This is a genomic window from Tellurirhabdus bombi, from assembly GCF_021484805.1.
Lineage (GTDB): Bacteria > Bacteroidota > Bacteroidia > Cytophagales > Spirosomataceae > Tellurirhabdus > Tellurirhabdus bombi.
The window spans coordinates 3171004-3228674 of sequence record NZ_CP090557.1 but is presented as its reverse complement, the minus strand read 5'-3'; the positions used below and the strand labels follow the sequence as shown (position 1 = coordinate 3228674).

Genomic DNA, 57671 nt, shown 5'->3' with positions numbered 1-57671 from the left:
AACTGCTGAAACTCAAATTCACCTTCGTAGTCATTATCCCGGCCCAGGGCGTGGGGAATCTGCTTTAAAACAATCACCAATCCAATGGCTACCAGCATGCCTTTGATAACACTGTCCGGGAAATAACCACTGAACTTGCCCGCCCGTACAATACCCAGCACAAACTGAATAAAACCGGCGATGACCACAGCGGCTAAAAAGCTCTCAAATGACCCCAGTTCTTTGATATTGTCGGCCACAATGACCGCCAGACCCGCCGCCGGACCACTGACGCTCACGTCCGATCCAGACAACAATCCGATAATGATTCCCCCAATCATGCCTGCTACCAAACCTGAAAAAAGAGGCGCTCCAGAAGCCAACGCAATGCCCAGGCAAAGCGGAAGCGCTACCAGAAAAACCGATAGCCCAGCTGGTAGATCGCTTCGGAAGTCAGCTGCCTTATAGTGGGCAAGTGACTTAAGCGGTTTTAAGATATTCATACATCTATCAATTGAGTTGCTTATACGTTATTAATTTTGTTAGGTTTCTGGACGCGTTTTATTTGACCAGCTACCCCTACAAAGGTAATCCTAATCATTTTTTAATCTTTATCAGTATTTAATTTTATCATGATTTTTTTGACTCCTGAGGAGCAAGAGTTTATTATACATCATATGAATGATGATCCGGCAACCTTACTCTTGCGCCAGAAGACAAATTCTGGTCTCCGCATGCGGGAAATTGCGGCTCAGCTTACGGCGCGTCAGAAAGCACGCCAGAAGCTACCGGCCTGGTACGCGAACCCGGCATTGGTCTTTCCGCCTCCTCTCTCCGTCGAACAAGCTTCATCAGAACGGACTGCTCTTTACAAAGCTTCCCTTGTGGGCAAATCTGATCCGCTACCGGACAACCCAACCCTACTCATTGACCTTACGGGCGGTATGGGAGTCGATACGGCTGCCTTTTCGGAACGAGTTGATCAGGTAATTTACGTTGAAAATCAGGCCAATCTAGCTGAGCTAGCAACCTATAACCTTCCCCGTTTAGGTGCCTCTGGCATAGAATTCCGCTCGGATAATGGCTTGCATTTTCTACAAAATTTTGCTGGCTATGCCGACTGGATTTACCTTGATCCGGCTCGTCGCGACAGCCGTGGTGGCAAAGTGGTTCGACTTGAAGACTGCGAGCCCCCCGTTGCGGATTGGTATGATACGCTGCTGGCCAAAGCCCAACGCCTGTTGATTAAAACCTCGCCCCTGATTGACATTGAGTCCAGCCTGCGAACCCTCAAGGGCGTCTCCGACGTTCACGTGGTTGCCGTTGATAATGAGTGCAAGGAAGTGCTTTTTGTGGTGTCGAAGGAGGCGGCAGATGATGTTCTCATGACGGCTGTAAACCTACGCAGCAAAGCAGTTGATGAGCATTTTAGCTTTGTTCGTTCAGCGGAGAAGCAAGTTGATATACTCTTTGGTCCACCCGACCGTTACCTGTATGAACCCAATTCGTCTATTTTGAAAGCAGGCGCTTTCAGGGTTATTGCAGACCGATTTAAATTAACCAAAATAGCGCCGAACAGCCACTTATACACCTCGGACAAAGTTGTAGATGGCTTTCCAGGACGCATTTTTGAAGTAATAGGCACTTGCAAACCAGACCGTAAAGCGGTACGTATGCTGGTGCCCGACCGCAAAGCGAATTTAACCATTCGCAACTTTCCCGATTCGGTAGACGCCTTACGAAAAACGCTGGAACTAACTGACGGTGGCGAAACGTATATTTTTGCTACGACCTTGTTAGATGGAACAAAACGTTTATTGATCACAAACAAACTTGTTAACTAAATACATGAAAAGAAACCAAACAGTCCACAAGTCCTTTTCCCGTTTCGCGGCAGTTCACTTATTCGCTATTTTTTGCCTTACACAAACTGCATACAGCCAGACCGTTTATTCGTCTACGGAAAAAGTTGAGCAGCAGTCTTTGAAAGGAATCACTATCGATATTCCAGCCGAAGGAAAGTTTGTCGAGCGCGAATGGGAAACGCTGCTAAAATCGTATGGGCGTGTCGTTACGAGCCGCGGTGGTGTTTACAAAGTCCCCGCTGCCGACATAAAACCCCTATCGGTAAACCCTGTTAACCTAACTAGCCGGATAAGCGCGTCAAAAGACAAGGCAAAACTGTTTGTGGCCGCTGATTTGGGAAGTGGAAACTACGTGACGGTAGGAAGCCGAGAATATGATCAACTCGAAACATTGGTCAAAGATTTCGCAGGTCGCACTTTACTGAATAACGAATTACGCGCTGCGGAGCAAAGCTTTAACGACGCCCAGAAACAACACGAAAAAAGCACGCGTGCGGGCGAAAAGCTTGTCCGTGACATAGAACGAAATAAAAAGGAGAAAGAAAACCTACTTCGTCGTCTAGACGAGAATGCAAAAGAATTAGAACAGTTGGAAAAAAATGTAGAATCAAATAAAACGGAGCAAACCAATACTCAGACAGAACTTGATAATAAAAAGAGTGCGGTAGAAGCTGTTCGTACAAAAATACCGAGATAGTACATTCATTAATTAAATAGTGATTTTCACTACAAATAGAACTGATTTCATACCTTTTTCGAGTCAATTTTATCTTGTTACCGAAACAAGACTTAAATTAACTAAATTGTACTTTTTTAATAATTAACTCAATTTTAATACTCTTTTTTGTCTGATATTTAAGCATAATAGAATATATTTACAACGTATTAAGCTCATTAAGCAGACACTAAATGTCTAATTATTTTTGCCTTCATTAGTAAATGTACACCATTCTATCGATTACACATTTATTACCTTACGTATTGTTAATCTGCGCTTTATCTGGATTAATAGCAGTGATTATATTGTTTTTTAAACGCAAGTTGATTGATGTAAATATTTACCTACTTTTCTCTATTTTTAATTTTAGTATTTTTCTCTGCGGAGTTGCCTCTTTGCATACTGGTTTATTCATCAAATCACCCTATTTATACAGTATTTTCGAGCCTTTCTTCTACCTAGCTATTCCTAGTTCATTTTTGTACATTCGCTCGATTTTACAGGACCGAATAGCATTTAAAAATTATGACTTTATTCATTTAATCCCTTTTCTTTTTCGGTTAATTGAACTACTCTTTTTTTACAGTTTTCAGCCGGTGGCCGGTCCAATAATGGCCCATCTTTCACCGCTTGGCTCTGGGTCTATTTTCCCATTTGAAGACGTTCAGCTTCCTTCTTTCGCTCATTTTCATTTAATGTTATTTGTATCAATTATTTATTACTTTTTTCAAGTCAGGCTTCTTATTCACTCTTATCGTTCTTTTAGATTTAAGTATTTGGTTCGCCAAGCATCTAAAATGGAATGGCTATTTATCTATCTTCTTTTTAATACATTTTTGCTCGCGATTTTTTTTGCTAATGTCTTTATCGCACCTGCTCACAAGGGAGCTACGCTGGAAATAGCAATTGGCATCTACTTGATCTCGATTCTTGCCTATGTCCTTTATCGATGGTCAACCCAGCATGTCGCTACCCATCCATCTACGACATTAGAACCTTACTCAGAAGTTATTCCGACTAACGATCAGGAAGAAAACTTGCTTGGTTCAGAGGTTGAGAAAATAGAAAGTTTACAGGCCGATAAACGGCTGGACTATCGTCAGCGAATCGAATCTTTTTTAAATAATCAACAAGCTTACCTGAAAAAAGGATATTCGTTGAAGGCATTATCCGAGGACGTGAACCTGCCCCACCATCATGTTTCAGCAGTTATCAATCGGGAGTTTAACATGAACTTCAATGATTACATCAATCAATATCGGATAAAATACATCCAGACTATTATGCTACAACCCGAGAGCAGTCAGCTTACGTTAGAAGGTTTAGCCTGGCAGGCAGGTTTTAGCTCCCGATCTACTTTTTTCCGGGCTTTTACCAAGTTTACAAATTCAACACCCACCGAGTATATAAATAATCAACCGCTAAATGCCAATCAGAATACGCCTTCAAACCCTTAGGGAGCCAAAAAGGCTTATTCTTTTGTGCCAAATTATAAGTTCATACATATAACAGCTATGTGCTAGTAGTTTTTATCAGACGCTTTACAAAATTAGCATCTAAATAACGGCTAGCGAATACACGAAATATGTACGTTCGATCCTGTTTACATTGAATACCCAAATTCTCTACCAGCTATAAACTCTATTAATTTATTTAATTCTTGTGCTTATGACTACCACGTATCTTAAAAGCTGTTACCATTTATCTGACAGCGAATTGATTGTCCGCATCACCGAAATGAAAGACGATTCCTGCTTTTCTATTTTGTACCAACGACATTATAAACGCGTCTACCGCCATTGCATGACCTACGTCAAAGATGCGGATTGGGTGGAGGATTATACACAGAGTGTCTTCCTTCAGGTATATCAGAAATTGAGTCAATTTAAAAATCAAAGTTCATTTTCTCATTGGCTATCGGTCTTAACCAAAAACTATTGTTTAAACCAATTTAGGGTTCAAAAGCGTACGCAAACAGCCATCTCTGAATGGTGTAATGCCAGCTACGTATATGATTCCACGGATGATGAGCAGGATAATTTTGAAACACTTACGCATGTGCTTAAGCTTATCAATGTCCAGGATCGTACGCTTTTGCACCTAAAATATGAACAGGGCTACAGCCTTAAAGAGATTGCAACGCAATACAATGTGCGTACAAGCACCATTAAGATGCGACTATTACGTGCCCGGAGAGCCGTTTATCTCTACGCAAAATCATCTCAAAGCTTATAATATACTTGCTTGAACAAACATATACATCACCCTAATTCTTGACCTTGGGATTTTACCGGGAGCCTGTTAAAAGAACTACTCCCGGTAAAAAATGCGTTTCACGCGCTCGCTGACGCCAGTTATAATTTCGTATGGAATCGTACCGATGCAGGCAGCTAGACGGGTTATTGGCATTTCTTTTCCGAAAACGATAACTTCGTCAGCTTCTTGCGCGTCAGCTTCGGTTACATCAATCATCGTCATGTCCATGCAAATACTGCCTACAGTTGGACAGAGCGTTCCGTTGACGGATACATGCCCTACCCCGTTCCCTAAACGCCGGTCGTAGCCATCTGCATAGCCAATGGCAATAGTCGCAATTCGGGCGTCTTTCTGCAGTAATCCCCGACGGCTGTAGCCAACCGTTTCGCCCGCTTTCAGGTTTTTAATTTGACTGATAACTGTCTTCAATGTACCAACCGGCAGTACCTGGCCGGTTTCCAACTGGCTCGCTTCTACGCCGTATAGACCAATTCCTAGACGTACCATATCCAGTTTATACTCTGGAAAACGAATAATTCCGGCTGAATTAAGAATATGGCGAATCGGTTGATAGCCTAATGCCTCTTCCAGTTGCATAGCTCCACGGGCTAATTGTTCGTATTGCTGCTGAGAAAACCCATTATGCGCTGCTTCGTCGGCTCCTGCCAAATGGCTAAACACCGAAGCAACGCGCAAGGTAGGCGTTGTTTGTAGCAAGGTGCATAAAGCAGCTAATTCGTCCGGTAAAAAGCCAAGACGATGCATCCCCGTGTCTAGTTTCAGGTGGAGTGAGGGGAAATCGGCGAACGAACTTTTGCCTTTTTTCGCTTCTTTCATCAAAAACTCCTTCCATTCTTCCAGCCGCCAAAAACTGTATATTTCCGGTTCCAGCCTGTACTCCAGCAGTTGAGCGAACGTTTCGGGGGACGGATTCATGACCATGATCGGCAGATGAATACCGTGCTGGCGAAGCGCAACGCCCTCGTCGGCATACGCAACAGCCAAGTAATCCACCCGGTGGTATTGCAGCAGCCTGGCTACTTCCGCACTCCCGCTCCCGTAGGCAAACGCCTTCACCATCGCCATAATTTTGGTCTTTGCCCCGACTTTGCTGCGGTAGTAATTCAGGTTATGCGTCAGAGCATCCAGATTAACCTCCAAAACCGTTTGGTGCGATTTCTGAATTAATCGATTAATAATGCGCTCAAAGCCAAAACGCCGTGCTCCTTTCACCAGAATTACGGCATCGTATAGCGTGTTCAGGTAGTTCGATTGCACCAGTTCTTCCGCCGTCGGGTAAAAGCGCGTCCCCTCCGGAAATAAACGCTGGTTGGCCCCAAGTTCCGGCCCAACGGCAATCAGGTGATGCACGCCTTTTCCGGCTACCAGCTGACTGATTATCGGATAGAGGTCTTCGGCACCCAGACCCGTTTCGAGCAGATCAGATAAGATTAAAACCTTCTGCCGGGAGCTATCCTGCTGACTCAGAAAGTTCAACGCCATGGAAAGCCCCGCCAGATCGTTGTTGTAGGTATCGTCGATGAGCAGATTTCGGTGAATTCCCTCTTTCACCTCAAGACGCATCGAAACGGGCCGCAACCGCGCAAAACGACTCTGAAGTGTGGCCTCATCTGTAATGCCTAACACCAACGTCGCCAGAGCAGTATGCGTTGCATTTTCGAGACTAGCTTCATCCGCAAAAGGCACAAAAAGGGAATAGTCTCTTTCCGCCCATTTCAGGGTAATTAATGTACCGCTAGCCTGCGCTTCGTACGTCACGTTAACGGCTCCTTTTCCTTCCGAAGACCAGCTTATAAGTTGAATATCAGGATTTACCGCCTTCAACAATAAATTAATTTCTTCGTCTATTTCGGGGTAGTCCTTCCGGTAGATGAGCGTTTTTACCTGGGTAAACAGCCGAAGCTTTTCGGCTACCTTCTGCTTCCGGCTCCGAAATCCTTCGTCGTGCGCCGAACCGATGTTGGTGAAAATGCCAATCGTGGGTCGGATGATGCCTTGCAGGGCCTGCATCTCAAAGGGTTTCGAAATACCTGCCTCAAAAATACCCAAAGTATGCTCTTCCTTCAGGGGCCAGACCGAAAGCGGTACGCCAACCTGCGAATTATAACTTTTCGGACTTTTCTGAATGCGAAAATCAGGTTCCAGTATTTGCGTCAGCCATTCCTTTACGATGGTTTTTCCATTGCTTCCCGTCACACCGATGACCGGAATAACAAACTGCCGCCGATGGTCAGCGGCCATCTTCTGAAGCATTTCTAGACTATTGCCTACTTCCAGAATCTGGGCGTCTGCGTATTGCGCCAGTTCGTCCCGAAAAGCGGGCGTTAAGGCTGCCGATTCTACCACAAAATGGCGTACTCCTTTTTGGTATAATTCTGTGATATAGCGATGCCCGTCGTGGCGCTCCCCCCGAATGGCAAAAAAAATGCTCTGTGCCGGGAATAAAACCTGACGACTGTCGGTCACTGGATAAAGAGCCGCCGAGTTGATTTCTGGAAATAGTATATTCATTGTGTAACCCGTTGAATACAGGTCGTTACTGGAACTGCACCTACATCCAACCTCGTTTTCTAAAATAAATGATTGAGCCAATGGCAATCAGCAACATAACGCCTAGCGTTGCAAAATAACCATATGGCGAGCGTAGTTCAGGCATGTATTCAAAATTCATTCCGTAGATTCCCGCGATGAATGTCAGGGGGATAAAAATCGCCGAAATGATGGTCAATGTTTTCATCACGGAATTCATCCGATTGCTCAAGGTGGACAAATAAACGTCGAGAAGCCCCGTCGCTAGTTCCCGGTAGGAGTCAATGTTATCCAGAACCTGCACAACGTGGTCGTATAAATCACGCAAATAGGGCGTAGTTGAAGGTTGCAGCAAAGGCGATTCTTCTAGCAGCAGCCCGTTAATAATCTCCCGAACAGGCCAAACTACTTTCCGCATCAGCGTCAATACCCTTTTCAGCGAATAAAGACGCGCCAATGTTTGCTGAGATGCCACCTGCTGAATAATACTATCTTCCAGAACTTCAAGGCGTTCACCAACCGTTTCCAGCACAACGAAATAATTATCAACCACCAAATCCAATAAAGCATACAGCAGGTAATCAGCACCGTTACGGCGAGTTTTTCCGGCAGAAGCAGCAATTCGGTCGAGAACAGGCTTGAATAAATCAGACTGTCGCTCTTCCTGAAAGGAAATAAGGTATTGCGGGCCTAACACAAAACTCAGGTGTTCGCTTTCCAGCTCGCCCGAATTATTGTTGAATGACAAAGCCTTTAGGGTAGTAAATAAATAGTGGTCGTCGTACTGCTCCAGCTTGGGCTTTTGCAGCGTATTAACCACATCTTCCAGCAGCAGCGAGTGCAGCTTGTACTGCTGGCCGATTCGTTCGATTACGGCTGGTTCATGAATCCCGTCAACGCTCAGCCAGTTTACTTGCGGCGAAGAAACCGGCGGAATTGTACAGTTACTCAGTCGCTTAACCTCTTCAATGGTGTATTTTTCGGGACTATATTCAATGCGCTGTACGCGCGTTTCGTGCTCGACCTCCTGCCCAACGTAAATCAGCGATCCTGGCGATGTACCTACTTTTTTGGATTGGTGACGGTAACGGTTTTTGGACATACGGGCAGTGATCGGAACAGACGACAAAGGTAAAGCGTGGGCGACTAACAAAGTACTGCCATCGCTAACTTTGTTAATCACCCACGCTATTGCTTTATTGGTTTTTTATAGAAAATCGGCGCCTTTTGTATCACCCGCATGGTAGACCAGCACGGGAACACTCGAGCTTAGCACCATGCGTTTCGTTAGGCTCGGATTGAGTAAACGACTCATAAAATCACGTTCGCGAGTGACCATCACCAGCAAATCAACCTGATGCGTCTTGATGTATCCTGTCAGGCCCTCCGATACATTATCAGCGTGCACAACATCCTCACTAAAGCGCTCTTGGCCGAATTCCTGTTTAATCTGAGCCATAAACTCCTGGCTGTTATTTACATCAGGCTGGTTATCGGCATTTATTTTCAGCAAAGTCAGCCGGGCATTATTGCGACGAACCAAATCCACTACCGGCCTCAGGATGTGGTTTTCGTCAAACTCCAACTGGGTTGCGTATACGATGTGTTTGAACTGAATGGCCGCTCCCTGCGCTTCTTCAGGCGATGGAACCACCAGTACCGGACAATGCGCCTGCATCGCCACATCCGAAGCCGCACTCCCCGTCAGACGATCAAAAAAAGAGTCGAAATTATGGCGGCCAATCACAATCATGTCGGGGCGCTGCTCATCAGCCAGGGCAATTATCTCGTCCTCGACTGACCCCATCCGGCTCTCTGTCTGACACGTAAAGCCTTCCTGCTGGAGGCGGGCAGCTAGCTGCTGTAATTGTGATTCGCTGATTTCTTCCATTTCCTGCGCAGCCAGCGCCCCCACCCCAATTCCTATATCACCGGTTGGCAATGTTGTATCTGGAATAAAGGGTTGGGTAACATGCGTCAGCGTCAGCGTTGCGCCGTCTAAGCGGGCCAGCATCTGGGCATATTTCAGGGCATGTTCAGCAGATTCCGAAAAGTCAGTGGGGATGAGGATGTTTTTCATATTGTTATTAAGTTGGCGTACAACTATAACAAAAAAACAGCACTGGTGGCACTGAAATCAGGATAATTGTTTGTAAGCGGGCTGATTTCCATCACGCTATTTCTTCAGGCAAAATGAATGCTAAATACCGTCCAGCCCTCCGCATTGGTCTGGAGCGAAAAAGAGAAGCCATGATTCATTAAAATTTCCCTTGTCAAGGTCAAGCCAATGCCTTGCCCGGTCGGCTTTGTGCTGTAGAAAGGATTAAAAAGGTTATTTTTCAGCGTTTCTGGAATTGGTTTTCCATTATCGCGCACAGCTAACTGACGGTTTGAAACGGTAACTTCCACCAGCCCGCCCGGCGAACAGGCTTCAATGGCATTTTTTAAGACATTGACCAGTACCTGCTCCATTTGCGCGGCATCCGCCAGCACTTTAATCGGGCTACTTTCAGCGTCAAACGTAAGGCTTATTCCGGCGAGTTCCGCCTGGATCTGCATCAAACGTACCACATCCTGACTAAGCTGATTGACGTCGGTCGGGATGCGGTTTGGCAGGGGCAAACGCACCACATCGGCGAAGCGGCGCATGAAATGGTTTAGGCGATCATTGCGCTCTCTGGCAACCTGAAGCGCATGTTTCAGGTCGCTCTGCTTCGGCTCTTCCATCACCGATTGCGTAACATCCAGAATCGAATTGACCGCCCCGATTGAATTGTTCACTTCGTGGGCCATCATCCGAATCACTTTGCTATAGGCCGCTTTTTCCGTCTCCAGAATCTCACTGGTCAGTTCAGCAATCAGCAAAAAAGATCGCTGAAAGCCCCGATCCAGAAAATGCGATTTTTGAACCCGATAAATTTCAACACCGCTGATTTTCAACGTTTTTGTTTCACCATCTTTTAGCTCTGCTACCTGATTCAGGAGCGGATGGTCGATTTCTGCCAACGTTTTGTTCTTCATTTGCTCGACCCTCCGTTGCACTATTTGACAAGCCACTGGATTAACGGTCACAATGCGGTCGTCAAAGTCAAAAATCAGAATGGCAATCGGTGAGGCGTCAATAAGCTTTTCCAGAAAAAACTGTTGTTCCATTTGCTGCGTCCGTTCCTGGCGGAGTTGATCAATCATTAAATTGTAGACATTGATCAGCTGATCAACTTCATTTCTTCCGGTAGGTACAAATTTGACCGTAAAATCTTTATCCCGAATCTGACTAATCCCGGTGGCGACAAACTCGATGGGTTGCCGAAAATCCGAATAAATGCGAATGGCGATGTAAGCCGAAATCAGTACAAAAACTTCCGAAGCAATAAAAAGCAGTTTGTCTTCTTTTAACCATCGAAAGATCAGATAAATCAGGACCGCGTGGACCGTCGCGATGTATAGCAGGTATTTGGTTCGGAGCGTTAACTTCATGCGATGCCTCTCATTACTCGTCTGCACTATAAGGAATCCCGTATTTTTCCAACCGCCGATACAACGCAAACCGGGTGATTCCCAACGCCCGGGCTACTCGCGCCACCCGATTCTGGTGAAAATCCATCGCCCGACGAATCATCTGGTATTCCATTTCATCCAGCGTCATCACCCCCACGGCAGGCATGTTTTGCGCGAGCACCGACGCCGGATTCTGGCTTACGTGCTTTTGAAAGTCTTCCGTTTCCAGGATATTTTTGGTAGCCAGCAATACGGTTCGTTCAACAATATTTTTCAGTTGGCGAATATTGCCCGGCAAAGATAGCGTTTTCAACCACTTCATGGCCACCGGACTCACTTGCAGCGAAGGACGCTCGTAGATGATTTTCAGGTTGTTAACAAAATAATTAACCAGTAACGGAATATCGTCCGGGCGCTCACGCAAAGCGGGTAACTTAACGGTAATCAGGTTGATTCGGTAAAATAAGTCCTCCCGAAAAGTGCCCTCCGCTACCATCGTTTCCAGGTTTCGGTTGGTGGCGCAAATCACGCGGACATCCACCGTCCGGCTTTTGCTACTGCCCAGCGGCTCAAAGGTCCGGTCCTGAAGCACGCGCAACAATTTTACCTGGCTGGACGGGTCGAGATCGCCGATTTCGTCCAGAAAGATGGTGCCTTTGTTGGCCAGTTCAAAGCGCCCAACCCGGTCGGAACGGGCATCCGTAAACGCCCCCCGAACGTGCCCGAACAACTCACTTTCGAACAACGTCGAGGAAATTCCGCCCAAATTCACCTTCACAAATGGTTTTGTCCGGCGTTTGCTATTTTGGTGCGTGGCTTCGGCGATAAGTTCTTTGCCGGTCCCGCTTTCGCCCGTTATGAGCACCGATGCGTCCGTTACAGCTACGCGCCCGATGGTTTCCAGCACTTCGATCAGCTTGCCGTCATTTCCCACAATTTGCTCAAACTGGTAACGCTGGTCGATGCGCCGCCGGGTCGATGCTTCGCTGGTTTCCGGTTTCGGCTCCGATTGCGCCAGGTTCAACGCTGTGTGTACCGATTGCAATAAGTACTCATTTTGCCAGGGTTTGGTAATAAAATCGCTAGCCCCTGCCCGCATGCCCTGCACGGCCAAGTCAATGCTTCCCCAGCCCGTAATCAGAATGACCGGAACTGAGGGATGCATGCGACGGACCACATTCAATAGCCGCAATCCTTCCTCGCCAGAGGTTTCGATGGAAAAATTCATATCCAGAACGACCAGTTCCGGGGTTTGAGCCGTTAACACATCCAGCGCCTGGTCGGGTGCGTTGGCAGTTACGACCTCAAAACCAGCTTTCCGAAACAAGAGCGAGAGCGAAGTTTGAACAGCAATGTCGTCGTCGATAATTAAAAGCATACTGGCAATTTAAGATGAATAATCAATCCCGGCGAGCGACTAAGGCAAAAGGCTTTATTTTCTTCTTTTCCTATTCCTCATGCAAAGCCAGCGCCGGCTGAATCGTGGCTGCCTGCCGACTTGGGTAAAACGCGCAAAGGGTTACGATTCCGTAGATCACCGCAATAGAAACCAGAATGGCCATGACGTAAATACTGGTGTCCAGATCAAATACATTCATGAGCGGAAACTGGACGGCAAACAGTAATCCAATCAAGAGCCCAAAGGTAGCTATGACCCAGATTTCGCCGACAAACTGCCAGCTAATTCCGCTTTCGGTGGCTCCCAACGCCCGGCGTAGGCCAATCTCCTCGCGCCGTTTGGCGATACTAAGGTTCAAAATTCCGAACAGTCCCAAAGCAACATTGATCAGCAAAAAACCACTGATAATGAGAAAAATAATAACGGGTACCAACACTAGATTATGCTGGTTTTTCCGCTGTTTTTCCATGTACGACAGATCCAGGTTCCAGCCTTTAGCCAGATTACCAAAGTCCTTCATCATCTTTCCCTCGAAGACGGCATCGGTCCCTGGTTTTACTTTCACGAGTAAATTGCTTGTCCATGCCTGCTGCTGTCCTTTCGCCAGCCGAAAGATGCAAAGGGCGTTTTCCTGATACTCACCACCCGGTTTAAAATTACCGATCACGCCAACAACCCGGCATTTTGTGCCCTCATTGATGATTTTCCCAACAGCCTGGCCTTCGCCAAACAAGGCTTTTTTTAGTGGTTCATTAATAACAACAACTTCCTGATCACCAGATTCGTCAGCCTTGTCGAACCAACGCCCTTCCCGCACGGCCACGCCCATTACTTTCGCAAAATCCTTGTCAACATTTAAGCTATTTGCGCTGATGCTGGTTTTATTGTATTCGACACTGTTTGTCATGGAGCTCATCGCCATTGGGCTATTATTGGACACCCAACTGGATGCCTCTACTTCCGGATAAGCAGCTGCCCGAACCTTGACCTGCTGTAATACCTCAATTTTCAGCGAATCGGATATGTTTGCTCCATTGGAGTTGAAATCAATAGCCCATACATTCTTGTATTCGTAGCCAATCGGCTCGTTGTAGTTCCGTAAACTTTTGATAATCAAACTACTCACCCCAAATAAAACCAGAAAGGCGGCTAGTATCTCGACAATCAGCAGGCCATGCGCCCGCTTCTTGTTCCACATGAGTTTAAAAAGGTGTTGTAACATCGCTATTTTGAATGAGTGATTTAATTAATGAGTGAAAGCGATAAAGAGCGAAAGAGCGATCTGGAGGAGCAACAGAACGGAAATGTGATCGGGCTTTATCGCTCTTTCACTCTTCGCCTCTTTCGCTCTTTGTACCTTTTAAGCTTTCAGCGCCTCGACAATGGTTAGTTTCGACATACGCAGAGCAGGTACTAAGCCCGATAACAGACCAAACACAAAAGAAACCAGCAGGCTTATCGCAAATACGGGCAGGTTGACGGTTAGATCGGCTTTGGCAATCCAGCCGCTTTGGTTGATAAAATAGATCACGAGTGCGGAAAGAGCCAGCGCAATCGCCCCGCCAATGGCCGTAATGAATAAGTTTTCGATGATAAACTGACCCATCAAGATCAACGTTGGCGCGCCAAATGCCTTCCGAACGCCAATTTCAGAGGCTCTTTCCATGATCCGACTTACGTTCAAATTCACCAGATTAATAGCCGGAAGACTCATAAAGAGCAGCATAAAAAGCCCAAGGACCAGATAGAAATACCCCTTATCGTTGCCTGATAAAAACGGAAACGTACTCAGCAGACTGCCCAGGTAGTTGTTGGCAGAAACTTCCAGATGATACACCTTGAAGCCATTATCCACTTGCGGGAGCGGAATCCGCCGGACGGCATCGTTAAACTCCGCTTGTATCTTGGGAATATCTTCTTCCTTATGAGCGAGCAGAAATGCAATATACTGTCCTCCAAAACCAGAATCTTTATAGTTGCTTTTGGGAATTGTGTAGGGGAAATAAATATCGGCAGACGTGTAAAGGCGGGTTACGGGCGCTCCCTTGAGAACACCGATAATTCGATAATTCACATTGTCTACTTCAATATTTTTACCAACTACGGGTTGGGTCGGATCATCGAAATATTGGCGTTTGATGTCGTCCGTGATGACGGCAACGTGGTCTCCATTGGCAATATTCTGCTCATTAAAGGGCTTTCCCTCCAGAAATTCAAAGTCGGTCACCTGCCAGAAATCAGCGTCGGTCACTTTCGTTTGCAGGCTAATCCGCCGATCTCTCACGTACGCATTGGCAAATCCGAAAGCAGACGCAATGCCCACACGTTCGGGCGTTTTCAGGGTTTTGACGTATTTGGTCAGGAACGAAAAGCTGACTGGCCCCATGTTGCGCCCTTGCTGGGCCGAATCCTGCCGAACAACCCGCTGGATGTAAAGCATCCGATCCCGCTTGTATTCGGGATAATGGCTCCCAATCAGGTGATCCACGAAGGACGTCATCACGATCAAGACCGTGAGCGTCAGGCTAATGCCAAACAACGTAATGAAGGTATAGAACGGGTGCCGAAGCAATACCTTCCAGGCTATTTTGATGTAGTTCAGTAGCATGAATCAATTATTTTACCTGGTTGGTTAACTGTCCCTGTAATGTCGTGTCCGCCACCTGCGTTCCGTCAAATAGTCGGATGAGGCGGTGTGTTTTCCGGGCCATTTCTTCGTCGTGCGTTACCATGATGATGGTGCTTCCGTCGCGGTTCAGCCCTTGTAGAATGGCTAAAATCTCGTTTCCCATCGCGCTGTCCAAGTTTCCGGTTGGCTCATCGGCCAGAATGATTTCCGGCTGTCCCACAATAGCCCGCGCGATAGCAACGCGTTGTTTTTGCCCACCCGATAGCTGCCGGGGAAAGTGCTTCATCCGATTGCCCAGGCCGACGCGTTCCAGCGCCTCTTTCGCCAGTTCCCGCCGCGACTTCCCCGATTCATTTCCCTTGCGGTAGAGCAACGGTATTTCCACATTGTCGAGCACCGACAAGTCATTAATCAGGTGAAAACTTTGAAAAATAAAGCCAATTTTCTCATTCCGCAGCCGGGCTAGCTCTTTGTCTTTATAGCTGGTAACTTGTTTTCCATCAACCGCAATGGTTCCGCTGCTTGGTATATCGAGCAACCCCATGATGTTCATCAAGGTACTTTTGCCGCAACCCGAAGGCCCCATGATTGAGGCAAATTCACCTTTGTTGATGGTCAGATTGATGTTATTCAGCGCCAGCGTTTCAACCGAACTGGTACGGTATACTTTTTCGATGTTGGAGAGGGTGATCATTAGGTATCTTGTTTAGTAGCTAATTTTTTCATTTCGTTCAAAATCATACAAGGTCAATTGCCGGAGCGTAAAGTACGATTGCCAATAGTCGCGCAGAGCAATGATGTAATCGCGTTTGGCGCGGTCTTTATCCTGCGTAGCAATCCCTAAATCCGTTACACTCAGGTCACTAAGTAAAAATCGATCCTGCGCGATCTGGTAGCGGTTGGCAGCAATTCCGTCGGCTTCGGCGGTCAAGCGAACCTGTTTTCGAAGCATTTCCAGCAGCGTCACCTGCGTATAAATCTCCTGCTCGAAGGTAAGCTTGTCCTGCTCCACGGACTGCTGCGCCAGTTGCTGGTTGGCTTTGGCCGTCTCGGTCCGGGCCTGGGCGCGACCGTAAGTGACGAGCGGCAGATTAAACTGAATTTCCACAAACTGCCGGTCCTGGGGATGCCGGTACACATCCACGGGGCGCTGCCCCCGGTTGGAGAGGCCAAAAGCCGCGTTCAGGCTGGCATTTAGTCCGTTGTCTTTTTTGGCTTTGTCCACGTCCCGACTGGCTTCCAGCAACCGCCGCCGAAACGCGATGGCGTCCGCGCGGTTAGAAAAAGCTTCTTTTAACGCCTTTTGCATGTCAATGGCAAACTCCTCAATCCGGGCGGGAACGGCCAGTTGCAACCGCCGTTCATCCCGGTAGCCGATGTACGCCTTCAGTTTCAGCGAAGCGACCTCTGCCGCTTGTTGCGCCGACGCCAGATCTTTCAGGGCGGTCAGGACACCAAGCTGAAGTTGCAAAATGTCATTCTGGGATATTTTCCCTAATTCCAGCTTTTTCTGGGCAATTTTATAAAGCGTGTCGTTATTGCTCCGGTTCTTCTCGGCAATCTGCAAATTCACCTGCGCCACCAGCAAATCAAAATATAGACTCGTTGCCGATACGCCCACCTGCTCAAATTCTTCAATGGCCTGCTGGTTTCCTTCCTCGTATTTCAGGGGCTCAATGCGCCGCTCCCACTTCATGGGGTTAAAGCGAAATAGGGGCTGCGTAAACCCTACGTCGAATGGAATCCCGTTGTATAGGGTATTTTTTCGCACAAAATCATCAAAACGCTGCATCTGTTTTTGCACGTAAATAGTCCCTCCCGTTCGGGCAATGCTTTGGGTAAGTGCCAAATTGAGCAGCGAATTATTATTCGAAATAGGCCGAAAATCAATGGTTCCGTCGGGCTGCTGCACCTCCACAAAAGAGCGTGTAAAACCAGGTAACGTGCCGCTCAGGGTCAACTGAGGCTTATAATCGGCTAGAAACGAGCGGTATCGCCAGTAATTCGTTTTCTTCTGGGTTTGCACCTGCCGCGCCGCCACCGACTGCCCTTTGGCCATCTGTACCACATCATCAAGCGTTAGAATCTGCGGCTGGGCCTGGGTTAGCTGTTTTAGGAGCAGCAGTAAAATAAGGAGTAAAAGCTTTTTCATTCCTGGTATGGCCCGAGGCTTAATCCGCTTTGTTGTTTATGGTAATCTTATCCAGGTGTTCAAACCGGCTCAAATCCGAAACAATGACTTTTTCGCCCACCTGCACGCCACTTTTCAGTTCGACGTGATCAAAGTTGGTTAAGCCAATTTCCACTTCGCGCCGCTCGGCCGTTCCGTTGGGTTTCACGACAAATACGGATTGGCGTTTTTTCCCTTTAAAGGCAGGGCCGTTGGCAATTCGCACCGCGTTTGCACTCCGATCAGTGACGATAAAAACTTCTACTTTCATGTTCGGTCGCAGCGACGCGTGGCGGTTGTTTTCCAACTGCACGGCAAACTGCACCACGTTATTCTGAACTGAAGGCTTTACCTGGGCAATTAGGCCCCGTAGGCTGGTTTCGTTGAGTTTCACAATAACCGGAATGCCCGATTTGATCCGGTCGGCATACATATCAGCGGCGGACGCTTCCACCCGGAAACTGCCTAAATCGGCCAGTTTCGCTAACATTTCACCTTCGTTGACCGCTGTACCGATGTTTTCATTCACCCAGGTCAGCACCCCTTCGCGGTCGGTCAGGATGTCGGCCTGTTTCAATTTGTGCTCGAGTTCTTTCAGGTTTTTCCCTTCGATTTGGGCCTGAAGTTGTGATTCGCGCAGGCTCGCCCCCATCGACTGCCGGTTATAGGAAAGGTCGTTTTCCAGTTGCTTTTTCTCTAGTTCGGCAATGCGTAGGGCATTTTCGGCCCGCGTAACGTCCTCGAGCGTCCGGCCGCCCACTTTCTGGAGGCGACGCGTGTCTTCCAGCTCGGCTTTCAGTTTATTGATATTGAGGGATTTAATCTGATCAGACACCTCCGAATCATAGAGGTTTTTATTGAGTTTCATCCGCAGCTGATCGATGCCGTTTTGCTTGAGGGCTAACTGATCTTTCAGCTTTTCCAACTCAAAAAGAGAAAGGGATTTGTCCAGTTCCAGGATGGCTTGCCCTGTTCGGACGCGGGTGCCGGGAGTTAGGAGTACGCGCCGGATGCTGGCGCGGATGGGGCTGGTGATGATTTGTTCGTAGGCCGGTATAATCTCACCCGTGGCATTGAGCGTGTTCTCAACACTGCCTCGTTCAGCCGTGGCCGTCCGTATTTCGGAAGCGTTGACTGAGGTTTCGAGAAACGACCGGAACCAGACCAACGCAATCACCAGGCAGCCAACAAGGAGTAGCCCAATCAGCCAACTTCGGCGACGGGTTTGTTTTACATATTCGATTGAAACTTCACGATCCATGCGTCTGTACTGTTTCCATAAACAGACCCAAAGGATGTGCCATTATATTACCTCCTAATAATCAAACAATTACCAAAACTAGAACTAGTAAAAAACGTGCGATTTCGCACAAATTGTGCGACAAAAGAAAAGCCCGAATACAAGTCCGGGCTTTTATAAAATCTAGTTGGGTCGCTTAGTGCGCTTGCAGCCAGTTATCACCCAGGCCAATGCCGGTTTCCATTTTGACGCCTAACGGTATTGCGTTCCGCATGATGTCAGCCACCGCCTCTTTCAGCTCATCTACCTCATTGCGGTGCGCATCGAAAACCAGTTCGTCATGCACCGTCAGAATCATGCGTGACTTCATCCGCTTTTCACGGAGAAAATCATGAATATTGATCATGGCAATCTTGATCATGTCAGCAGCCGTTCCCTGAATGGGAGCGTTAATGGCGTTTCGCTCCGCAAAGGTCCGGTCGGTCATGTTGCGGGAATTAATGTCGCGCAGGTACCGCCGACGCCCCAGAATCGTTTCGGCATATTGCCGTTCGCGGGCCAGGTTGATGCTGCGGTCCATGTACTCTTTGATGGCCGGAAACTCCCGGAAATATTCGCTGATGATCTCCGACGCTTCCTTGCGCGGCACTTTCAACCGACGGGCCAACCCAAAAGCCGAAATCCCGTAAATAATCCCAAAATTGACCATTTTCGCCTTCCGACGCATGTCTCCCGTCACTTCGTTCAAAGGGACGTGAAAGACCTTACTGGCCGTTTGCAAGTGAATATCAATGTCGTTTGTGAACGCATCCAGCATGGTTTGATCGCCACTAAACGACGCCATGATGCGCAGTTCAATCTGCGAATAATCGGCTGACATAATCAGAAAATCTTCGCTATGCGGCACAAATGCCTTCCGGATTTCCTGACCGCGCGGTGTCCGAATCGGAATGTTTTGCAGATTTGGGTTGGTCGAACTCAGCCGCCCGGTTGCCGCCACCGCCTGATTGAACGAGGTATGAATCCGTCCGTCACGCGGGCTAATCAGCAGCGGCAGTGCATCGACGTACGTATTTTTCAGTTTGACCAGCTCGCGATAATCCAGAATTTTCCGAACAATTTCGTGTTCTTCTTCCAGTTCCGACAAGATTTCTTCACCCGTAGCGTACTGGCCGGTTTTGGTCTTTTTTGCGTTTTTATCCAGCTTTAGCCTGTCGAACAAAACTTCCCCCAATTGCTTGGGCGACCCGATATTGAACGGCTCCCCGGCGATTTCATAAATCTCCTGCTGAACCAGTTTTACGTCGGTTTCCAGCGTGGCAGAAAGTTCGGCCAGCGCGTTGGTATCTACTTTCACGCCTTCCAGCTCCATGTCGGCCAGAACCCGCACCAAGGGCATTTCAACCTGTTCAAAAAGCTTAGTCAACTGATCATTACCCAGCTTTTGGCTGAAAATTTCTTTCAATTGCAGCGTTACATCCGCATCTTCACCGGCGTATTCCACTACTTTCTGCACATCTACATCGCGCATGTTTAGCTGTTTCGGTCCTTTTTTGCCGATCAGCGTTTCGATGGAAACGGGCTGGTAATTCAGGTACGTCATGGACATCATATCCATGTTATGCCGCTGCTCCGGTTCAATGAGGTAGTGCGCCAGCATCGTATCGAACAATTTTCCCTGCACCTCAACACCGTATTTCTTCAGCATCAGCAGGTCATATTTCAGGTTTTGTCCAATTTTGATAATTGCCGGGTTTTCCAGAACTACCTTAAATTCATCAACAATGGCTTGTGCTTCGGCGCGGTCGGCGGGGATAGGCACGTAAAAGGCCTCCCCTTTGCGATACGAAAAGGACAATCCAACCAGATCCGCCTCAACGGGGTTGATGGCCGTCGTTTCGGAGTCGAAGCAAACCGCCTCCTGCTGGCTCATGTAGTGAATCAGGCTCTGCCGTAATTCCGGGGTATCAATCAGGCGATAATCGTGAACGACCGAATAAATATCTTTTCGCCGCTCGGGGTGATTTTCGGCCTCTTCGGAGCTATAACTCAGGTAGGCCGGACCTTCTCCTGATTCAATGCTCTGCGAATCGGTAACCGCTTTTGGCGTAGCCGACGCCCCCGAAGCCGCTGGCGTTACAACTGCCGTCTTTTCATTGTCATCTAAAGAGAAAGGCAGATCGTCAGTGCCCGATGGATTTTCCGCCGCGGGTTGAGCTGCCGGGGCCAGCACCTGCTCGTCAAAAAGGCCCATTTGGGTACCTGCCCGGGCAGGCGTAGCGGGAAACGGGTTCGTTTCTGGGTAATCTTCGCCTAACAGCCGCTTTCGTAGCTGGCGAAACTCCAGTTCGTCCAGCAAAGCGGCCAAGTCGGCCTGGTTGGGCTGGCTGCAACACAGCGCCGTTTCGTCAAAATCCAGCGGAACGTCAATGTGAATGGTAGCCAGTTGTTTAGACAGTAAGCCCTGCTGCGCGAATTTCTCCACGTTCTCCCGCAGCTTGCCCTTCAGTTTATCCGCGTTGGCAATCAGATTTTCTACCGTTTCATATTCGGCAATCAACTTCTGCGCCGTTTTTTCGCCAATTCCCGGAATTCCCGGAATGTTATCAACCGAATCGCCAACCAGTCCCAGCATGTCTGTCACCTGACTGATTTCTTTGATTTGCCAGCGGTCCAGCACTTCGGCAACGCCCAGCTTTTCGGCGGCCTTGCCCATGAAGGCGGGTTTGTAGATGTGAATATTTTCTTCTACTAACTGGCCAAAATCTTTATCCGGCGTCATCATGTAGACTTCAAAATCTTCCCGAGCCGCTTTTTTCGCCATCGTTCCGATAATATCATCCGCTTCGAAGCCATCCAGAATCAAAATCGGAATGTCCAGCGCTTTGATTAATCGTTTTACATAGGGAATGGCAATCGAAATATCTTCGGGTTGGGCTTGGCGCGTGCCTTTGTATTCCGCAAACGTTTCGTGCCGGAATGTCTTCTTCGACGAATCAAACGCGACACCAATGTGCGTGGGCTTTTCTTTCTGTTGAATCTCAAGCAGGGCATTGGCAAAACCAAAAACTACACTGGTATTCAATCCTTTGGAATTAATCCGGGGCGCTTTGCTAAAGGCAAAATGAGCACGATAAATCAACGCCAGCGCGTCAAGCAGAAACAGTTTTTTTTGTGGTTTAGCCATAAGGGAATAACCGAGCCGGTTGGCTCGTCCTAAGTCGTTCCAAAAATCAGCAATATTGAATACTCTACAAAATCAGAACGAGTGAGAAGGGGTTTTTGATTCCGAAAAAGCGCCTTTATTCCTACGAATCTTGTATTAATGCCTTAAAAATAAATAGGCCCCGAAAACGATTCATCTCCGGGGCACACTGACTATAAAACTATCTTATCGATCAGAAGTCTTTAAACTGTTCGTACATATCCTTCAATTTCGGATCGCGCTCGCTCAGGCGAATATCTTTCCGCATGGCTTTGACGCCCTCAATATCCTGAAGGAGTCCCAGCACCTGATAGGCCCCAAACCGAACGAAATGCGCCGGATTGTTCCGGGCCGTTACTTCGAGCATCGGCACCGCCCGGCGCTGAAGATCAGGATTGGATTTGATCAGGTATTTCCCAAAAACCTGCAAGAAATTGTACATCTCCTGCGGCTTCATGCCCTCCATTTTTTTCAAAAACCACTCATAGCGGCTTTCCTCCGGCGAATTGGCGTAGAAGTTAGCGACCGCCGTGACAATTTCGCCGTTGGGCGCATCTTCGAAGCGGGTAGCCACTTCGGCGGCATCACCGGGCTTGGAGAGCAGGTAAGCGTCCAACGCCGCCGATACCACGATGTACGATGAATCGTTGAGCAGTTCCCGGAAAATAGGATCGTTTACGTTGTCGCCAAACGAATTCAACGTCACAATGGCCTCCTGTCGAACGGCCGACCGCTCATCGTTCCGCGCTTTGCTCTGGATTACACGCTCCACTTCGGCGAAATCCGGTCCGTCATACTCCGCAAAGTTGCTGATGGCGAGCTGGCGAATTTTCCAGAACTTGTCGTTCATGGCATCGGTCATCATGCGCCGAACCGTCGAGTCGATAAGGTTGGTTTTGTCTTCGAGCCGGGTGATGGTTTCGTATTTATCGCGGTAATGATCGGAGTGATAAAACTGATACATCAACTCCGCCTTGTTTTTCTCTTGCTCTACCGTTCCGACAATGCGGTGATCGGCATCAAATAATACCAGATCGGGCCGCTGTTCTATTTTGTACGTGAAGGTTTGTTTGGCCTTATCAACAACGACATCGTAGGATTTCTTAACTCCTTTTACCCACATATCAATTTTTACGGGTAGTCGGTAAATCGGTGTTGTGGTTGAATCCTGTTGTTGTACGACGTTTATTTTCAGTACATTCTGGGAATATTCCTTATCAACTTTAATGACCGCGTGTCCCGGTTTCAGGAACCATTGGTCGAAAAACCAGTTCAGGTCCTCACCCGTTACGTCCTCAAACGCCTTGCGCAAATCGCTCACTTCCGCCGTCCGGAATTTATTGCGGTCCAGATACAGTTTCAGCGCCTGAAAGAACGCTTCGTCTCCCACCTGCCGACGCAGCATGTGCAACACCTGCCCGCCTTTCTGGTAGGAATGGCTGTCGAACATTTGTTCCCGGTCGGTGTAGTGATAACGAATCAGCGGCTCTTGTTTGTTTTCTGCTTCGGCCAGATACTGGTTCAGATCGTCGTATCCGTGCAGGTCAGCGGATTGCTGGCCTTCGGCATGTTCACGCCAGAGGTACTCCGCGTAGGTGGCAAACGCTTCGTTCAAAGGCAGATTGGCCCACGATTCGCTGGTTACCAAATCGCCAAACCAGTGATGCGCCAGTTCGTGGGAAATAACATCGTCGGAATTACCATCGATCAGTTGCCGCTCATCCATCTGCACCGTTTCGGCATGCACCGTGGCCGACGTATTTTCCATAGCACCCGACACAAAGTCCCGTACGGCAATCTGGCTGTACTTGTCCCACACGTAAGGAACGCCAAATTTTTGCTCAAAAAACTGAATCATGGCCCCTGTACGGCCAAAAATGCCCCGCGCCGATTTTTCGTAGGCGGGTTCCACGTAATAGCTCACTTCCAGGGGTCCGCGACCGTTGGCAGCCGGAATCGAATCTTTCACGTAGGCAAAATTCCCGACGGCTACCATCGCCAGATACGGCGCGTGGGGCAGGGTTTGTTTCCAGTAATCGGTCCGTGTGCTGTCCTCGTTCTGCTTCGACCAGACTAATTTTCCGTTCGAAAGCGTGCGGTATTTCTGATCCACGGTCAGGAAAATCTCCTGCGTCATTTTTTCGTTGGGCGTATCAATGGTCGGGAACCAGCATGAGTTGGCTTCGGTTTCGCCCTGGGTCCAGATCTGGCGGGGCTTATTGGGTTCGCCACCGTCGTGGTTGATAAAATAAAGCCCTTTGTCCTGCGTGATGGCCGCCGAACCACCAGCCGGTAATTCATTCGGTTTTGCCGTATAAACTACCTGGATATTAAAGGTATCCTGGCGGGTAAACGTCCGCGGTAGCAGCACATGCAGGGTCCGGCGGTCGTTGTAGGTGTAGTTCAGGGAATCGTAAACGGCCTGTCCGCTTGCCAGCGTATCAAGCAGAAAAACGCCTTTGATATCGAATCCTTTGGCATCCAGATCCACGGTATTCTGCGGATAAAAATAAGGCTTCAACCGCAGGGTTGCTACGCCGTTCACCCACTGCCGGACCCAATCAAAACGGAGGTCGAGCGTGGTATGCAGCAGATCGTTCTTTAAGGTGCGCGATGGATTGTAAGGTCCTTTGGTCGTCTGTACCGTCAATTTTTTCTCGGCTCCTGCTGGCGTCTGGCCAAAGGTTACTTCATTCGTCAGAGCCAAAAATAATCCACAGGCTAAGAGCAGCACACTGCCCAATGATGTAGTTTTTATTTTCATATTTCTAATTCAAGCACCATACTATACGTTCAATAACGAATAGAATACAAAAATGAGTGAAGTCGGAGGCTGAATCCCCTCTTTTTGTTGCGCCAACAACTCTATTTTACGTCTAATTGCTGAGTCCTTTCGCCGCTCGTTGCGCCGGAATCCACGACACGAGAATGGTTACGACAATAACAACGAAGGCGGTCAGCAATAAATCATTTGTTTCCAATTTCACTGGATAAGCATCGATAAGTGCATTCTGCATCCCCATCGATACAAGTCCAAAACGTTCCTGAATCAGGCAAATCGTAATGCCCAAACCCAACCCCACCACCGCACCGGTGAGGGCGACAATGGCTCCTTCGGCCAGAAAAATCCGGCGAATCAGGGAGGGAGCGGCGCCCATCGCCAGTAAAATGGATATATCCTGCTTTTTCTCGATGGCCAGCATGGACAAGGAAAAGAAAATATTGATCCCGGCAACCAATACCAGAAATGCGAGTGTAATAGTCACAAACAACTTTTCAATGCGAATGGCCCGGTATAAATCCGTATTCAAATCGTCGCGATCCTGCACCAGCACTGCTTCGCCCAATTTACTTTGCAACGTCTCTTTCAATTCGTCTACATCCGTATCGGGTTTCAGCTGCACTTCCAGCGAAGTCAGTTGGTTAGGCTGGTAACTTACCAGCTCCCGAACGGCCTTTAAAGGAACAATTACATAATCGTCGAAACTTTGCTCGATGTTAAATACGGCCGAGACGGTAAACACCTGTTGGTTGAACGAATTCTCCGACAGCAAATTAATGGTTCGGTTCTTTTTGGGGTACCACAATTCCAGGGGCGTCAGCACATCCGTGGGTGAGATCAAAAGCAAATTGCGAACACCCTCCGCAACCGACGCAAACTGTACGCCTTCTTCCAGTAGCCGGAGCTTGCCTTCGGTCAAGGTTGTGTCCATTTCCCGCCGCCGCAGGTATGTTTCGTCCACGCCTTTGACCTTTACCACGGCCTGTCCGTTGCCGTAGCGGGCCAGGGCATTATCCTCAATAACCTGCGTGACAAATTCGACACCTTCGGCCTGGCGTACGGTTTGCAGCATTGCCGGCGTAACGGTCAGGCGTTTGCCTGTGCGGGGCAACACGGTCAAATCTGCCTCAAACGTCTGGAAGATCGTCCGGTTCAGTTCTTCCATCCCGTTGAACACCGACAGAACCACCACCAACGCCATGGTTCCTACGCCCACGCCCAGCATGGAAAAAAGGGAAATCAGGCTGATGAAGCTTCGTTTGTGTTTCGAGAAAAAATACCGACGGGCAATCCAAAGCGGCAGGTTCATAGGGGTAAAGAGTGAAAAGTGAAAGAGCGAAAGAGTGAAATCAAGCCATTTTCGCCCTTTCACTCTTTGTTCTCTTTCGCTCTCTCGGTGAATTAATCTTCCTCCTCAGCGGGGGCTGGCGGAATTTCCAGATCAGCGAACAACGCGTCCATTTTGGCGGCGTATTCGGCGGTATCGTCAAAGTAAAAATGCAGTTCCGGTACGATCCGAAGCTGGTGCCGCACGCGGTCACCCAATTGCTGCCGAATGGTACGGCTCCGTTCCCGGATTGCTTCCAGTAAGGCTTCCTTTTCTTTCACCACCAAAAAGCTCAGGTACACCCGCGCAATGGCCAGATCGGGCGATATGCGCACGTTCGTGACGGTGATGAATGCATTATTAAATAAGTGTCGGGCGTCGCGCTGAAAAATTTCGCTCAAATCTTTCTGCAACAACCGACTCACTTTCTGTTGTCGTTTCGAATCCATAATTGCACCTTGTTTCCTGAATAATGGACAATCTACCGTGAATGTTCAACGAAGGCCAGAATATTTCCGGCAATCCAGGCAGTTCCTTTCGTATTGATCATTACCGATTGTTACCACAAATATCCGTACTTTATTCGACTTCTTCGGGCAGAAGCTGTAATTTCGTTGCCAGTTCGCTGGATAACCGGCTTAATCGAATACTCCATTGCTAAGTTTCTTCCGTGTAAACGCCATTTCCCAGCTAATTAGTCTGTTGGCGTTGCTGGTCCTGATTCGGCTGCCGTTTTTGCTAGCCTCTCCACCCCTGCTCATGCCCGAACTAAACTGGATGCTCGTGGGGGAACAAATCAGCCAGGGTCAGTTGCTCTACCGTGATATCTGGGACAGTATCAGCCCTTTATCGGCCATTATTTATTGGTTGATGGACGTGATGTTTGGTCGCTCCCAGACGGCTTACTACATCGCGGGAACGGCTGTCGCCAGCTTCCAGATTTTTTACTTCAACTACATCATGAATGCCCGCGACGTGTACCCGGACAATACCTACATTCCGGGACTTCTGTACGCGCTCTTTCTAAATATGTCGTTCGATTGCAGCACCCTTTCGCCGATGCTGCTTTCGACAACGTTTCTTTTGCTGGCTTTCGGGACTCTGATTAAACAGATGGAGCGGCACGGAGCCACCGACGACGTGTTTGAAGTGGGCTTCTACATCAGCCTGGCAACGCTGTGTTATCTTCCGTCTGCCCTGTTCATTATCTGGGCGATTCTGTCGCTGCTGTTGTATTCGGGGGCTAGCTTCCGGCAGCATTCGCTGTCTATTTTTGGCTTTATCTTTCCGATTCTCCTAACCGTTCTATACTATTACCTCAACGACAGTCTGGAGGATTTTAACCGCAATCTGCTGGCTTCGGTTTTTCGCGTCCGTCAGTATAACCTCACTGATTTCCAAACTCTATTCGCCTCGCTTTTTCTACCGCTGGCAATGGGCGTTCTGGGTTTTTTAACCCTTTTCCGGCAAACAACCCGCTACGTTAACTTTCAGCAACGTTGTCAGCAAATCATGATGATCTGGGTATTGACGGGGTTTCTTTCCATTGTGCTCATGCCTTTTCTGGCGCCCATGATGTTTATTGGGTTTATCCCGGCGCTCAGCTTCTTCTCGGCCATTTATTTTCAGAGTTTCAGAAAGCACTGGATGGCCGAAATGATCTTTATCGGTGTTTTTGTACTGATGCTCATTATTCTTTATCAGGGAGCGCTCCGGCTGGTTCCCCGGCTTGGACTTGGCCGTTTGACGGCCTTGCAGGTAAAAGAATCCCCCGTTACCCGGCACATTCAAAACGAAAAAATTCTGGTCATCGGGCAAGATCTTAGTGCGTATCGGTATAACCAGGTTGCCACCCCTTATCTAAACTGGGACTTAGCCAAATACGACCTGCGCAATCTGGATAGTTACGAAAGTGTGATCAGCGTCTATGATCAGTTTCGCAAAGATCCACCCAACTACATCATCGACCGGGAAAACATCATCGATAAGCTCTTTCAACGCGCACCCGCTTTGGCAGCCAAGTACGAAAAAACGGCCACGGCTGGAGTTTATAAAAAGAAAGAGTGAAAGAAGTAAAGAGCGAAAGAGCGATGATAGCTTGCTCACACTCGTTCGCTCAATTACTCTTTCTCTCTCTCACTCTTTGTTAACAGCTCATTTTGCCAACTCGCCGTTGGTGCCGACCGCCTTCGAATTCTGTAGCTAGAAATACTTTTACGCATTCCAGCGCCACTTCCGGAGACACGAAGCGTTCGGGTAAACACAGTACGTTGGCATTGTTGTGCTGCCGAGCCAGCGCCGCCAACTCGGGTAGCCAGCAAAGCGCCGCCCGGATGCCCTGGTGTTTATTCGCCGTGATAGCCACGCCATTTCCACTTCCGCAAACCAGAATTCCCTGGTCAAACTGCCCGGATTCCACCGCCGTCGCTACCGGGTGCGCAAAGTCCGGATAGTCCGTTGATTCTTCCGTGTACGTTCCAAAATCCCGCACCTGATACCCTTCTTTTTCGAGATACGCAACGAGCTCCTGTTTATAAGCAAACCCAGCGTGGTCTGCCCCAATCGCAATAGAGGATTTCATAATTTTTTAGCTAAACAACTGAAACTTTCCCTACAAATATATGTTATTTCTATCCGGCCTCTTTTAAGAGCGGTTTGGGCGCCCCAAAAGGGCCTTATTTTTTTAATAAAACAAAGTAACGCATAAAGTTCCCACCATAGGAATAACAAATTAAATGGAAGCAGAAAATCCAATACAACGATCAGAGGCACAGGAAGTTTCTCAGATCCAAAAAGACCTCCCCAAGCGTGACGAATTGCTGCTCACGGCCGACGAACAACGCATCAAAGAAGCTTTCCAGGACCGCAACTGGAATGAAATTAAAAGTGCCGACTCGTGGGTTATCTTCAAAGTGATGGCTGAGTTTGTGGAAGGCTTTGATAAACTGGCTAAAATTGGCCCCTGCGTCTCGATTTTCGGATCGGCGCGGACCAAGCCAAACAACCCTTATTACCAGATAGCCGAAGACATTGCGGCGAAACTCGTGCGCCACGGCTATGGGGTCATCACGGGCGGTGGACCGGGGATTATGGAAGCCGGTAACAAAGGTGCTTTCGAGCAGGGCGGAAAATCGGTGGGTCTAAACATCAAACTCCCCTTTGAACAGGACAGCAACATCTACATTGATCCAGACAAAAATATCAATTTTGACTTTTTCTTTGTTCGGAAGGTTATGTTTGTCAAATACGCGCAGGGGTTTGTGGTTTTGCCCGGCGGTTTTGGAACGCTCGACGAATTATTTGAGTCATTAACCCTGATTCAAACGAAAAAAATCGCTCGTTTCCCGATTGTGCTCGTTGGCCGGACGTTCTGGCAAGGCTTAATTGACTGGATTGAAGGCACTATGCTCGGCGTAGAACACAACATTAGTCCAAACGACATGAAATTGATCTCAATCGTTGATACGCCAACCGAAGCCGTTGCCGCGATTGACGATTTCTATACCAAATACAACCTGAAGCCTAATTTCTAAGCGCAGGTTTTTCGAGAGCTTTAACTAGAAAGACTTTTCAGCACTTTTTAGTTAAAGCTTAAATAAGGCTTTAATCTTTCGATTATGGCCACATCCAGCACGCGAATTGAACGCAAATCATCCGCTGATTTAAAAGGCCCGTGCTGGTCCCGGTAACGGACAAGGATCTCCGCCTGGCGCTTCGACAAATACACGTGTTTATCCAGTTCCGCAACAGATGCCGTATTGATCGCTAGCTTTCTGGCAGGCGTCAGAATACGCCCATACGTCTGCAATTCAGCTACGACGAGGGAATCCAGGCCAAAAATCTCACGATATTGCTCCGTAGACACAAAGCCGCCCAAAGCATCTCGAAACTTGACAATGCGACCCGCTAGTTTAGACCCAATCCCTTTTAGCTGAATCAACTGCGTTGTATCGGCACTATTGACATCAAAGGGCTGAATGGCTGGCTTTGCCGGTCGGTCGTACGGTGCTGATTTAGCATAAGCTTGCTCGCGTTTGGCTGGAAGCGATTCCTGAGAAAACGCCCGGGAGTTATTGGACTGGGTTTGCCCGGGTTCCAGCACAATATAAGCCTCCAACTTTTTGTAAAGATCGGGCGGGAAGTCATAAATCCGCAGCAGATCTTCTTTCTTCCGAAACTGCCCTCCCTTGCTTCGGTAGCGAATTACCCGCTCCGCCAGCCACCGTGGTAAACCCAAGCGCTGCCAGCTTTCGAGATCGGTGTTATTTGGGTTAAACGCAAACAGCGTCATCTTGACGGGTTCTGACACTGCCATTTCCGAAGCCTGCGGTTTGGCGTAATAGGGTTTGGGCTTTGCTTTTTCGGCCTCCAGTACGGCGAGTAGGCTGTCGAGCGTGGGCTGGTCAAGGGTTGTGCTGGGCGGCGGAAGGGGCGTCAGCCAGCGGTAAAACCAGGGTATCAATAAAATACAGGAAAGCAAAACCAGCAAGGCAACAAAGCCCCGTGCTTCGCGGTGAGAGAATCCAAAATAATCGCGGATGGTGGGCAAAAAACTTTTAAACATAGCGCATCAGCCTTTAGGTATTACCTTTGACTAAGCGCCTTGATCGAGGTAACGCTCGCCGGTGGCGAATTAATTTACGCATAGGCAGAACGAAAGGCGCATATTGGTCTATCTTTCTTATTTTTGCGCCCACTATGGAAGGATCTACCAAACAAGCGTCGGCTGCCAGCGCACCCGCAACTTCACTACAAGATATTATTGCCCACGCTAAGGAATACGGCTTTGTGTTCCCTTCGAGCGAAATTTATGATGGCTTACAGGCTGTTTATGACTACGGTCAGAACGGGGTTGAGCTTAAAAATAACCTGAAAACGCTGTGGTGGAAGGCCATGACGCAGCTTCATGACAACGTGGTTGGCATTGACGCGGCGATCTTCATGCACCCGCTGACGTGGAAGGCTTCGGGCCACGTTGATTCGTTCAACGATCCGATGATTGACAACCGCGATTCCAAAAAACGGTACCGCGCCGACCAACTCATTGAAGGAAAAGCTGAACAGTATGAACTGGCTGGCGATACCGAACGCGGACAGGCATTGCGCGATGAATTAGGTCGCTTGCAGAGCGCCGACGATATGGAGGGTTTACGGAACCTCATTATCGCTGAAGGAATCAAAGATCCGGTTTCAGGTACCGATAACTGGACCGAAGTTCGCCAGTTCAACCTGATGTTCTCGACACAGGTGGGTTCGGTTGCCGAGGATGCCAGCCTTATTTACCTCCGTCCCGAAACGGCCCAGGGAATTTTTGTTAACTTCCTGAATGTCCAGAAAACGGGTCGGATGAAGATTCCGTTTGGAATTGCCCAGATTGGAAAGGCATTCCGAAACGAGATCGTAGCCCGGCAATTCACCTTCCGGATGCGTGAGTTCGAACAGATGGAAATGCAGTTTTTCGTCCGTCCTGGTACCGAAATTGAGTGGTACGAACGCTGGCGTGATACGCGGATGAAGTTCCACCAGGCGCTGGGTCTACCCGCCGAGAAGCTGAAATTCCACATTCACGAGAAGCTGGCCCACTACGCTAACGCCGCCGTGGATATTGAATATCAATTCCCGTTTGGCTTCCGGGAAATGGAAGGCATCCACTCACGGACGGATTTTGACCTGAAATCGCACCAGGAATTAAGCCGTAAAAAGCAGCAATATTTCGACAATGACGTTGATCCGGCAACGGGCAAACCGTTCGGTAACTACATTCCGTACGTGGTGGAAACCTCCGTTGGTGCCGACCGTCTGTTCCTGGCAACGTTCTGCAACGCATTCACGAAAGAAACCGTTGGCGAAGGCGAGGCTCAGAAAGAGCGTACCTATCTGAAACTGCATCCGGCCCTGGCTCCGGTGAAAGTCGCGGTCTTCCCACTGGTTCGGAAAGATGGCTTACCCGAAAAAGCAGAGCAGGTCGTTAAAGCGCTCCGCAGCGAATTCCGCGTGGTTTACGAAGAACGTGATGCCATCGGCAAACGCTACACCCGTCAGGATTTAATTGGGACGCCGTTCTGTATTGCCGTGGATTACCAAACGCTGGAAGACGATACGGTTACCATCCGCTACCGCGACACTACAGAGCAGCAACGGGTTTCCATCGCTGAGTTAAAGCAAAAAATCGGTTACGAAGTTTCTATGGAACGCATTCTGGAACAATTGTAAGCCCTAAACGCTTCATTTTCACTAAAGCCCTGACCACTTCAGGGCTTTTTTTGTTATCATTCTGTATTACCCTGTTAACTCCCTTGAAACTAGTTGTAAGAACACAAGTAGAACAGCCATTACCGCAAGTCTGGGCGGGCTTTGACCAGCGCTTGTTCGACCAGCTTAATCCGCCTTTTCCGCCCGTTCGAGTGGTTCGCTTCGACGGTAGTCAAAAGGGCAATGTGGTTCATATCGAGCTAAATTTTTTGTTCTTTCGGCAGGACTGGATTAGTCTGATTACGGACCAGCAGGAAACTGACAAAGAGATTTTTTTTATCGATACAGGAAATAAACTGCCTTTTTTTCTCTCTTTCTGGCAGCACAAACACCGGCTTTTGCGGCAGGGCCATCAAACCATTATTGCGGATGAAGTTACGTATAAGACCCCTGGTGGCTGGCTAATGGACTGGCTTTTTTACCCCATTCTTTGGGCGCAGTTTGTTTACCGAAAACCCATTTACAAACGATATTTTGCCGCAAAATAAAAGCCGTCAGCGTTATGCTGACGGCTTTTTTATGGGTAGTATAACCTTCTTATTGCTTCAATATTTTGACTACCTGTTTTTTATCCGCCGCCGAAAGGTGAAGCAGATACAGGCCAGCCCCTTGACTTTGAACGGGCAACAAGATTTGTTCTGTTTGTCCAACTCCTTTTGCCTGCAATCTATGTACCGGTCGGCCATACAGATCGGTCAACTGAATATCGACAGTTATTCCAACCAGCGCCGTAAGCTGAATTTGAATCGCGTCCTTAACCGGGTTCTCCAAAACGGTTGCTACCCACGCCGTAGAACTAGCGTCGCTACCCAAGCGTGCATTGGCCTGGCAAAGGGTTGTAAAATACTGGTTGATAACCTGACCGCTCTGGCGAACTTCGACGTTAAACGTTGTCCCGTTTTGTTGCCAGGCAGGAACCGAAAAAGTCGAATTTGACGACCAGTCTCGCAGCCCCACAATCCGGTACTCAATCAGACTTCCGTTGCCGCCGGTTGCCTTCACGTCCAACCGACCACTCGGGCACTGATAGTCAATGCCACTGATGGCCAACGCACCCGTCGGAGGCGGTGTTTGCTGACAAACCGTTGTGAACATCCGATTGAAAACCTGCCCATTCTGACGCACTTCTACATTGAAGGGCGTACCAGTGCGTTGCCAGGAAGGCACAAAGAACAAAGGATCTGCCGACCAGTCACGCAAGCCGATAATCCGATATTCTTTTGGCGCGTTGTTTCCGCCTGTTGTCTGCACCAATAAGCCGCCCGTTGCGCAGTCGTACGTAGGCTCCAGGATCGCAAGGCCCGTGCCAGGTTCCGGCGTTGTCCCGACTAAACTCAGGTCAAAACGCGCCACCACGGGAAGGTGGTCGGACGTGGTGTTTCCGTAGTCGGCGATGGTGGTGAACGGAATCCCAACTCCAGCTGAGCCAGCCACATAAGCTGGCGTTAACTCGTTGGAAACCAGAATCTGGTCGATTACGTTGTCGCTCGTTAGATACGTCCGGAAACCATTGTCGCTCAACGAACGCGTCACGAATGTATACCGCGCCTGATCATCCACGAATTGCTTGTAGGTTGATTCTGTTGATGGAATTGATGCTTCGGTAGCCACCGTGAAGTCGGTATCATCGTTGAAGTCACCGGCAACAATCAACCAATCATTCGGAAATTGCGCATTGAGCGAATCGTAAAGCACCTGTGCATCGTACTTGCGACGCAGGTAACTATCTGGCTGCGTTGTATTGGCTTTGGCGTGGAGACCAACGATATTCAGGCGTTTCTGCGTTCCGTTCACCGTTGTATTGAACGTCCACATATACGGATAACGGCCTGATGCCCAGAAATTTTCTGGTTCCGTTGGGTAATTGGCCAAAGGCTGCGCTTTTTCGAGTAAAGGCCGCTGCGATACGAGCGACAACACATCTGGCTTATACAAGATACAAACCCGCTGCGCATCGTCAGGGACGGTCGTAGGCGTGGCCGGATTAGGCGGCAATTCGTGTCCTGGATTGTTCGAGACAAAAGGTGAACAATTGCCTTGATAACCGGGTAAGCCAGCCAGCAGCCGAGTAATTGCGTCGGCTGACGAGATTTCTTGCAGCACAATGACATCCGATTGCAGCCCACTTAATACCGAAATAGCATTCTGAAACTGCAAGTTTTCGTTCGTCGGTCCATTGCCCGTATTCCCAAGCCATTCGATATTCCAGGCAGCTACGTCCAGCGTCCGACCCCGGTCGATGTTACCGCCACCCAGTACATAAGGAGCGGTGCTAGGTACATCCTGCGTAAAGCGAGGCTGCAATTGCAGATCGGTTCGGAAGCGGCCCACGATTCCTGTAATGCTGGCCGGCCCTGAGGGGTTGGTATTGCCGGGTAGGTTGGTAAACCGCACGGACCGAATTTGCGCCGAACCGCTGCCATCCGATAAATCATAATTAGCATCTGGCGTAAAGACAAAGACCGGATTAGGTGCCGAAACTGTTGTTAGCGGACGAACCTGCGCATTGTCGATGGCTACTAACTGGCCTTCATAATTGGCCAACTGCGCCACACTTACCTTTTTCGGAACCGGGGCCCCTTTGGGTCCAACGTTGGTAAAGGTCACCGTTCCGCCCACTTGCTTGAGCTGATTAAACGAACCAATGGTCCCGCCGGTAATCTGTACGGAATCGCCAATCTGAACGCCGTTGGCAAAACTTTGCGAAAATATAGCGATACCGCCCGTAGCGTCCTGAATAAAAGCGGTGGTTCCAAACTGGTTGCTGGCCGTCACGCGACCGGCAATTCGACCGCCTGTTACGGCGGAAAGTGGCGTATTGTCGGGTTTAGAACGTGCTTCGGCAATAGTGCCAATTCCGGTTCCTGTTCCCTGCGTAACGGTCCCACTAACCGGAAAGCCAATGGTGTTGCCCCGGAACCGATGCAGAATCGACCCACTGTAAGGTCCTACGGCGTCGCCCTTCAGACGAACATTGACGGTCACCGTTCCCGCCGCACCGAAGCGAGTTCCGGGCAGCGTCTCGCTAGCTTTATACCCATTACCCAGGTCAACTTCAAAGCCTGTTGGGGGCGTAACGGTCAAGTCATCCGATGGACCAAAATTAGTGCCGCTGATAACGTAACTCTGCGGAGCGGAAGGCGTACCCGAAGTGGTTGTAAAAGACCGAAAACCATTCGTCTGAATGGCAATGGCTGGCGCGCCCGTAACCGGCGCATTCACGGATACACTTAAGTCGTCAATGGACAGACCATGATCGCTGCCGCTGTGGTCAGGATCAAACCAGCGCAGCATGATTTCGCTGCCATTGGCCACAGAAAGACCAGTAATCGTAAACGTTTTTGCCTGCCGATTAGCGGCCAGGTTTCCATCCAGCGCGGCGGCGGTTCCACCCGTAACCGGACTGGTAAAAGCAAGATCGGGGACAGCCGTATAGCCTGTAGGTACTTCTCCCCCACCGGGTTCGGTTGAGGTGATTTCGGTGGTCGCAACACGATACGCGAAAGTAATCGTCTGAGCCGCAGCCCCGGCATTGCGCCATTGCTCGCCCACGTAAGCCACCGTCAGAGACGTAATGGCAGCTCCAGTCTGGTTTTTCACGCGTAAACCATAGGTAAAATCACCGGCTGCCGCATTTCCCGAGCCCACGCTGCCCAGGGCCCGATCTTCGGTAGCCCCGTAGCTATACAGGTTTCCGGCGTTGGATGACCCGTTGTTTGCCACGATCGTAGTGCCCGTTCCTGTTCGTTCGGCATACAGGCCGGCGACGGTACTGTTCTGGGCAAAAGGCGCGGATGCTGTGGCGGGAAGCGTGTTAAAATTCTGGCTGTAGGTCAGTGCACCAGACGTCAATGAAACCTGAGCAACCGCCCCGCGCAGGCCGATTACGAGCAGTCCCAAAAGCCAGTAACGAATTGAGTGTAGTGTTGTTATCATAAGTATGGATTGTAGCAGATCAAAACTATTAATTCTAAGTTGTCAACCTGTTAAGAAACGGTTATTTAAGCGATAAATCTATTAAAAGGAATTGGATTCGTTTGTTTTTAAACCTCCTTGTCCGCCTAAGCTATTAGAATCGGTAAATCGTCTATTATCTGAACTGCTGCACGGTTTCTAAAATTTCATCCTATTTTTGTAAGATACGACTGCTGAATTTTCCAACCGTATCTGCATGAAACTAAACATCACAACTAAAATCGTCATTGGCTTTGCGCTTGGTGTTATTTTAGGACAAATCCTGCACAGCACCACGGATGCTGCAAACGCCGCTGCTATTGGCGATAAATTTCAACTCGTTAGCAAAGTATTTTTGAAGCTGATCAAAATGATCATTGGCCCGCTGGTGTTTTCGACGCTGGTCGTTGGGATTGCCAAACTGGGTGATTTCGGCGTGGTGGGCCGCATCGGCATTAAAACACTGGCTTACTTTTACTTTGCTACAATTCTTTCCCTGATCGTTGGACTGGTGGTCGTTAATGTAACCCGCCCGGGTGAAATTCAAAGCTGGCCGCGCCCTGCCGCAGGCACCAGTATTGGTATTGAAGGTAAAAAACTAAACAGCATTGAAGACTTTGTGCTGCATATCTTTCCGGATAGCGCTTTCCGGGCTTTGGCCGAAAACGAAATCCTCCAGATTGTGGTCTTTTCCCTGTTTTTTGGGGTTGCGCTGGGAGCCATTGGAGACAAAGGCAAACCTTTACTGAAAGCCCTCGACGCTCTGAGTGAGCTTGTTTTCAAGATGGTGGGTTATGTTATGCAACTCGCTCCGTATGCGGTGCTAGGCGCAATGACCGCCGTTGTTGCCGCCAAAGGACTGGGCATTCTGGTTTCTTATGCTTATTTACTGCTGTGTTTCTACGGTGGTCTTTTGTTCTTTGTTTTCGTTATTCTGGCGACGATCTGTACGGTTATGCGGATTCCGTTCCTGAAGCTGATGGCCCAAATGAAAGACTCCCTGCTCTTATCGTTCAGTACGGCGAGTTCGGAGGCCTCGCTCCCGCAGCAGATCAAAGCCCTGGAAAGTTTTGGCATTTCGCCCCGCATCATTGGCTTTGTCTTGCCGCTGGGTTACTCGTTTAACCTGGATGGCTCCATGATGTACATGACCTTCGCCACGGGTTTTCTGGCCCAGGCTTACGGCGTTCCGCTGACGCTGGAGCAACAGATTCTGATGCTTTTAACCCTAATGGTTACGTCTAAAGGAATTGCTGGCGTACCACGTGCTTCACTGGTTGTTATCGCCGGAACCATGGCCTTGTTTGACCTTCCCGTAGAAGGACTGGCCCTAATTCTGGGCGTCGATCCCTTCCTGGATATGGGCCGGTCGGCGACTAGTGTGGCGGGAAATGCCGTTGCTACCTGCGTTATTTCAAAATGGGAAGGCGACCTGAAACCGAACCAGGCTATTCCAGTGGAATAATTTTACCAAATTAGATACGCTATTTTAGACCAGAAACCCGGCAGAAATAGCGTATCTACGCCTTATTATCAGAACAATTATTATTTATTTTTTCATGTTTCCATTGACTTTGATGCAGTAACCTTCTAGCTTAGCTAACTTGATAAGTACTCACCTAAGCTACGAAAATAACCACAATGGCTCACCAAGCGATTTTTGAACCAGAACTGGCTCCCCTCTTCATCGACAAAGCACCCATTCAGTTTTCGACTCCAGTCAAGCATTCGATTGTCAAATATGGGCCTTACGTACTGGCTATTTTGCTTCCGTTCTGCTTGCTGGCGCTGATCCTGAGTGGAAATATGGCGACACTGCGCCTATTTACGCTTCATCTGGAAACCAACATTAGTTTGCTTGTTTTGCTCCTTAGCCTCTGCCTTGGTATTACTGCCATTCCCGGCCTTTTCCGTCGGACACGCAGCAGCTGGACTAAACTCTACTGGGCCGAGCTGATTTACTGCCTGAGCGCAATCATCGAAATGGATTTTGGGGGCCTGCTGTTAACTTTTTCAGTAGGCTTTTATATTTTATTCCAGATACGCTCTTATTTTCATTCTTGAGTTATTTATTCCCCGCTGTGAACGAAGCTATCTTTTATTTGGTGGCTTGTCCTTTCTCTTCTTACTGCGGTAAGCCGGACGATTTTGCCTTTCATGGATTCGACCGTCTGTATCTACTTACTGGTAGCTCATCACAAAACCCGTCTTTTAACCACGCAAACGGATACATTTGGGTTAAATGACCTAAACAAACAAGCATGAACATTCTGGAAACTCATGGCATTGTTAAGCAATATGCCCAACACCGGGCTCTTGACGATGTCAGTATTAACATTCCGCGTGGCTGTATTTTTGGGCTACTTGGCCCGAACGGTGCCGGGAAAACGTCCCTCATCCGCATTATCAACCAAATCACGGCACCCGATGAAGGACACGTGCTGTTTGCCGGCGAGCGCTTAGCCCCCAAACACATTAGCTGCATTGGTTATCTCCCCGAAGAGCGCGGTCTTTACAAAAAAATGAAAGTGGGCGATCAGCTTCTTTACCTGGCCCAACTCAAAGGCCTGAGCGAGAAGCAAGCCATGGAAAAGCTCAAAACCTGGTTTGTCAAATTTGATATTAAAACCTGGTGGGCTAAAAATGTGGAAGATCTCTCGAAAGGGATGCAGCAAAAGATTCAGTTTGTGGCGACCGTCATGCACGAACCCGATCTGATTATTCTGGATGAGCCATTCTCGGGCTTCGACCCCATCAACGCAAACCTGATTAAAGACGAAATTCTGGAGCTTCGCGAAAAGGGCAGCACCATCATTTTCTCGACCCACCGCATGGAATCCGTGGAGGAACTTTGCGACAACATCGCGCTGATCAACCGCTCCCATAAAATTCTGGACGGACCTAAGAAAGCCATCAAGGAACAGTTCAAGACGAACACGTACCGCGTTGAATACCAGGGCACACTTGATGATCTGAATCCTGCGTTTGTGGTTCTGAACAAGAAAAAGCTGGAAGATAACTTTGTACAGGCCGACATCCGAATCCCGCCCGATGCTGCCGTGAACGATCTTGTAAGGGAATTAATCAACCGGGTACCCGTGCGCTCATTCGGCGAGAATATTCCGTCCATGAACGATATTTTTATCAAAGCCGTCGGCGAAGTTCCAACGACCTAATCCCATTCCGATATGAACACAATTTTACTGATTATTAAACGCGAGTACTTAGTACGGGTCAAAAAGAAGTCATTTATCATCATGACGCTGATCGGCCCAATGCTGATTTTTGGGTTCTATGCCTTGGTTGGCTACTTAGCGGTAAGCTCCATTGAGCAGAAAAAAGTAGAAGTCATCGACGAAAGTGGTCTCTTTAAAAACAAGTTAAAAGACAGCGAATCTCTGAAATACAGCTACCCAGCTGCGTCCTTTGCGGAGGCAAAGAAAAACATGATCAAGAGCGATTACGACGTACTAGCGTATATTCCGGCGGACATCATGGAGAACCCGAAAACCCTGCAACTATTGGGCGAAAAGGGCGTTAGCTTCGAGTTGAAAAGTAAAATCGAAGGGGCCATCGAGCGCGAAATTGAAAGCATCAAGCTAACAAAAGCCGGTATTACGCGGGAAGTTCTGGAAGACGCCAAGGTAAACGTCGATTCTGAAACCATCAGCTTGAGTGCGGAAGGCGAAAAACAAAGCAGCGCCGGGGCCGCAGCCGTCATTGGCGGCATTTGCGCCTTTCTAATTTACATCTCGGTTATGATTTACGGGACGCAGGTTATGCGCGGTATTTTGGAAGAAAAAACCAATCGGATTGTGGAAGTGATTATCTCTTCTGTGAAGCCGTTTCAGTTGATGCTGGGCAAGATCATTGGTGTTGCCTTGGTTGGTTTAACCCAATTTATGCTTTGGATTGTTCTTACCGTTGGCTTAACCTCTGCTGGTACGGCTTTTATTGGCAACAAACTATCGGCAAAAAACTCAGAAACGGCTCAAGTCCAGACCAATGGGGCCTTATCGACTGATCAGCAAGCCCTTCAGGCGGAGATGAGCAAGGCAGAAAACCCGGTTCTAGGCGTCATTAAATCGTTGCAGACACTGAATATTCCGCTTATTCTGGGTTGCTTTTTGTTTTATTTTCTGGGTGGTTACTTACTCTACAGTGCCTTGTTTGGCGCTATTGGAGCGGCCGTGGACAGCGAAACGGATACGCAGCAGTTTATGATGCCGATTATGCTTCCGATCATTTTCTCCTTTGTCATTGCCCAGTTTGTCCTCCGCGATCCCAATGGAGCGTTGGCCTTCTGGACCTCGATCATTCCGTTTACCTCCCCGATTATTATGATGGTGCGTATTCCAATGGGCGTTCCGGCCTGGGAGCTGATTCTGTCGATGGTGTTGCTCATTATGGGCTTTGTTGGAACCACCTGGCTGGCATCCCGCATCTACCGCGTGGGCATTCTGATGTATGGTAAAAAGGTGACGTACAAAGAATTATCCAAGTGGATCTTTTATAAAGCGTAACCAAAAGTAAGCAGAAAGAAAAATCCCTGGCAGCAAAATGGCCAGGGATTCCGAACCCACCGTAACTTGTACTTAACTTAACGACGCGAAGATACTAGGTTTATCTGATTATAAGCGCGCAACTGATCCTGCGGCCACAAAGCACCTTTTCTATTGGGCAATCCCTAAATAGGCTCCTTACCCATCAAACTTGCTTCCGAAGCAGCCGGCCAATTACGGCAACCACTCGCCCCGATTCAAACCGCACCAGCATTGAGCCATTTTTGCCCCGAATGCATTTGCCATCCGCTCGCCGTACAGCTGTGCACCGTTGCCCTTTTAAGGCCGGATCGGTAAGCCGGTCCCCAAGATATAGGTACGTCATCACCCTATTAATTTTTACTTTCTCTACGCCAAGTTACCCAAAACTGCCCGACTAACTGCTGGCTTTATTTCTATTGTAAGTAGTTATCTGCCTGTGACCCGTTTTGATTCCACCCCAAAAGAGCGATTTATTAACCGTTTACTCAAAACAACGCTGCTCAACTAATCCGAATGAATAGTTTGGTGAGTTATTTGAAACGGTTTGTATGTATATACTTACCTCTTATCGCTTTAATTTAAATTTGAATGGAACACAACGACAAGGAATTTTCCCTTGATCAGGGTCAGGATGCCGTCTTGCGGTACCGGGCTTTTGCTGGTATGGAAGCGTGGCTGGAAATCATGGCCGTTGAACTAGCTAAGGTTTCCGCGCTTCAACAGGGCAAAGACCCCGACGACTACATGACAAGTATATACGAAAACTTCAACAGAGTTGCCGGGCAGAATTTCAAAACATACATTGAAGCAGCTTTTCCGAAATAAGCTGCCGAATTTTATCTCCTAGCAGCCAAGGAAATGAATGAATGCACCAACAGAGAAGAAATTTTGTCACCTGCCTTTTTGGACCTGATTGATCAGCAAGAATATCTCTCCAGCGACTTTGCCTATAAAGTAATCAGGCCATCGGCTGAAAACTTACACCTGCTGCGGGTTCAGATCACGGCTTCGTCGGTGGGCTGGCGGCAGTACAACAAACTTAAGGAAATGCATTCCCGACAGGAGCTTAATCACTGTTGAGCCTCCAAAAGCAGAGGCTGTCCAGATTAACTTGGGATTCAACTTGGGGACAGATTCAACTAGTATAATTCCTGTAAACCAGCCGTAAATCCTGTAATAAGCCATTTAGATTCTTCAGAGAAGACCCTCTCCCGCCGGGCAGTCTAAAGGCTAATAAACTTTACATTCAACCGCCCTTCTAGCTACCTAGAAGGGCCTTTTTTTTGGGGATAAGGTGGAGAAAATAGCTCTAGTATTTAACCCTAAAACCAACCTTATACGAAGCTCTATGATAGGAAATTGTCCTGCTTTTGGCTCATAACGAAAGAAGGAACTGATCATCGACGAAATATCGTATACCCAGCTGGTGACTTGAAACGTATTATTTTTCAAGTATAAGCCTGTACCTTTGGTTGTCCTTACGACTAAACAGGTAACACAATGCAACTTCAAGACCTCCTCCGCCAAGAACTTAATTCCATTACCAATAATGGACAGGATACCCACCCCAAGGCGCAATTATACGTAGACACAGATGCCATTTTCTGGGTAACGCCATCCGGCCACTATCTTTTGATTGAGGACCATATCGGCATCAATGATTACATCGACGATGCTCACCCGGTCGTAACAATCACTGCTCCGGAAGGCGTTGGCTCCCGAGGGGTTTTCTGGAAGAACAAGGATTTTGTGAACCCGTATCGCATTTCCACCTTTGAAACTCAGATCGACAAGATTGGCGCTATCTAAGGGCATGAAGCCGATAAGGCTATTTGATCGCTTCGAAAACGTTCCGCTCTAACAACACATCCGAGGTGATAGAGAAGCTGCACAGAATTTATAATACAGGATACAAAAAATCCCCGGTAGATCGACTACCGGGACTATATCCTTCCGCCTTTTCAAAACTCAAGGCAAATTAGACTGGGTAACCGTAGCGACATTAACCGTCCCATTCTGAGTCATTGTCGCCGTATTTAAATCTCCTAGCTGGTTGATGATTCCACTGTTACTAAACCCATCCTGACTAAGGAAGGTGATGTTTCTATTCTCTGTTTGCAAAATCTGCCCCAGACTGCTCTCGCTACTGGTCTCTATGTTCCCTTGAAAGAGGAAGGCGTCATTGTCATTACCGGATTGATCAACGCTCGCCGTATTGTCGGTGGAAGTACCGTTAAGGCCCTGATTTACATAAGCCGAGTTGCTATTACCCGACTGGTTAACGCTGGCGGTGTTATCGGTGACGGTACCAACAAAACCTAGAGATACAGCCTTTTTGTCCCGGTTAAGACCTTGATCCAGCGGAGCCGTACCCTCATCCGTTGGGTACATCAACCTACCAGGAAGCATGCTGACGAGTTGATAGGCTAAAGTGTGAAATTCGAATAAATTAATAACAGGCCTCGCTACTAGCGGGGTTTTGTTTTACCAGTCGTTCCATAACCTCATCGCCTAGACAACTCCTGGGCCTTTTGCTATCGTCGGCTCGTTTGAGAGATGGGATGTAATTGCTTTACTAATGCTAAATTTAGGTTAGATACACGCAGCAACAGGCCTCGCTACTGGCGGGGCTTTTGTTTCACTCGTCTCTATTGGAGCGAATCGGAATAGAGTGCCAATAGTCAATCCTTTAACTGTATCTAACAATGGAAGCCGAAATCGTACTGAGTATCATTGCTGCGCTGGTTCTTTTCAGCGGCTATCTGATATACCGGATCGTTTTTAAGAAAGAATACCCTAATCAAACCAATCGCAGAGTGCCCTGGCTTCAAGGAGTTGCCTTGGGAGTAAGTGCCTTACTGATCGTATTATTAGCCATCAACCTGGAGTTTTGTAGCCAACAGAAGAACAGAATGGACAAAAATACCACGAAAGACAACGGCCTGGACAACATCGGGAAAGAAGAAAACGAACGCTAAGCAACCGGCTTTTTCTGACCCATTACAACAGCAAATCCAGATACTTCTGCATCTGCTCGCCCTATTTTCTACAATCCGACACCTGATAATGCCATCGAAATAAGGCTCACCCACATAGCCAGCATCAGCGCACGTTTGGGCCCCTAATGACCGAGGGCGGCCTGCCTACCCACGCGCTTCAGGAAATGATTGGATACACTTCCATCAGAATACCGAGAAGTACGTCCGTATATCCAAGCCGGTCATTGTACGACAAGCAATCGAATCCCGGAAAAAGTAGCCTGAAACCGCGTGATCCTACAGCAAAATTTAGGGTCAAATTGGGGCATTTTCAGTGCATTCCGGCGGGTAGCAAATTCCCGTAAAAGGGCTTAAATAAGCAAATTAGGGCCGTAAAGGGGCATTTTAAATGACCGAGAGCGCCAAAAAAGCGAGCCTCTTTAACAAACTTTAACGGGCCGTCCCGCCCCGGACGGGTTTTATTTTGCTAATTTTGGAAAAATGTTCCACAGCACTTAGGCTGTTAATCCAATGCAAACAACCAAAGGAACGGACTATACGTCTTCATTAAACCCTCAATCACACTCGGCTGCGCTGGCCTTCAGGCGCATGAATAACCTGACGGGCTGGCTGCTCTTTGCAGTAGCACTCATAACTTACACGGCAACCGTCGAACGCACGGCCAGTTTCTGGGACTGCGGTGAGTTTATTGCCTGTTCCTATAAACTTCAAGTACCCCACCCTCCTGGAGCGCCCTTCTTTCTCTTGATAGGCAGGCTTTTTTCGCTCCTCGCACTGGGTGACGTAACGCAGGTAGCGTACTGGGTCAATATGGTATCGGTGCTGGCGAGTGCCTTCACGATCCTGTTTTTGTTCTGGACCATTACGATGCTGGGTCGTAAAATTCTTGATAAAAAAGATTCAGAGCTGACTTCTGCCGAGAGATGGCAGTTAATGGCAGCTGGTGCCGTAGGTGCGCTGGCTTATACATTCTCCGATTCATTCTGGTTTTCGGCAGTGGAAGCTGAGGTATACGGTATGTCGTCGTTCTTCACGGCCATTGTTGTTTGGGCGGCCTACAAATGGGAGCAAATTGAAGATGAAGGCGCGGCGAATCGCTGGCTACTTTTCATTGCGTACCTGACAGGCCTTTCCATCGGCGTTCACTTACTGAACCTGGTAACTCTGCCCGCCCTGGCGCTAATTTATTACTTCCAGAAGAAGAAAAAAGCAACGTTCCGGGGTGGCCTCGTTGCCTTTGGAATTGGTTTTGTTATTCTGGGAATCATCAATGCCGGAATCATTCCGGGTCTGCCAAGCATCGCCTTTGCCGTAGAACGCCTGTTTGTTAATGTCTTTGGCTTACCGTTCGCTTCGGGTACCATCTTCTTTACCGTCGTCTTCATTGGCGCTCTGGTTTATGGGATTATCTGGTCGGCGCAGAAAAATAAGGTTACGCTGAATGTCAGTTTGTTGTCCTTGGCGTTTGTTTTAATTGGCTATGCTTCTTACATCCAGGTTCTGGTTCGGTCGGAATACAACCCCCCGATTAACGAAAACAATCCGAGTGATGTGCTGAACTTTGTGTCGTATCTGAAACGGGAACAATATGGTAGCCGCTCGCTTTTGTTCGGACCTACCTTTACGTCCCGTCCGGTCGATCAGAAGAAAGGCGATCCCATCTACCGGAAGCAGGGCGACAAATACGTTGTCCATGACCATAAGCCGGTTTATGTTTACGAACCAGGGCAGGAAATGCTCTTCCCCCGTGTTTACAGTTCTCAGGGCAATCACCCGCAGTTATACCAGCAAATGCTGAACATTCCGCAGGGTCAGAAGCCTACGATGGGTAATAACCTACAGTTTTTCTTCAGTCACCAGCTCGGTCATATGTACTGGCGCTACCTGATGTGGAACTTCGCGGGCCGTCAAAGCGATCAGGAAGGTTCAGGCTATCTCCTGCCGTGGTCTAGTGATGAGGGTTTACCTGATACCATTAAGAACAACAAAGCGCACGACAATTTCTACATGCTGCCGTTTGTGCTGGGCTTATTCGGTTTGTTGTTTCACTACTTCCGCCGACCAAAAGACTTCCTGGTGACAGCCCTGCTTTTTGTCTTTACGGGTATTGCGCTGGTAGTCTTTTTGAACTCACCGCCGCAGGAGCCACGGGAACGGGATTACATTTATGTGGGATCGTTTTATTTCTTTGCCATCTGGATTGGACTGGGGGTTATGGCCTTCGTGGATGGTTTCCAAACGTATCTCAAAAGCGAAAAACTGCGCGTTGCCTTGTTCGGCGGTCTTTTCCTGCTTATTCCGCTGATGATGGGCATGAAAAGCTGGGACAACCACGACCGCTCACACCGTTACCATTCGGTTGACTTTGCCCGTAACCTGCTAAACTCCTGCGCTCCCAATGCCATTCTGTTTGTGGGTGGCGATAACGATACATTCCCGCTCTGGTACGCGCAAGAAGTTGAAGGTTTCCGGACGGATGTGCGCGTTTGTAACCTGAGCCTATTGGGTACAGACTGGTACATTCAGCAAATGAAACGCAAAACGTACCAATCGGAAGCGCTGCCTGTTTCGCTGGATTTCGACCAGTTTATCATGGGTAAAAATGACATTATTCCGTTCTATGAAATTCCGGCGGTAAAAAATGGCATCAACCTGAAAGAGTACATCAGCCTGGTTAAACAAAACAATCCGGCGATTCAGGTGCCTCTGACGACGGGTGAAAATACCAATATCCTGCCTTCGTCTACTTTCTTCCTGTCGGTGAATAAGGCAGAAGTAGAGAAACAGAATTTTGTTGCTCCGGCTCTGCAACCGTTGGTGAGAGACACCATTAGCTGGAAAATCGGTACGAGCGATCTTTACAAGCCCGACCTGATCATGCTCGACATCATTGCCAACAATGACTGGAAGCGGCCCATTTATTTCTCGAGCACCCTGGCGCAATCCAACTACCTGAGCCTGAAAGACCACATGCAGTTGGAAGGCTACGCGTACCGGTTGATGCCTGTTCAGGTTCCGGGCGCATCCGATGGTTTCGTGAACAGTGGTGTCATGTACCAGAACATGATGACGAAAATGGCTTGGCGTGATCTGGACAACCCGGACTCGTACTATGATGATACGTATAAAGGTTCGCCGGTTATTTCGGCCCGTATTGCCTTCCTGCGTTTGGCTGATCAATTGATCCGGGAAGGTAAGAATGCGGAAGCCCGCCAGGTTTTGAATCGTTCACTAACCGTTATTCCTGACAAGAGCATCCCGTACGACCAGATTTCGACCAGCTATATCCGTTTGCTCATCGAAGTAGGTGACAAGAAAAAGGCGCAGGAAATGGCCGACGTGATTGTGAATCGGGCCGACCAGGTATTAACTTACCTCAAACGGACCGGCGGTGGCGGCACTGAAGCCAATATTGAACTGTATAACCTGCAAACCATTGTCAACGCTTTCCGCGAAACCAAACAGGAAGCGCAGGCCAATAAGTACGATGCCATTTTCCAGAAGCATTTAAATGCCTTAGGTTGATCGGTACGTTGAAATAAATAAGCACGAAAAAGCCCCGTCCAGATCTGGACGGGGCTTTTTGCTATACTTTGCTAAAAGAATTTTTCAATTCATCCGTGAAAGAAGTCTTTCATGCGTTCGAAAAAGCCTTTGTCATTTTTGCCTGGCTTCGGCTGGAAGTTCGGCGAGTTGCGGAGCCGCTCCAGCGTTATCCGTTCTTCGGATGTCAGACTTTTCGGCGTCCAGATATTTACGTGGATGAGCTGGTCACCCCGGCCATAGCCGTTCAATTCTTTAATTCCTTTGCCTTTGAGGCGCAGTATTTTTCCTCCCTGCGTGCCGGGTTCCAGCGTAATTTTGGCCCGCCCATCAATGGTTGGTACTTCAACAGAGGTTCCCAAAGCCGCGTCGGAGAAGGTAACGTGTAAATCGAAAATAACGTTATTTCCGTCACGTTTGAGGTTTTCGTCTTCTTCTTCTTCAATCACGATGAGCAAATCGCCCGGAACGCCGCCCCGTGGTGGAACGTTTCCACGGCCACCAACCGACAGTTGAATGCCATCGGCCACACCTGCCGGAATCTTGATTGGAATCACATCTTCGTGCAAGACGCGACCCTCTCCGTGACAGACATCACAACGATCCGTAACAATTTTACCGTCACCATTACAAGTCGGACAGGTACTTGTTGATACCATCTGACCCAGCATGGTATTAACAACTTTCCGAACTTGACCCGTACCGCTACAAGTCGAGCAGTTGGTTACGGCAGTGCCATTTTTCGAACCGTTACCACCGCAAGTGGTGCAGGAAACGTGGCGCTTTACTTTTATTTTTTTCTCAACGCCATTGGCAATTTCCTGTAAATTCAGCTTTAGCTTGATGCGTAAATCAGAACCCCGGCGAACGCGCCGCTGCTGCTGACCACCACCGCCCCGGCCAAAGAAAGAGCCAAATGGACTTTCATCACCGAAAATGTCCCCAAATTGCGAGAAAATATCATCCATCGACTGGCCACCGGCACCGCCGCCGCCCATTCCGGCATGCCCATACTGGTCGTAACGGGCTTTCTTCTGCGGATCGCTCAGCACATCATAGGCTTCGGCAGCTTCCTTGAATTTCTCTTCCGCCGTCGGATCGTCAGGGTTTTTATCGGGATGGTACTTGATGGCCATCTTCCGGTATGCTTTTTTGATGTCATCCGCAGCTGCATTCCGATCAATGCCCAATACCTCGTAGTAATCTCTTTTTGTCGCCATAGTTGCCATAATGCATATAGGATTAGCCTCCGATCACTACTTTTGCGAAGCGGATCACCTTATCGTTCAGGTAGTAGCCTTTCTCTAATTCGTCAATAACTTTTCCTTTCAGGTCTTCGCTGGGTGCCGGAAATTGCGTTACCGATTCGTGCAGGTCCGCGTTGAACGCCTCCCCTTTCGATGTCATGGGTTTTAAGCCTTTTGCTTCCAGCGTTTTAAACAACTTATTGAAAATCAGCTGTACGCCTTCTTTTAATGCTTCTACTTCGGTAGCATTTTCCATTGATTTATGGGCGCGTTCAAAGTCGTCAAGCACAGGCAGCAACGAAACGAGTACTCCCTCATTGGCGGTAGAAATCAAATCCAGCTTTTCCTTGGCGGTACGGCGACGGAAATTCTCGAAATCAGCGTATAAACGGAGGTACTTATCTTTTAACTCAGCTAATTCCCGGTACGCTTTATCAGTATCCTGATCTTCCTGCAACTCAGCTTCTACAGACTCTTCCGTCTGCTCCTCCGCCGAATTGTCAGTTTGGTTTTCTGCCGTGGCAGTTGGCTGCTCTTTCTCAGTGTCAGGTTGTTGCGTGGTTTGTCCTTCTTCGTTACTTACAGTTTCCTTATTTTCCATGTTTTTCCTGAAAATCTCGCTCCACTTCATATCTTATAAGGTGGGCAAATAAATTGCCAATTTACAAATAACTGACAAACTGTCGGACCGGGAATCTACAATAAAGATTAAATTCATCTTTTCTTCAGAATCTAACCCGGCAACTTTCGAATTATGAACTACTTTCTTTAATAATATCGTTAAACACTAACAAAAAAGTTCAATTTATTGACTCCTATTCAATTCCATACGCAACGTATCAAAACGAAAGCCAGCGAACTAGGCTTTGATTTCTGTGGCGTGTCAAAAGCGGAGTTTCTGGAGGACGAAGCGCCGCGCCTGGAGTCCTGGCTCAACCGGAACATGCACGGTCAGATGAGTTACATGGCAAATCATTTCGACAAGCGTCTCGACCCGCGTCTGCTGGTGGAAGGGGCTAAATCGGTGGTGACCGTCCTGCTCAATTATTACCCGGAGAAGACGCTACCCGAAGGCGAAGGCGAGTACAAGCTGTCGAAATACGCTTATGGCATGGATTACCATTTTGTTATTAAGGATAAGCTTAAAGACCTGATGGCGTTTATTCACGAAGAGATCGGGGAAGTAAACGGACGGGTTTTTGTGGATTCGGCGCCCGTGATGGACAAAGCATGGGCTAAACGCAGCGGTGCTGGCTGGGTTGGTAAACACACCAACGTTATTTCGCGCGAGATGGGCAGCTTCTTTTTTATCGGTGAACTTATCCTCGATCTGGAACTCGAACCCGACGGCCCCATTAAAGATTATTGCGGCACCTGCACGCGCTGCCTGGACGCCTGCCCTACCAACGCCATTTCCGAACCGTACGTAGTTGATGGCAGCAAGTGCATTTCATATTTTACCATTGAGCTGAAAGAAGCCATTCCAGACGAGGTGAAAGGCCAGTTCCAAAATTGGATTTTTGGTTGTGATATTTGCCAGGACGTCTGTCCCTGGAACCGCTTTTCCCGCCCCCACCGCACGCCGGAACTGAACCCTCATCCCTCGTTGACCACGTTCACCAAGAGTGACTGGGAGGAGATTTCCGAAGAAATTTTCCGGGAAGTGTTTCGCCGCTCGGCCGTCAAGCGAACCAAGCTGGAGGGTTTAAAGAGAAATATCCTATTTATTAAGGAATAGTGAATAACAAATTGTGAATTCGAGGCAATGGCCCGGTATCCCTTTTTTACCGGTTGTTGTGCATTATTTATTATTCACTATTTTGCACCGTCTTATCAACCCCACTTAACGTTTGATTATTGAAACGCGTGCCTATGCCCGTGCCGGGCTGCTGGGCAATCCATCTGACGGCTTCTTTGGCAAAACCATATCGATTTCGGTGCGTAATTTCGGGGCATCGATCTCGCTTTACCAATCTCCAGAGGTCCATATTGAGCCGCAAGGCCCTGACACGAACACGTTTAAGAGCATTTACCACCTGCGCGATGCAGTAGCTTCTTTGGGTTACCACGGTGGTATTCCGCTGATTAAAGCCGCGATTAAGCAATTTGGCGAATACTGCGAACGTGAAGGCATTCGACTTCCAAACCGGAATTTTACAATTCGTTACCAAACATCAATTCCCCGACAAGTCGGTTTGTCGGGTTCCAGTGCCATTGTGGTGGCTACTTTCCGGGCGTTGATGCGATTTTATCAGGTCGATATCCCATTAGTACTCTTACCAACGTTAGTTATGAAATCGGAAACCGAAGAACTGGGCATTACCGCCGGTTTGCAGGACCGGGTCATCCAGTGTTACGAAGGTTGCGTGTACATGGACTTTGACCGAACGATGGTCGAATCGAAAGGGCATGGCCAGTATGAGCCGGTAAATCCACGCGCTTTGCCAAAATTGTACATTGCTTATAAGACGGCCTTGGGGAAACAGTCGGGACGGGTACACAACGACGTTCGGTCGCGGTGGTTGAAAGGCGAAAAGCTGGTTGTTGATACCCTCCAGGAAATTGCCGGTGTGGCGCAGCGCGGCCACGATGCCCTGCTGAACAACCGCCAGGCGGAAATGCATGATCTGGTGAACGAGAACTTTGATCTGCGTTGCCGCATTTACAACATCAACGAAAGCAATATGGAAATGATTGAAACAGCCCGTCGTATTGGAGCCTCTGCATCCTTCGCTGGATCAGGAGGAGCCATCGTCGGTACGTACCAGGACGACGATATGCTCAATCGCCTGTTTGTTGAACTAAAGCGCCTGGACGCCCGCGTTATCAAACCATACATCAGTTAGTTTTTAATGAGACAATGAGTGATTGAGTGCATCTATTCGCTCTGTTGCGCTTCATTCTTTTCGCTCTTTGTCCCTTTTACTCTTTCGCTCTTTATCCATGATTAAAAAAGCTGTTATTCCCGCCGCTGGATTAGGTACCCGCTTTCTGCCTGCCACCAAAGCACAACCGAAAGAAATGCTTCCGATTATCGATACGCCCACGATTCAGTATGTCGTGCAGGAAGCCGTTGATTCAGGAATCGAAGATATTCTAATTATTACCGGCAAGGGCAAACGCTCGATTGAGGACCATTTTGACCGCAACTTTGAACTCGAAGCCCGCCTTGAAGAAAAAGAAGATGGCGTTCTGAACGCTATTCGCCGCCTGTCCGACATGGCAGACATCCACTTCGTGCGGCAAAAAGAACTGAATGGCCTGGGAGATGCCATCTATTACGCACGTCACCACGTTGGCAATGAGCCTTTTGCGGTCCTTTTGGGCGATACGGTCATGGAGTCGGTCATTCCGGCTACCCAGCAGCTGATCGATACCTATGAGCAGTACCGGGGAACGATCATTGCGGTGGAAGAAGTGCCCGCGGATAAAGTAAATCGGTATGGCATCGTCGGTGGCAAGTCACTAAGTGAAAGCATTCTGGAATTGAATACCTTGGTTGAAAAGCCTGCTATCGATGCAGCGCCTTCCAATCTGGCCATCGCTGGCCGGTACATTCTGACTCCCGATATTTTTGCGGCCATTGAGCAAACGCCCAAAGGTAAAAACGGCGAGATTCAGCTCACGGATGCCATGTTGCTTCTGCTCAAACGCGAATGTCTGTATGCCCACCGCATCGAAGGCAAGCGCCACGACATTGGCAACAAGATGGATTTTTTGAAAACAACAGTTGAATTTGCCCTTAAACGCAAAGAGTTTGCCGAGCCATTTTTAACTTTTTTAAAGGAAGTCGTGGCGGCACATAGTTAAATAAAAACTGGTGGTTTCCAACGCAAGGCTACCCCGATGGGTCTACATAAGTAGCACGTCTTATAAGATTCACTAGAACCCTCATCCTCAGATAACTGCAAGCCAGATGATTAATTCTACTAACAATTACATTTTGGCTTAGTTTGAAGTAAATATGATCGAGAACACAGAAGTAAAGCTTATAGGCACCATTTTACCTATTGCATTAGGCTTGATCTATCCTTTTGTAGAGCGGGTATCCAAACTCACTAGTTTTTTCATGCTTATTACCTGGCAAAATTTAACAGGGAAGCTAAAGTTACTAAATGGGCTAACTGCATACGATAAGCAATTAGCCCAATTATTAATGGTTTCTTTTGTTCTTCCTCAGCGCATTCAGATTCTTGTTACGCTCTTTATCTGCTTATTCTGGGCCGCGAGAGATTCGATCAGCAATCACAAAATGCCGTTTAAGCAGTACAAATGGGCTTTGTTTTTGGGTAGTACCTATTTGTTGTATGTTCTATTTATTGCGCTTTCCAAACAGGCAAACTGGCACGAAGCTCTTTTCAAGCTAGAGCAGAAACTGAGTCTTTTCCTGCTTCCTTTTGCTTTTCTTCTGTTCAAGCCAAAAACCCGAAAAATCCTTTCTAGCCAGGGACTTTATTTTGTATTGAGCTGTTTGCTGGTCTGCGCCCTGGGGAATCTATACTTTCTTTTTGGCTACGCCTGGCAGCTCGACCGTCCAATACCGAATGCTGAATACCGGGGTTATTTTGAAGATATAACGGATATTCACCCCACTTATATGGGTATCTATCTGTGCTTTGCCACCTCAATTTTGCTACTCTCTACTGAAACCCGGCAAAAGCTAAAAAAGTGGCAGTATCTGAGCCTTCTCTTCTCGATCTTTATTTTCATTCTGACCCTGATGCCCAAAGCTCCCGTTGTGGCGCTCTTCATCATCGTCGCGTATTACTGCTGGCTTAACCGCAGACGCTCAAAGACCTACCTGCCTATTCTGGGCGTCCTGAGTTTAGCCCTTTTTACTGCCTTTGTTTTTATTCCGTTCAGTAGCCAGCGGGTCGGCGAGTATTCAGCCCTTCTTAATGCTAGCCCTACAGCTAATCCAGCCCTCAATTCATTCAGCATGCGTCAGATTATTCTGACCATCAACATGAACTTGCTGCATCACCACTGGCTGTTGGGTGTCGGCCCCGTCAATCTGGATCATCTACTGAACGCCGAGTACACTGCTTATTCGCAACAACTTCATTACAATCTCGGTGTGTACAATACACACAATGAGTACCTTAATCAGTGGTTATCGTTTGGACTTATCGGCCTGCTGCTCTTTTTGGGGATTTTGGGGACACAATTTGTCAAAGCATACAAATGGAGAAACCACCTTTATTTGTTTCTTTTGATCACGCTTTCGGTCACGTTCTCTACGGAGAATGTTTTGTCCAGACAACGCGGGGTACTTTTTTACACTTTCTTTACGTCCTTGTTTTTCTTCAACGGAATAAATGCTTTAGGAGGCCGTAAAAAAGAGTCAGTGCATCAACAATTATCGGAATCGGAGGTGGTTCAGGAAGAGGAAGTAGCCGTCGTATAAAGGCGTTTACCCACAAAAAGGCCCGGTTAACTGCTTGTTAACCGGGCCTTTTTGTGGAGTGTTTATTATCTCCCAATCAAAAGAATGGAAAGCTAAGAGCCACGTACGGCATGGCATAATTCCGGCGGAAACGACGGTTATCGTCTACTAATTCGTCATTGGTTCGGTATTCTGTAGTAATCCACTGATACCCTACTTTAAAAGCCACCCGACGGCTGAATAAAATCCGGGCGTATACCTCCGAAGACAAAAAGCCCATGTTATTGTCACCCAAAAGACGCAGATTGAAGCGTTGAGGTTGCGCGTATTTGTTTGTTTGGTGTAGGTTTAAGCTATCGACCGAGTTAGCTCCTTTAATGGCTCTGTAAAGCCCAAGCCGGCCTTTTCCTAAACCGACGCCTAAAATATCGGTGGCGGCACCTAGCTCAACCGGACCAAGGTGAATCTGAAACCGCAAGCCTAGATTAAGCGAAATAAACGATGCCCGGGGCATGGTCAGGGTATCTATGTTCTCTGGAATCAGGGGAGCCGACAAAGCCCCAAAACCCGTTTTTCCACGCGTCAGGCGAGCGGGTGCCGTGTAATAGTCGACCGACTCCTGACCGTAATAATTTTGAAGTTTCGTATGCCAGCCAAACTGAAAGATTTTTCGCTCATCCAGATTCAGCAATTGGTAATAGGCAATTGACGGAGAAAGCTTTTTGGTGGCAAAAGAAGCGCCTAAATCGGCTCCGGAAACCAATCGACTGGAAACAGGACTTTGGGCAATAGCAGTAACAGAAGTAAACGCCAGTAGAACGGCAATCAGTTTCCTCATAATCAGGTTGTGTGGTAAATCGCGCAAAGTTAGGCGAAAAACATAAAAATCAATTGATGCTTTTATTATCCGACCATTAGCAGCCGCCATACACCGGAAATAAGCAGCAAAACCAAGCCAATAGGCGTTAATACTTTCCAGCAAAGGTGCATCATCTGGTCAACTCGAACGCGGGGAAAGGTCCAGCGCACCCACATCTGCACCAAAATGGCGAACATCGCCTTCGAAAGTAACCAGAACGCTCCGGTGACATTTCCCCAAATCGTACCCGGCGCACCGCTGGTCCACTCGGCCAGACGAAGGGGGCCGATGTTGGGCAGAGGCGTATTCCAGCTTCCCAGAAATAGGATTGCTCCCAGAAACGACACCAGCAACATCATGCCGTATTCCGATAAAAACAACAAGGCAAACCGCATTCCGGAATATTCGGTGTGAAAGCCAGCAACCAGTTCCGATTCGCCCTCGGGCAAGTCGAACGGAGCCCGGTTGGATTCAGCCAGGGTAGCAATGAAAAAGATGATGTAGGCAAAAAACAGAAATGGATTACGCAGAATATTCCAGGTAAAAATTCCTCCCCAGTCGGTAACATCAACTCCCATTGCCTTGATACCGAACAGATAATTGGTTTCATCCGTATAAATGCCCTGCTGAAAACTAATTTCCTGCAAATTCAGGGATTGGCAAATCATCACGGCGCATAGAATCGTCAGACCCAGCGGCACTTCATACGATACAATCTGCGCCACCGAGCGCAGGGCACCAAATAGCGAGTATTTATTGTTGGAGCCCCAACCCGCCATCAGTACGCCCACCACATCGACCGACACAATGGCCATCAGGTAAAAAACGCCCACTGCCGCCGCCGATCCTTGAAGATCCGGCGTCAACGGCATAACGGCAAAGCCAGCAAACACCGACGCAAAAATAACAGCGGGAGCCAGTAAGAAAAGTTTCCGGTCGGCGGCCAACGGCACAATGTCTTCTTTTTGCAGAAGTTTCAGCAAATCGGCAAATAATTGCAGCAATCCATATTTTCCGACCTCCATTGGGCCCAGGCGGTCCTGAATAAAAGCTGATACTTTGCGCTCGAGGTAAACACCCACGACCACAAAACTGACAACCATTACCAAAAAAATAAAGAGTGCAAGCATAGCAAATTTGGAGACGGTGCAAAAATACCTTTCCTCTCCTTGCCAACAAATAAATAGTTGCTTTTCCGAGGCTCGTACAACTGGCTAATTAGTAACTTACCGCCAACATTTTGCACATTTCCACTTCAGTCGATTTCGCCGATGACCGTTCGCACTAAATCCAGGCTTTAGTCTCTTATCCGTTATCCCGAATCTGTATTGTATTTTACTCAAATTCATGCGCCTTTTTCCTTTTTTTCTGTGCACTCTATTTGCGGCTCTGGTAACTTATACTGCAAAAGCCCAGCAAAGAGTCACTCTGAGTGGGACTATTTTCCGCGCCGATACAACGCTCCCCCTCCCCGGTGCCAGCATCCAGGTGATTGGCGTGGGAGCCGGAACCACTACCGATGAAACGGGTCATTTTTCCCTTACTTTACCGTCTGGAAGTCACGACCTGGATATTACTTCGGTGGGTTTCCGCCGCCTCCGCCACCACGTTGTTGTCATGAATAACAAAACCATTACCCTCCGCCTGATTCCGCAGACCTTTGACCTGGAAGAGCTTCAGGTACGCAAACGAACGGAAGATGAGAATGTGCGGAGTGTCACCATGGGCTTGATTCAACTGAATATTCAGCAGTTAAAAAAAATGCCGGTGGTGCTGGGCGAGCCCGATATTCTGAAGGCCATTACGCTACAGGCGGGCGTTTCTACGGCGGGTGAAGGAACGGGCGGTTTTAATGTGCGCGGCGGTCGCACGGATCAGAATCTGGTTTTGCTGGATGGAGCGCCTCTGTTCAACACCTCTCACTTACTCGGTTTTTATTCCAACATTAATTCTGATGCCGTTCAGGATGTTGAGCTCTACAAAGGCAGTTTTCAGGCGCAGTACGGCGGGCGAGTTTCCTCGCTGATGCTGATTAATACCAAAGCCGGTAACCGCGATCGCTGGCAATATGCGGGCGGCGTGGGCCTTTTGAGTAGCCGGTTTGTTGCCGATGGCCCCATTGGGAAAAAAGTAACGCTGCTGGTGGGCGGACGCGTGGCTTATCCCAACTGGATCTTGAAATCTTTTCCGGAAGGAAGTACGGCCAAAAGCAGCCGCGCTTTTTTCTATGATGGCAATCTAAAACTGCAATTCCGCCCCAATGCTACCAATACGTTTTCCTTGACCGCTTACCGCAGCCAGGATTCGTTTAAGTTTCCCGGCGACACGCTCTATGGCTGGCAATCCAATATTGTATCGGGGCAATGGAGTAGTTTGTTAAAAAAATCGCTTTTGCTGAATGTTCAGTTGCTGCATAGTGATTATAGCTATCAGGTTGACGGCGAGCGGGAAGGCTACACGTTTCAGCTTCGTTCAGGCATTCAGCAACAGGAAGTAAAGGCGGACCTTTTTTATACGCTGAATGACAAACACAAAATTCAGGGCGGCATCACTGGGATTCTGTATGGTGTTCAAAAAGGAGATATTCAGCCAAGCGGTAACCAATCCAGCGTAAACCCAAAGACCCTTCAGCCGGAAAATGGCCGGGAACTGGGAATTTACCTCCAAACCGAATGGACCCTCCTGCCTGCACTTACCGCCCAGGCGGGGCTGCGCTATTCGACTTTTGCGCAAATCGGTGCCACGCAGGTTTATCGCTACGCGGAAGGACTGCCCCGCTCGCCCGAGACCCTTGTTGATTCAACTCGTTATGGCGCTGGGCAGACCGTCCAAACCTACGGAGGCTGGGAGCCTCGGCTGGGGCTGCGGCTCCAACTAACGCCCCGCGCTTCCTTCAAGCTCAATTATAGTCGGATGCGGCAGTGTATCCACCTGATTTCCAACACGACCGCCATTACGCCCATCGACTTCTGGAAACTGAGCGATCCTTTTGTTCCGGGGCAAATTGCCGATCAGTATTCGGCGGGCCTTTTCCAAAATCTGGCGGACAATTCCATTGAACTGGCCCTTGAGGGCTATTACAAAAACATTCAAAATCTGATTGAATACCGGAATGGAGCTACCCTCCTGCTCAACTCGAACCTGGAAACGGATCTGCTTCGTGCCAGAGGCCGCGCGTACGGCCTTGAACTGAGCATCGCAAAAAACAAAGGAAAACTGACGGGGCAAATCAGCTACTCGTACGCCCGCTCGCTGGTACTGGTGCAGAC

At 48.4% G+C, this 57671-nt stretch carries 46 protein-coding genes (2 of these 46 only partly in view); 22 read left to right on the top strand and 24 right to left on the bottom strand.

Annotated features, from left to right (window positions below; genetic code table 11):
• A protein-coding gene (locus L0Y31_RS13745; protein ID WP_234733648.1) for a SulP family inorganic anion transporter crosses the window boundary here: on the bottom strand, nucleotides 1-482 show its start. The gene continues 1132 nt to the left of window position 1, outside the view; 482 of the gene's 1614 nt are visible here — the first part of the coding sequence; the start codon lies at nucleotides 480-482; the stop codon falls past the left edge of the window.
• A 129-nt stretch (nucleotides 483-611) separates the two neighbouring features.
• Between L0Y31_RS13745 and L0Y31_RS13740 the strand changes: the two genes are divergently transcribed.
• The 4 genes from L0Y31_RS13740 to L0Y31_RS13725 all read left to right on the top strand — a co-directional run bounded on the left by L0Y31_RS13740 (nucleotide 612) and on the right by L0Y31_RS13725 (nucleotide 4797).
• Nucleotides 612-1823 (top strand): class I SAM-dependent methyltransferase, encoded by a 1212-nt coding sequence (locus L0Y31_RS13740; RefSeq protein WP_234733647.1) that lies wholly within the window; start codon nucleotides 612-614, stop codon nucleotides 1821-1823.
• Between the two features lie 4 nt (nucleotides 1824-1827).
• Nucleotides 1828-2541 (top strand): hypothetical protein, encoded by a 714-nt coding sequence (locus L0Y31_RS13735; RefSeq protein WP_234733646.1) that lies wholly within the window; start codon nucleotides 1828-1830, stop codon nucleotides 2539-2541.
• Between the two features lie 242 nt (nucleotides 2542-2783).
• Nucleotides 2784-4019, top strand: coding sequence for a helix-turn-helix domain-containing protein (locus L0Y31_RS13730; RefSeq protein ID WP_234733645.1), 1236 nt, complete (start codon nucleotides 2784-2786; stop codon nucleotides 4017-4019).
• Nucleotides 4020-4230: 211 nt separating this feature from the next.
• A complete protein-coding gene (locus L0Y31_RS13725; protein WP_310587094.1) occupies nucleotides 4231-4797 on the top strand; it encodes an RNA polymerase sigma factor in 567 nt (188 codons plus the stop codon).
• Between the two features lie 75 nt (nucleotides 4798-4872).
• On the opposite strand, the gene L0Y31_RS13720 is transcribed toward L0Y31_RS13725, so the two are convergent.
• The 14 genes from L0Y31_RS13720 to rbfA all read right to left on the bottom strand — a co-directional run bounded on the left by L0Y31_RS13720 (nucleotide 4873) and on the right by rbfA (nucleotide 26067).
• Nucleotides 4873-7350: a bifunctional UDP-N-acetylmuramoyl-tripeptide:D-alanyl-D-alanine ligase/alanine racemase gene (locus tag L0Y31_RS13720; protein ID WP_234733643.1), complete on the bottom strand. Its 2478-nt coding sequence runs from the start codon at nucleotides 7348-7350 to the stop codon at nucleotides 4873-4875.
• A gap of 40 nt (nucleotides 7351-7390) precedes the next feature.
• Nucleotides 7391-8470: a magnesium/cobalt transporter CorA gene (corA, locus tag L0Y31_RS13715; protein WP_234733642.1), complete on the bottom strand. Its 1080-nt coding sequence runs from the start codon at nucleotides 8468-8470 to the stop codon at nucleotides 7391-7393.
• A 105-nt stretch (nucleotides 8471-8575) separates the two neighbouring features.
• The gene (locus L0Y31_RS13710) at nucleotides 8576-9448 is read right to left on the bottom strand and encodes a universal stress protein (protein WP_234733641.1); all 873 of its coding nucleotides are present in this window, start codon (nucleotides 9446-9448) and stop codon (nucleotides 8576-8578) included.
• A gap of 104 nt (nucleotides 9449-9552) precedes the next feature.
• The gene (locus L0Y31_RS13705) at nucleotides 9553-10845 is read right to left on the bottom strand and encodes a sensor histidine kinase (RefSeq protein WP_234733640.1); all 1293 of its coding nucleotides are present in this window, start codon (nucleotides 10843-10845) and stop codon (nucleotides 9553-9555) included.
• A gap of 13 nt (nucleotides 10846-10858) precedes the next feature.
• Complete coding sequence (locus L0Y31_RS13700) at nucleotides 10859-12244, bottom strand: sigma-54-dependent transcriptional regulator (protein ID WP_234733639.1); 1386 nt, start codon at nucleotides 12242-12244, stop codon at nucleotides 10859-10861.
• A gap of 70 nt (nucleotides 12245-12314) precedes the next feature.
• A complete protein-coding gene (locus tag L0Y31_RS13695; protein WP_234733638.1) occupies nucleotides 12315-13463 on the bottom strand; it encodes an ABC transporter permease in 1149 nt (382 codons plus the stop codon).
• Nucleotides 13464-13625: 162 nt separating this feature from the next.
• Complete coding sequence (locus L0Y31_RS13690) at nucleotides 13626-14873, bottom strand: ABC transporter permease (protein ID WP_234733637.1); 1248 nt, start codon at nucleotides 14871-14873, stop codon at nucleotides 13626-13628.
• A gap of 7 nt (nucleotides 14874-14880) precedes the next feature.
• Nucleotides 14881-15588 (bottom strand): ABC transporter ATP-binding protein, encoded by a 708-nt coding sequence (locus L0Y31_RS13685; RefSeq protein WP_234733636.1) that lies wholly within the window; start codon nucleotides 15586-15588, stop codon nucleotides 14881-14883.
• A gap of 12 nt (nucleotides 15589-15600) precedes the next feature.
• A complete protein-coding gene (locus L0Y31_RS13680; protein ID WP_234733635.1) occupies nucleotides 15601-17046 on the bottom strand; it encodes a TolC family protein in 1446 nt (481 codons plus the stop codon).
• 19 nt (nucleotides 17047-17065) lie between these two features.
• Nucleotides 17066-18325, bottom strand: a complete 1260-nt coding sequence (locus L0Y31_RS13675; protein ID WP_234733634.1) for an efflux RND transporter periplasmic adaptor subunit — start codon at nucleotides 18323-18325, stop codon at nucleotides 17066-17068.
• Between the two features lie 175 nt (nucleotides 18326-18500).
• The gene (gene polA / locus L0Y31_RS13670) at nucleotides 18501-21491 is read right to left on the bottom strand and encodes a DNA polymerase I (protein WP_234733633.1); all 2991 of its coding nucleotides are present in this window, start codon (nucleotides 21489-21491) and stop codon (nucleotides 18501-18503) included.
• 211 nt (nucleotides 21492-21702) lie between these two features.
• Nucleotides 21703-24273 carry a M1 family metallopeptidase gene (locus L0Y31_RS13665; RefSeq protein ID WP_234733632.1) on the bottom strand — a complete coding sequence of 857 codons (2571 nt, stop codon included), beginning with the start codon at nucleotides 24271-24273 and terminating at the stop codon, nucleotides 21703-21705.
• A 112-nt stretch (nucleotides 24274-24385) separates the two neighbouring features.
• Nucleotides 24386-25600 (bottom strand): ABC transporter permease, encoded by a 1215-nt coding sequence (locus L0Y31_RS13660; protein ID WP_234733631.1) that lies wholly within the window; start codon nucleotides 25598-25600, stop codon nucleotides 24386-24388.
• Between the two features lie 92 nt (nucleotides 25601-25692).
• Nucleotides 25693-26067 carry a 30S ribosome-binding factor RbfA gene (gene rbfA / locus L0Y31_RS13655; protein WP_234733630.1) on the bottom strand — a complete coding sequence of 125 codons (375 nt, stop codon included), beginning with the start codon at nucleotides 26065-26067 and terminating at the stop codon, nucleotides 25693-25695.
• A 205-nt stretch (nucleotides 26068-26272) separates the two neighbouring features.
• Between rbfA and L0Y31_RS13650 the strand changes: the two genes are divergently transcribed.
• Nucleotides 26273-27685 (top strand): hypothetical protein, encoded by a 1413-nt coding sequence (locus L0Y31_RS13650; protein ID WP_234733629.1) that lies wholly within the window; start codon nucleotides 26273-26275, stop codon nucleotides 27683-27685.
• 79 nt (nucleotides 27686-27764) lie between these two features.
• Here L0Y31_RS13650 and rpiB read toward each other — a convergent pair whose 3' ends face one another.
• Nucleotides 27765-28199: a ribose 5-phosphate isomerase B gene (rpiB, locus tag L0Y31_RS13645; protein WP_234733628.1), complete on the bottom strand. Its 435-nt coding sequence runs from the start codon at nucleotides 28197-28199 to the stop codon at nucleotides 27765-27767.
• A gap of 154 nt (nucleotides 28200-28353) precedes the next feature.
• Between rpiB and L0Y31_RS13640 the strand changes: the two genes are divergently transcribed.
• The gene (locus L0Y31_RS13640; RefSeq protein WP_234733627.1) at nucleotides 28354-29151 is read left to right on the top strand and encodes an LOG family protein; all 798 of its coding nucleotides are present in this window, start codon (nucleotides 28354-28356) and stop codon (nucleotides 29149-29151) included.
• A gap of 47 nt (nucleotides 29152-29198) precedes the next feature.
• Here L0Y31_RS13640 and L0Y31_RS13635 read toward each other — a convergent pair whose 3' ends face one another.
• Nucleotides 29199-30182 (bottom strand): ComEA family DNA-binding protein, encoded by a 984-nt coding sequence (locus L0Y31_RS13635; protein ID WP_234733626.1) that lies wholly within the window; start codon nucleotides 30180-30182, stop codon nucleotides 29199-29201.
• A gap of 134 nt (nucleotides 30183-30316) precedes the next feature.
• On the opposite strand from L0Y31_RS13635, the gene L0Y31_RS13630 reads away from it, so the two are divergent.
• Both L0Y31_RS13630 and L0Y31_RS13625 read left to right on the top strand, forming a co-directional pair.
• On the top strand, nucleotides 30317-31831 hold the full coding sequence (locus L0Y31_RS13630) for a glycine--tRNA ligase (RefSeq protein ID WP_234733625.1): 1515 nt from the start codon (nucleotides 30317-30319) through the stop codon (nucleotides 31829-31831).
• 83 nt (nucleotides 31832-31914) lie between these two features.
• Entirely contained in the window at nucleotides 31915-32358 is a 444-nt protein-coding gene (locus L0Y31_RS13625; protein ID WP_234733624.1) for an SRPBCC family protein, read from the top strand.
• Between the two features lie 49 nt (nucleotides 32359-32407).
• Here the strand turns inward: L0Y31_RS13625 and L0Y31_RS13620 are convergent, their stop codons facing one another.
• Nucleotides 32408-35806, bottom strand: coding sequence for a DUF5689 domain-containing protein (locus L0Y31_RS13620; RefSeq protein ID WP_234733623.1), 3399 nt, complete (start codon nucleotides 35804-35806; stop codon nucleotides 32408-32410).
• 235 nt (nucleotides 35807-36041) lie between these two features.
• Here L0Y31_RS13620 and L0Y31_RS13615 point away from each other — a divergent pair, with 235 nt between their 5' ends.
• The 4 genes from L0Y31_RS13615 (at nucleotide 36042) to L0Y31_RS13600 (ending at nucleotide 40347) form a co-directional block, all read left to right on the top strand.
• Nucleotides 36042-37289 carry a dicarboxylate/amino acid:cation symporter gene (locus L0Y31_RS13615; protein WP_234733622.1) on the top strand — a complete coding sequence of 416 codons (1248 nt, stop codon included), beginning with the start codon at nucleotides 36042-36044 and terminating at the stop codon, nucleotides 37287-37289.
• A gap of 176 nt (nucleotides 37290-37465) precedes the next feature.
• Complete coding sequence (locus L0Y31_RS13610; RefSeq protein WP_234733621.1) at nucleotides 37466-37888, top strand: hypothetical protein; 423 nt, start codon at nucleotides 37466-37468, stop codon at nucleotides 37886-37888.
• Between the two features lie 197 nt (nucleotides 37889-38085).
• Nucleotides 38086-39000, top strand: a complete 915-nt coding sequence (locus L0Y31_RS13605) for an ABC transporter ATP-binding protein (protein WP_234733620.1) — start codon at nucleotides 38086-38088, stop codon at nucleotides 38998-39000.
• Nucleotides 39001-39012: 12 nt separating this feature from the next.
• Nucleotides 39013-40347 carry an ABC transporter permease gene (locus tag L0Y31_RS13600; protein ID WP_234733619.1) on the top strand — a complete coding sequence of 445 codons (1335 nt, stop codon included), beginning with the start codon at nucleotides 39013-39015 and terminating at the stop codon, nucleotides 40345-40347.
• Between the two features lie 184 nt (nucleotides 40348-40531).
• Here L0Y31_RS13600 and L0Y31_RS13595 read toward each other — a convergent pair whose 3' ends face one another.
• Nucleotides 40532-40711 (bottom strand): hypothetical protein, encoded by a 180-nt coding sequence (locus L0Y31_RS13595; protein ID WP_234733618.1) that lies wholly within the window; start codon nucleotides 40709-40711, stop codon nucleotides 40532-40534.
• A 245-nt stretch (nucleotides 40712-40956) separates the two neighbouring features.
• Between L0Y31_RS13595 and L0Y31_RS13590 the strand changes: the two genes are divergently transcribed.
• The 3 genes from L0Y31_RS13590 to L0Y31_RS13580 all read left to right on the top strand — a co-directional run bounded on the left by L0Y31_RS13590 (nucleotide 40957) and on the right by L0Y31_RS13580 (nucleotide 42177).
• Nucleotides 40957-41193 carry a hypothetical protein gene (locus tag L0Y31_RS13590; RefSeq protein WP_234733617.1) on the top strand — a complete coding sequence of 79 codons (237 nt, stop codon included), beginning with the start codon at nucleotides 40957-40959 and terminating at the stop codon, nucleotides 41191-41193.
• A gap of 33 nt (nucleotides 41194-41226) precedes the next feature.
• Nucleotides 41227-41448, top strand: a complete 222-nt coding sequence (locus L0Y31_RS13585; RefSeq protein WP_234733616.1) for a hypothetical protein — start codon at nucleotides 41227-41229, stop codon at nucleotides 41446-41448.
• A 420-nt stretch (nucleotides 41449-41868) separates the two neighbouring features.
• Nucleotides 41869-42177, top strand: coding sequence for a hypothetical protein (locus tag L0Y31_RS13580; RefSeq protein ID WP_234733615.1), 309 nt, complete (start codon nucleotides 41869-41871; stop codon nucleotides 42175-42177).
• Nucleotides 42178-42336: 159 nt separating this feature from the next.
• Here the strand turns inward: L0Y31_RS13580 and L0Y31_RS13575 are convergent, their stop codons facing one another.
• On the bottom strand, nucleotides 42337-42777 hold the full coding sequence (locus L0Y31_RS13575) for a hypothetical protein (protein WP_234733614.1): 441 nt from the start codon (nucleotides 42775-42777) through the stop codon (nucleotides 42337-42339).
• Between the two features lie 296 nt (nucleotides 42778-43073).
• Between L0Y31_RS13575 and L0Y31_RS13570 the strand changes: the two genes are divergently transcribed.
• On the top strand, nucleotides 43074-43346 hold the full coding sequence (locus L0Y31_RS13570) for a hypothetical protein (RefSeq protein ID WP_234733613.1): 273 nt from the start codon (nucleotides 43074-43076) through the stop codon (nucleotides 43344-43346).
• Between the two features lie 609 nt (nucleotides 43347-43955).
• On the top strand, nucleotides 43956-46892 hold the full coding sequence (locus L0Y31_RS13565) for a glycosyltransferase family 117 protein (RefSeq protein WP_234737174.1): 2937 nt from the start codon (nucleotides 43956-43958) through the stop codon (nucleotides 46890-46892).
• 89 nt (nucleotides 46893-46981) lie between these two features.
• Here the strand turns inward: L0Y31_RS13565 and dnaJ are convergent, their stop codons facing one another.
• Together dnaJ and L0Y31_RS13555 are read right to left on the bottom strand one after the other, a co-directional pair.
• Nucleotides 46982-48130, bottom strand: coding sequence for a molecular chaperone DnaJ (dnaJ, locus tag L0Y31_RS13560; RefSeq protein WP_234733612.1), 1149 nt, complete (start codon nucleotides 48128-48130; stop codon nucleotides 46982-46984).
• A gap of 22 nt (nucleotides 48131-48152) precedes the next feature.
• Nucleotides 48153-48758, bottom strand: coding sequence for a nucleotide exchange factor GrpE (locus tag L0Y31_RS13555; protein WP_234733611.1), 606 nt, complete (start codon nucleotides 48756-48758; stop codon nucleotides 48153-48155).
• A gap of 207 nt (nucleotides 48759-48965) precedes the next feature.
• Here L0Y31_RS13555 and queG point away from each other — a divergent pair, with 207 nt between their 5' ends.
• The 4 genes from queG to L0Y31_RS13535 all read left to right on the top strand — a co-directional run bounded on the left by queG (nucleotide 48966) and on the right by L0Y31_RS13535 (nucleotide 53564).
• The gene (queG, locus tag L0Y31_RS13550; protein ID WP_234733610.1) at nucleotides 48966-49895 is read left to right on the top strand and encodes a tRNA epoxyqueuosine(34) reductase QueG; all 930 of its coding nucleotides are present in this window, start codon (nucleotides 48966-48968) and stop codon (nucleotides 49893-49895) included.
• Between the two features lie 112 nt (nucleotides 49896-50007).
• A complete protein-coding gene (locus tag L0Y31_RS13545; protein WP_234733609.1) occupies nucleotides 50008-51003 on the top strand; it encodes a mevalonate kinase family protein in 996 nt (331 codons plus the stop codon).
• A 97-nt stretch (nucleotides 51004-51100) separates the two neighbouring features.
• Nucleotides 51101-51967, top strand: a complete 867-nt coding sequence (gene galU, locus L0Y31_RS13540) for a UTP--glucose-1-phosphate uridylyltransferase GalU (protein WP_234733608.1) — start codon at nucleotides 51101-51103, stop codon at nucleotides 51965-51967.
• 346 nt (nucleotides 51968-52313) lie between these two features.
• Nucleotides 52314-53564 carry an O-antigen ligase family protein gene (locus L0Y31_RS13535; protein WP_234733607.1) on the top strand — a complete coding sequence of 417 codons (1251 nt, stop codon included), beginning with the start codon at nucleotides 52314-52316 and terminating at the stop codon, nucleotides 53562-53564.
• Nucleotides 53565-53640: 76 nt separating this feature from the next.
• Here the strand turns inward: L0Y31_RS13535 and L0Y31_RS13530 are convergent, their stop codons facing one another.
• Nucleotides 53641-54381 carry a hypothetical protein gene (locus L0Y31_RS13530; protein WP_234733606.1) on the bottom strand — a complete coding sequence of 247 codons (741 nt, stop codon included), beginning with the start codon at nucleotides 54379-54381 and terminating at the stop codon, nucleotides 53641-53643.
• 65 nt (nucleotides 54382-54446) lie between these two features.
• The gene (locus L0Y31_RS13525) at nucleotides 54447-55583 is read right to left on the bottom strand and encodes a complex I subunit 1/NuoH family protein (RefSeq protein WP_255773032.1); all 1137 of its coding nucleotides are present in this window, start codon (nucleotides 55581-55583) and stop codon (nucleotides 54447-54449) included.
• Nucleotides 55584-55749: 166 nt separating this feature from the next.
• Here L0Y31_RS13525 and L0Y31_RS13520 point away from each other — a divergent pair, with 166 nt between their 5' ends.
• Nucleotides 55750-57671, top strand: partial view of a TonB-dependent receptor gene (locus tag L0Y31_RS13520; RefSeq protein WP_234733604.1) — the 5' portion only. 442 nt of this gene lie beyond the right edge of the window; the window shows 1922 of its 2364 coding nt (coding positions 1-1922); its start codon is at nucleotides 55750-55752; its stop codon lies off the right edge, out of view.

Bases quoted from the DNA above. Each gene is read 5' to 3' on its own strand.
- L0Y31_RS13740 (WP_234733647.1), top strand. From the start codon at position 612: ATGATTTTTTTGACTCCTGAGGAGCAAGAGTTTATTATACATCATATG.
- L0Y31_RS13735 (WP_234733646.1), top strand. From the start codon at position 1,828: ATGAAAAGAAACCAAACAGTCCACAAGTCCTTTTCCCGTTTCGCGGCA.
- L0Y31_RS13730 (WP_234733645.1), top strand. From the start codon at position 2,784: ATGTACACCATTCTATCGATTACACATTTATTACCTTACGTATTGTTA.
- L0Y31_RS13725 (WP_310587094.1), top strand. From the start codon at position 4,231: ATGACTACCACGTATCTTAAAAGCTGTTACCATTTATCTGACAGCGAA.
- L0Y31_RS13720 (WP_234733643.1), bottom strand. From the start codon at position 7,350: ATGAATATACTATTTCCAGAAATCAACTCGGCGGCTCTTTATCCAGTG.
- corA (WP_234733642.1), bottom strand. From the start codon at position 8,470: ATGTCCAAAAACCGTTACCGTCACCAATCCAAAAAAGTAGGTACATCG.
- L0Y31_RS13710 (WP_234733641.1), bottom strand. From the start codon at position 9,448: ATGAAAAACATCCTCATCCCCACTGACTTTTCGGAATCTGCTGAACAT.
- L0Y31_RS13705 (WP_234733640.1), bottom strand. From the start codon at position 10,845: ATGAAGTTAACGCTCCGAACCAAATACCTGCTATACATCGCGACGGTC.
- L0Y31_RS13700 (WP_234733639.1), bottom strand. From the start codon at position 12,244: ATGCTTTTAATTATCGACGACGACATTGCTGTTCAAACTTCGCTCTCG.
- L0Y31_RS13695 (WP_234733638.1), bottom strand. From the start codon at position 13,463: ATGTGGAACAAGAAGCGGGCGCATGGCCTGCTGATTGTCGAGATACTA.
- L0Y31_RS13690 (WP_234733637.1), bottom strand. From the start codon at position 14,873: ATGCTACTGAACTACATCAAAATAGCCTGGAAGGTATTGCTTCGGCAC.
- L0Y31_RS13685 (WP_234733636.1), bottom strand. From the start codon at position 15,588: ATGATCACCCTCTCCAACATCGAAAAAGTATACCGTACCAGTTCGGTT.
- L0Y31_RS13680 (WP_234733635.1), bottom strand. From the start codon at position 17,046: ATGAAAAAGCTTTTACTCCTTATTTTACTGCTGCTCCTAAAACAGCTA.
- L0Y31_RS13675 (WP_234733634.1), bottom strand. From the start codon at position 18,325: ATGGATCGTGAAGTTTCAATCGAATATGTAAAACAAACCCGTCGCCGA.
- polA (WP_234733633.1), bottom strand. From the start codon at position 21,491: ATGGCTAAACCACAAAAAAAACTGTTTCTGCTTGACGCGCTGGCGTTG.
- L0Y31_RS13665 (WP_234733632.1), bottom strand. From the start codon at position 24,273: ATGAAAATAAAAACTACATCATTGGGCAGTGTGCTGCTCTTAGCCTGT.
- L0Y31_RS13660 (WP_234733631.1), bottom strand. From the start codon at position 25,600: ATGAACCTGCCGCTTTGGATTGCCCGTCGGTATTTTTTCTCGAAACAC.
- rbfA (WP_234733630.1), bottom strand. From the start codon at position 26,067: ATGGATTCGAAACGACAACAGAAAGTGAGTCGGTTGTTGCAGAAAGAT.
- rpiB (WP_234733628.1), bottom strand. From the start codon at position 28,199: ATGAAATCCTCTATTGCGATTGGGGCAGACCACGCTGGGTTTGCTTAT.
- L0Y31_RS13640 (WP_234733627.1), top strand. From the start codon at position 28,354: ATGGAAGCAGAAAATCCAATACAACGATCAGAGGCACAGGAAGTTTCT.
- L0Y31_RS13635 (WP_234733626.1), bottom strand. From the start codon at position 30,182: ATGTTTAAAAGTTTTTTGCCCACCATCCGCGATTATTTTGGATTCTCT.
- L0Y31_RS13630 (WP_234733625.1), top strand. From the start codon at position 30,317: ATGGAAGGATCTACCAAACAAGCGTCGGCTGCCAGCGCACCCGCAACT.
- L0Y31_RS13620 (WP_234733623.1), bottom strand. From the start codon at position 35,806: ATGATAACAACACTACACTCAATTCGTTACTGGCTTTTGGGACTGCTC.
- L0Y31_RS13615 (WP_234733622.1), top strand. From the start codon at position 36,042: ATGAAACTAAACATCACAACTAAAATCGTCATTGGCTTTGCGCTTGGT.
- L0Y31_RS13610 (WP_234733621.1), top strand. From the start codon at position 37,466: ATGGCTCACCAAGCGATTTTTGAACCAGAACTGGCTCCCCTCTTCATC.
- L0Y31_RS13605 (WP_234733620.1), top strand. From the start codon at position 38,086: ATGAACATTCTGGAAACTCATGGCATTGTTAAGCAATATGCCCAACAC.
- L0Y31_RS13600 (WP_234733619.1), top strand. From the start codon at position 39,013: ATGAACACAATTTTACTGATTATTAAACGCGAGTACTTAGTACGGGTC.
- L0Y31_RS13595 (WP_234733618.1), bottom strand. From the start codon at position 40,711: ATGACGTACCTATATCTTGGGGACCGGCTTACCGATCCGGCCTTAAAA.
- L0Y31_RS13590 (WP_234733617.1), top strand. From the start codon at position 40,957: ATGGAACACAACGACAAGGAATTTTCCCTTGATCAGGGTCAGGATGCC.
- L0Y31_RS13585 (WP_234733616.1), top strand. From the start codon at position 41,227: ATGAATGAATGCACCAACAGAGAAGAAATTTTGTCACCTGCCTTTTTG.
- L0Y31_RS13580 (WP_234733615.1), top strand. From the start codon at position 41,869: ATGCAACTTCAAGACCTCCTCCGCCAAGAACTTAATTCCATTACCAAT.
- L0Y31_RS13575 (WP_234733614.1), bottom strand. From the start codon at position 42,777: ATGCTTCCTGGTAGGTTGATGTACCCAACGGATGAGGGTACGGCTCCG.
- L0Y31_RS13570 (WP_234733613.1), top strand. From the start codon at position 43,074: ATGGAAGCCGAAATCGTACTGAGTATCATTGCTGCGCTGGTTCTTTTC.
- L0Y31_RS13565 (WP_234737174.1), top strand. From the start codon at position 43,956: ATGAATAACCTGACGGGCTGGCTGCTCTTTGCAGTAGCACTCATAACT.
- dnaJ (WP_234733612.1), bottom strand. From the start codon at position 48,130: ATGGCGACAAAAAGAGATTACTACGAGGTATTGGGCATTGATCGGAAT.
- L0Y31_RS13555 (WP_234733611.1), bottom strand. From the start codon at position 48,758: ATGGAAAATAAGGAAACTGTAAGTAACGAAGAAGGACAAACCACGCAA.
- galU (WP_234733608.1), top strand. From the start codon at position 51,101: ATGATTAAAAAAGCTGTTATTCCCGCCGCTGGATTAGGTACCCGCTTT.
- L0Y31_RS13535 (WP_234733607.1), top strand. From the start codon at position 52,314: ATGGTTTCTTTTGTTCTTCCTCAGCGCATTCAGATTCTTGTTACGCTC.
- L0Y31_RS13530 (WP_234733606.1), bottom strand. From the start codon at position 54,381: ATGAGGAAACTGATTGCCGTTCTACTGGCGTTTACTTCTGTTACTGCT.